Below are 56,233 nucleotides of genomic sequence, written 5' to 3'. Positions count from 1 at the left end.
CGCGGGCGTGGCCGAGATGGGTCAGCACCCAATCGCCGACCTTCGCATCGGGGGTCAGCGACAGGTCGATCAGCGCGTCGCCCTCATCGCCCGTGGCGCTCCCGGCGATGCCGTCGATGCCAAGCAGGCGCATGGGAATGCCGACGCACATCAGCCGGCCACCGGAAAAAAGCGGGGGTCGCCGGTGCGGCAGGCGTCGTCTTCGCTGGGCCGTCCGTCTTCGTAGGCGGCATGGCGGATCGAGGCGTCGGCCAGCGTGTCGGACACCGTGGGGCCGTCGATTGCGCGAAATCCGCGCGCGGCCAGCCAGTCGCGGGCGATTTGCACCGCCTCGAGAATGCGGGCCGCGACGATGGCGCGCAGACCGCCGCCATAATCCTCCAGCTCTTCGGGCTGGCAGCCGACCAGCAGCAGCGCCTCGGGGCAATAGCCCATCAGCTGCGCCGTCGCGATCACATCCTGAAACCCGGTCTGGTGCAGCGACATTTTCCTGGCGCCCATGAAACGGGGCACCGCGTCGCCCTCGACCACCTTCACCGTGCCGGGGGGCAGCCCGTAATCGACGGCATCGAACACCACGAGCACATCGGCCTCTTCGAGGAACGGCAGCAGGTACAGCCCCTGCGTGCCGCCATCCAGTACCGTGACGTCATCGCCATAGGCCAGCCGGTCCGCAAGATGTTCGACGCAGCGCACGCCAAAGCCCTCGTCCGCCCAAAGCACGTTGCCGATGCCAAGGATAAGCGCGGTTTGCGTCATGCGTTCCCCCCCTTTCGCTGGCAGGGCGGAAGCGTTGTGCTGCCGCCTGCTGACTGGAAAAAGTCTATCCTTCCCGCCGATGCGGTTCATCGTTTCCGCAGTAAAGATATATCTCTAGATAACATGCTGATTATTATTAATAGTTTCTGGATCCCACCGCATCCCGAAGGCAATCACATGGATTTCAACCTTCCATATGATCCAACAATCGAAAAGACACTTTCCACAAGAAAAACGGGCCCCGGTCAGGGCCCGTTCGGTTTTTCGGCGCGGTGGCAAGCGTCACTCTGGCAGATCGTCCTTGAAGGTGCGGTGCCCCGAGATCATCGTCGACACCATCGACTGGCGCGACATGATATCCTCGCGGATGGCGGCGTAGATGTGGATCATCATGAAGATGACGATGAACCACATGCCAAGGTGATGGATCGAATGCAGGATCTGCGTGTTGCCGACCAGCGCGGCAAGCCACCCCATCGCCAGATCCGGCAACGATCCCTGCCCCGCACCTTCGGCATACAGCGCCCAGCCAGTGGCCAGCATGAACGTCAGACCGATGGTCATGAAGAAGAACATCGCCATCTGCGCCAGCGGATTGTGCCCGACGTATTTCTTCGGCGTCTTCGCGATGAAGGCGTACCATTTCAGCTCGTGGAACATCTCGTGCCACCAGGTCTTGCGCCAGACCGGCACATAGAACAGCTGCCGCGCATGGTGGTTGCCGACGAAGGCCCAATAGATGCGCGCGGCAAAGGCGACGGTCAAAAGCTGACCGCAGGCGAAATGGATGAACCGGTTGTAGCCCATGACGAACTGAAACGTCGCCTCGGCGAAATCCATCGACGGCAGGGGCGAGGCGATGAACCAGCCGGTGCCGATCAGCAGCGTGATAAGGGCCGCGTTGACCCAGTGCCACAGCCGCACCGGCCATTCGTAGACGAAAACGCTGGTGCGGGTGCGGATGCTGTCGATATCCTCGGCGGTGGCGTCGTCGGCCAACTGTTGGACAGGGGTGGTTTCGGTCATGACCCTACCCCTTGTTGCGGGCGCGGATCACCAGCAACAGCACAGCGCCAAGCGCCAGAACACCCACACCGTGCAGCGGAGACAGCAGCCAATGCGCCGCACCGTCGCCAAGCGCGGCATCGTGGCCTTCGTGCGCCATGGCGGCGGAGGCCGTCAGCAGGAACGCGGAAATTGCGTATTTCATCTCTCTCTCCTTTTTAGCGGACCTTGACGTTGGCAAGCTCTTGACCATCGGGCGACATCACATGGGTCGAACAGGCTAGGCAGGGATCAAAGCTGTGCAGGGTGCGCAGCACCTCGACCGGCTCATCGGGGCGCTCGACCCTGGTGTTCATCAGGCTTGCCTCGAACGCGCCGATGTTGCCGGCGGTATCGCGGGGCGAGCCGTTCCAGGTGGTCGGCACCACGCATTGGTAATTGTCGATGCGGCCGTTTTCGATCCTGATCCAATGGCCCAGTGCGCCGCGCGGCGCCTCGGTCATGCCGACGCCCCTGGCCGAGGTCGGCCAGGTTGACGGGTCCCATTTTGCCACGTTGGCGGTGGATTCGTCGCCGTTGCGGATGTTTGAGATCATCTTGTCGAAGAAGTGCCGTTGCAGACGCCCGCAATATTCCGATTCCAGCGCGCGGGCGGCGGTGCGCCCAAGAGTCGAAAACAGCGCCTCCTTGGGCAGGTCCATGTCGGACAGCAGGCGGTCGACCTGATCGGTGATGTCCTCGTGGCCCTTGGCGTAGCCGATGATGTAGCGGGCCAGCGGCCCCACCTCCATCGCGTGACCACGCCAGCGCGGCGCCTTGATCCACGAGTATTTCGCCGCCTCGTCAAGCTCCTGGATGTTGGTCCGGGTGCCCCTGGCGTTTGGCCCAAGCTCGTATTTCGGCTCGGTGATGCCATCCCATGGATGCAGCCCCTTGCCGGGCTCGCCGTAGGTGTACCACGAATGGTCGACGAATTCCTGCACCTGCTCGGGGTCGCGCGGATCGACGTCGAGCACCTCGTCCATATTGCCGCCCACGATCGCGCCGCGCGGCAGATGCAGCTGCTCTGGCGAGAAATCATTGGGGTTTTCGGGGATGTCGCCATAGGCAAGACACGCCTGCGATGACAGCCCCCCGCCATACAGCCAGTTGCGATAGAAGCCGCCGATCGCCTTTACGTCGGGGATATAGACGTTGCGGTTGAATTCCTGCGCCCGGTCGATGATCGCGCTGACCATGTTCAGCCGTTCCATGTTGATCGCACCGACGCTGCCGACCCCGTTCATGTTGATCGGGCAGGGCACGCCGCCGACCAGCCAGTTGGGATGCGGGTTCTTGCCGCCAAAGATCGTGTGAACCTTGACGATTTCCTTCTGAAGATCGAGCGCCTCAAGATAATGCGTCGTCGCCATCAGGTCCGCCTCGGGCGGCAGAAGATAGGCCGGATTGTCCCAGTAGCCGTTCTTGAACAGACCAAGCTGGCCGGATTCCACGAATTTCTTCAGGCGGTTCTGCACGTCGCGGAAATAGCCGGGCGACGATAGCGGGTGGTTCGGACCCGCCGTCTGCTGCAACTCGGACGTGGCCTTGGGATCGGCCTTGAGCGCGTTGATCGGGTTGACCCAGTCCAGCGCGTGCAAGTGATAGAAATGCACGACGTGATCGTGAATTTCCAGCGCAAGCTGCATCATGTTGCGGATCGAATTCGCGTTCTCGGGGATGTTGATGCCCAGCGCATCCTCGACCGCGCGCACGGAGGTCAGCGCGTGTGTGCCGGTGCACACGCCGCAGATGCGTTCTGTGAACGCCCAGGCATCGCGCGGATCGCGGCCCTTTAGGATGACCTCCAGCCCGCGCCACATGGTGCCGGTGCTGACCGCGTTGGTGATGATGTTCTGGTCGTTGACGTTGACCTCGCAGCGCATGTGGCCTTCGATCCGGGTCACCGGGTCGACGACAACACGCGTGCCGCCATTGTCGAGCGTGTAGCCGTTCGGGGTCTGGATCACCATGGCTTACACCTCTTCTTTCGACTGGGTTTTCTTCTGCGCGGATTTAAGCGCGGACACGGCGATATGCGCCGCGATGCCCGCGCCGACGACGCCGGCGGCGGTTGCGCCGACCTTGTCAGCGTTGGCCTCGATGCCGAATTGCGTAAGGTCGGTGACGCGGTTGTAGAACGACCCCTGATCCCAGAACCCGTCTTCGGAACAGCCGATGCAGCCATGCCCGGACTGGATCGGAAAGCTGACGCCCTCGTTCCAGCGCACGGTAGAGCAGGCGTTGTAGGTCGTCGGCCCCTTGCAGCCCATCTTGTACAGGCAATAGCCCTTGCGCGCGTTTTCATCGTCCCAGTGTTCGACGAATTGCCCCGCGTCGAAATGCGGGCGGCGGTAGCATTTGTCGTGGATGCGCTGGGAATAGAACATCGCGGGGCGGCCCTGCCGGTCAAGCTCGGGCATCCGGTCGAAGGTCAGCATATAGGTGATGACGCCGGTCATGACCTCGGCGATGGGCGGGCAGCCCGGCACCTTGATGATCGGCTTGTCGGTGATGACCTTGTGCACCGGGGTCGCGCGCGTCGGGTTCGGCGCGGCGGCCTGCACACAGCCGTAGGACGCGCAAGCCCCCCAACTGATGATCGCCTTGGCGTGTTCGGCGGCGTGCCTGAGCTGATCGGTAAAGGGCTTGCCGCCGACGATGCAATACATGCCGTCTTCGTTCAGCGGCGGGTTGCCCTCGACCGCAAGGATGTAGTTGCCCTTGTACTTGTCGATGGTGTCCTGCAGGGCGGCCTCGGCCTGATGGCCGGCGGCGGCCATCAGCGTGTCGTCGTAATCAAGGCTGATCATCGACAGCACGACATCCTTGGCCAGCGGGTGGGCGCTGCGGATAAAGCTTTCGGAGCAGCAGGTGCATTCCAGCCCGTGCACCCAGATCACCGGGGTGCGCGGCTTGGTTTCCATCGCGTGGGCGATTTTCGGCACGAAGGCGGGACCAAGGCCAAGCGCGGCGGCGGTGAGCGAGCAGTATTTCATGAAACTGCGGCGGGTGATTCCCTGGCTTCGCATGACATCATAGAAGGTTTCGATCTGGCTCAAGCTGGCGTCCTCCCTGGGTGGTTCTGGCATGGCGCGGCGGTGTCGCCCGCGCCGATCTGCCAAGCATCACGGTATGCCGCCGTGTGCGAAAGGAGTTCACCCAAGTCTCTCTCGACTTGTTAAAATGTCTTATAACAACAGGTTAAGTGTCATACCGCCGCAATCATCCGGTTAGCGCCTGTCCGCCACGGCAGGGCTGCCGGTCAGGCGCTTTCCATCTGCGCCAGGGCCACAAGCGCCTGACCCAGCGCCAGCCCGCCGTCATTGGCCGGGGTCTGGCGATGGATCAGCACCGGCACGCCGTCCAGCGCCCCAAGCGTCAGGCGCAGCAGCAGCGCGTTCTGGAAACACCCCCCCGTCAACGCGACCGCCCGCGCCTCGCCCGCCGCGACAAGCGCCCGCGCACGTGACGCAAACGCCTGCGCCAACCCGGCGTGAAACCGCCAGGCGCGGTGCGGCGCCGGGATGGCGTCGCTCATCAGTTCGCGAAACACCGCGTCGACCCCGATCCGGCACCCATCGCCAAAAGCGGCGGCCCCTTCGCAGCGCACCGCCATGGCTTCCAGCCGCATCGCCGCCTCGCCCTCATAGCTTTGCACGTCCGGACACAGCCCGAGACAGGCGGCGGCGGCATCGAACAACCGCCCTGCGCTGGATGACAGCGGCGCATTGATGCCCCGCCGCGCCGCGTCCAGCAGCATCGCCACGGGTTTCCCGTGAAACCGGTCGGCCGGGTCAAGACCTGCGGCCGCCAGCCGCACAGCGGCGTTGCGCCACGGTTCACGCGCTGCCGCATCGCCGCCCGCCAGGGGCGCAGGCGCCAGCCAGGCGCGCCGCTCGACTCCACGGTAATCGCCCAGCAAGAGCTCGCCGCCCCAGATCGTCCCGTCGGTGCCAAGCCCCGCGCCATCCAGCACGATTCCCGCCACCGGCCCGCCATCCAGCGGCCACAGGTTGTCGCCCAGACAGGCGGCAAGATGGGCATGGTGATGCTGCACCGCCATCACCGGCAACCCCAGCCCGCCGGCGTGCTGCGTGGCGCGATAACCCTCGTGCAGGTCGCAGGCGACCGCCGCGGGGCGATGGTCGAACAACGCGGCATAATCGCGATCCGCTTGCAGGAATGCCTCCCAGGTCAACGGCTCGTCAAGCTCGCCGAGGTGATGGCCCAGCAGGGCGCGGCCGTTCTTGATCAGGCAGATCGCCGCCTTCATCTGCCCGCCATAGGCCACCACCTGGCGGTCTGAAAACCCGTCCGGCAGCGCCAGCGTACCCGGCACCCGGCCCCGCCCTCGGCGCAACACCATCGGCGGGTCGACGCGTTCGACGCTGTCATCCAGCCTGCGGGCGATGGCGCGGTCATGCATCAGGAACCCATCGGCAAAAGCGCCCAGCGTGGCGCGCGCCTCGTCATTGCCGATCACCTGCGGCGCGCCGCTGACATTTCCCGAGGTCATCACAAGCGGCCGTTCCGCCGCGTCGCACAACAGATGATGCAACGGCGTCGCCGGCAGCATCCAGCCCAGTGTTCCCTGCCCCGGCGCGACCGCATCCGGCAGCGCGGCGCCCGCCTTGACCAGCAACACGATGGGTGCGGCGGGACCGGACAACACCGCCTCCTCCTGCCGGGAAACACCGCAATGCCGCGCCACGACCGCCAGCGGCGCCATCAGCGCAAACGGCTTGGCCGGACGCCGCTTGCGCGTCCGCAACAAGGCCACCGCCTGCGCATTCGTCGCATCGCACGCAAGATGAAAGCCCCCAAGCCCCTTCACCGCGACGATTTCGCCGCGCAGCAAGGCGTCCGCCGCGCGCGTCACCGCGTTGCCCGCTCCGGCGCCGCTGCCTTCATACCACGCCCGAGGCCCACACTCCGGACAGGCCACCGGCTGCGCATGGAACCGCCTGTCCGCCGGGTTTTCGTATTCCGCGCGGCATGCGTCACACAGGCCGAACGGCGCCATCGTGGTCTGCGCCCGGTCATAGGGCAGCCCGGTGACGATGGTGAAACGCGGACCGCAATGGGTACAATTGGCAAATGCATATCCCGCGCGGCGCCCCACGCCCCGTACCTCGTCCAGACACTCGGCGCAGGTCGCCGCATCCGGGGTCACCTGGGTTTCCGCCCCCGGCCCGCCAGAGGCGACAATCGCAAACCCGTCCCGCCGCGCCACATCGCAGCCCGAGCTTTCCACCGCATCCACGCGCGCCAGCGGCGGCGCCTCGGTACGCAACGCCCGTTCGAACCCGTCCAGATCCCTGCCGAAGCCCAGCACAAGCACGCCCTCGGCGTCGTTCGACACCTCGCCAGAGACCCCGAACCGCGCGGCAAGGCGCCAGACGAAAGGCCGAAATCCCACCCCCTGTACCTGCCCGCGCACCCGGATTCGCCGCCCCGTCACCATGTCCGCGTCTTTTTCCGGCTGAACAGGCCCCGGCGCGCTGCGCCGGCGCGCGGGGGCAGCACCCGCGTCGAGGGCGGCCTCAATGCACCGTGCAGACCATGCATGGATCGAAACTCCTTACAACGTGCTGCACCGCGACGGGCGTGCTTTCGGCATCGCCCACCGGGCAGCCGACCAGCGCCGCCTCGACCGGGCCGGGCACACCGCCCGCATCGCGGGGCGAGAAATTCCAGGTGGTCGGCGCCACGATCTGATAGCTGGCGATCACGCCCCGTTCGATGCGCAGCCAATGCCCCAGCGTGCCGCGCGCGGCCTCGACCAGCCCCGCGCCAGCGCCGTCCGCCGTTGCGGGCGCATCGCCCATGAACCGCGCCGACGGTTCCAGCGCCGCCGCCCAGCGGTCCAGCCAGGTCAGCAGCCGCGCCACCTCGAGCAAGCGCCCGCCGATCCGCGCCCGGACCGATCCCTCGGACGCAAGCGCCACCGCCAACGGATGCCCGTCGACCGCCTGCCGCGCCAGCGCGCCGACCTCGACCGTGCGTCCGGCCAGACGCGGGGCCTTGCACCAGGAATAGGCCGGGCCGGCCATGTCCTCGTCGGGCACGGTGGCCCCCTGCGCGGGATGCGCGGCATCGCCCAGCATCCAGGCATGGCTGAGATCCTCTTGCACCGCCGCCGGATCGAATGCGCTGACGGCCCCGTTTTCCCAGACGCCCGACGCGGTCACGCGCCCGCTGTCCAGCGGATAGGCGCCGCAGGACAGGTAGCGCCGTGGGCCAACGCCAAGCGTGTCCAGCCGCAGATCCGCCGAAATCTCGTTGAACAGCGCCGCATCCCCCCCCGGCCAGCTTTCCAGCGCCGCAACGGTTTGCAGCGCGGCGAACGGCTCGGCGGCAGCGCCGAACAGTTCGCGCTCGATCACCCTGCGCGCGGCGCGCAGCGTGGTCTGGATGCGGATGCGATCGCGCGCATCGGGCGCACGCGTTACCCCTGTCGGCTGGATCGCCAGCGTGTGGGGCCACTTGCCCCCCAGCAGCCCGACGATGTGAAACAGTTGCGCGCGCGCCTCGACGATGGGCCGCAGGGCCGCGCCCCGCGTTGCAGTGAACCGCGACACCGCGCGGTCGTGCCAACCCCGCCCGGCATACACCGGCCGCGCGAAATCGGGCATGAAGAACAGCGCGAAATGGGTCAGGTGGTCGCACAGGTTTTCGACCCCGTGCAGGATCGCCGCCGCCAGCGCCCCCTGGGGCAACATCCACGCGCCCAGGGCATCCCCAAGCGCCAGCGCCGCCGCCTTGGACTGGCTGACCGAACAGATGCCGCAGATCCTGGGGGTCAGCGTCAGCGCATCGCTGGGCGGCTTGCCCTGAAGCATCATCTCGAACCCGCGGAACAGCGGCGAATTGGCCCGCGCGGCGCTGACGCGGCCATCCTCGACGGTCAGCTGGATTTCCAGGTCGCCCTCGACCCGGTTGAACGGGCCGACCAGCAGTTTGCGCGTCATCGCTGACCCCTTGGCGCGGGCGCGATGCGCACACGATCCGAATGGGCGTTGACGTCGATGCGTTTGGGCGTTGCGGCCTTGGACAGCGACGCCAGCGCCATGAACCACGCCTTGGGCATGTCCGACGGCAACCCCACCGGGATGCCCGCGATGGTCGGCGTCTGGGTGAAGGCATGGCCCGGCTCTTCGAATTCCGGCGCGGTGCAGGCGATGCAGGGATAGTTCCCCGAGGTACAGGACCCCTGCCCGTTCCAGGGCCGCGTGTTGCAATCGCCCACCGCCTGGGTGCCGACACAGCCAAGATGCTCCATCATGCAGCCGATTTCGCACAGGGCGCGCGCCGAAGCCTTGTATTCATAGTATTCGTTCTTGGAACAGCCATGGTGCACAAGGTGGTCCGCATAAAAGCGCGGGCGCCCGTAGCCGTCCAGATCCTGCGCGCCCAGCGTTCCGTCCGCCAGCATCAGCAGGGTTTCGGTCACCCAGCCCGGATGGGTCGGACATCCTGCGACATTGATCACCGGAAGGCCGGCGCGCGACACGAACCCGCCCTCCAGCACGCCGCCCTTTTGCCGGCCATCCCATTGCAGCCCCATCGCGCCGGTCGGATTGCCCCCCGCAGCGGTCACGCCGCCATAGGCCGCGCAGGTGCCTACGGCGACCACATGGCGCGCGCGCGGCGCCAGGGCACGGACCCAGTCCAGCATCGCCCGCCCGCTGCCCGCCAGCATGTGATAGCGCCCGCTGCCCCTGGGGCCCGTCGCGACCGAGCCTTCGAAACACAGCGCGTCCAGCGGGATTTCCCCGCTTTCCAGCGCGCCAAGCAGCGCCAGCACCTCGGCGCCCGTGGCTTCGGAAAACGACGGATGCCACAGGAACGACACCCCGCCATCGCCCAACGTGTCAAAGACGTTGGGCGCTTCGGCGCACAGCAGCGACATGGTACAGCCCCCGCATCCCGCGGATTGCAGCCAGAGCACGTTCATTCCCGGTCTCCTTCGGCTTGCACCAGCGGCAGGTCGAGCGCAAAGCGCGCGCCCGGCCCGTCGGGCAACAGGATCAGCTGCCCGCCATGTTCATCCGCGATCTTTGCCGAGATGGAAAGCCCCAGCCCGGTGCCCTTGCCCACCGGTTTCGTGGTGTAGAACGGATCGAAAATCGCCGCGCGCTGGTCTGCCGGCACCCCCGGCCCGGTGTCGGACACGATCATCCGCGCCATGCCATCGTGGTGCTGCAGGGCGATGCACACCCGCGGCGCGGGGCTGTCCGCCACCGCGTCGATCGCGTTCTGCACAAGGTTCATGACGATTTGCTGCACATGCCCCGGAACCCCGCGCACGCGCAGGCTGTCCAACCCGGAAAAATCCACGACCACGTCGGATTTCGACCCGCGCTCGACCCACAGCGCCGAAACCCGCGCGGTTTCGGCAAGATCGAAAGCCATCGCCTCGCCCCGCCCGTCCGATGCAAGCCGGCGCAGATCGGCGACGATATCGCGCACCCGCTCGGATCCTTCGCGCGCGCCGTGGATCGCGGTGCCAAGATTGGTCAGCGCGCGTTCCAGTTTCAGCTCGGACCGCAGACGGACAAGATCGTCGCGCGACGCGCCCTGCTGGACCTTTTCGAAATAGGTCTCGAACTGGCCGACGTATTTTTCCAGCGCATGGACCGAAGCATAGACAAAGCTGATCGGATTGTTCAGCTCGTGCGCGACCCCGGCAAGCAGCCGCCCCAGCGAGGCCAGCTTTTCGTTGCGCACGATCTGTCCCTGCGCCTGCTTGAGCTGCTCGTGCGACAGTTCCAGCTTGGCGTAGGCACGGCGCAGCTCGCCAAGCGGACGCCCGGTCAGCACGGCGCCGCTGACCCGGTTGCGCGAATCCAGCCGGGGCGACAGGGCAATGTCAAAGGGCTGCGCGCCGCCCGGCGCCGGGATCGACGCTTCGAACTGCGCGGTCGGCTGGCCCAGCCGCAGGCCGGTCAGCGCGGCGCTCAGACGCGCCGCGCCTTCGGACTCGAACACCTGCGATGCGGGCAGCCCGACCACCGGACCCGGCACCAGATCGACGAGCGAGGCGCTGGCTTCGATCACCGCGCCGTCATGGTCGATCACCATCAGAATATCGCTGACCGACTGCAACAGCGATTCGATCAGCGTCTTGGCGGCGACAAGCTCGTCGTTGCGGCGTTCCAGCTGTTCCTGATGGGCAACAAGCTCTGAATAGGTCTGATCGACCGCTTTCAGAACCGACCGCCACACTTCGTCGTCGACGCCGGAAACGTCTGCGGCGGGGGCGTGATCTGGCGGGGCGGCATCGGTCATGGCCCAATCCTACCGCCTGCGCGCCGGTCTGTGCAATCGTCGGCTGCGCACGCGCCACGCAAGCCCCACGCAGGCGCCGGGCGGCCCCGGATCACCGGGGCCGCCCGGTCCAAAGGGTCAGGCTGCGCTGTCCTTCTTGTCCGGGTCGGGCGTGCCGGGGTCGGTTACCACCTCGGCATCCTCGACCGCGGGCCTGGCGTCATCGGCAGCCGACGCGCCCTGCGGCGTAGGCGGGTTCGGCGCCAGCACCTCGGGCACGGCATCGGTGGCCGGCGCGGGCGCCGGGTCGGTCCCGACGATCAGCGGCAGCATTTCGGCCCCCGCCGGTGCCCCGCCGGTCTGCGGCGGGGTGGTCCAGCTAAGGGTATCAAAGCCGTTGCAATTGTCACAGATCGGCACCCATTCGGAATGCAGATGGTGACACTGGTCGCAGACCCAGGCCGGGCCGCGCGGCGCCACAAGCGCCTTGGTCAGCCAGCCGCGCACTTCGGTTTCCGGCGCACCTTCGCCCTTGGCGATGGCCGCCATCACCGTCAGCACGCGTGCATCCGCATCGGTATCGGCAAGGTTGCCCACGGCGCGCCGCGCTTCGGGAAAATCCTCGGCGGCGAGCGCCAGTTCGGCGCGCAACAGCTTGGTTTCGCGATGGGATGTGCGCAGCCCGGTAAGCGCCTTGAACCGTTTCACCCGCTCGCCCGGGGTCTCGTCGGGGGCGATTTCCGCAAAGGTCGCGGCCAGATCGGGATGCGGCTGCACGGCCCAGGCCTTTTTCAGGATACGCTCGGCCTTTTTGTTTTCCCCACGCGCAATGTAGGCCCGCGCCGCCATGCAGGCGCCGGGAATCAGGTCGGGCGAACCCTTGGCCGAGGCGATTGCCGCCTCGCGCGCCTCGATCGGCTTGTCGTCGGCAAAGATATCCTTGGCCTCTGACAGCGCCAGCACCGCATCGCGTCGCTTGTAGACATCCCGCGGCAGGTTGCCGTGCTTGAGCTCGGCAGACAGGGTTTTGCGGGCACCTTTCCAGTCGTGGTTTTTCACCTGAAGTTCCAGAAGCATGTCCTGAATTTCACGATGCCGGGGCTTGATCGCAAAGGCGCGTTCGGCCAGCGCAAGCGCGGTGTCTTCGTCGCCCTGGGCGAGCTTCAACTTCATCATCCCGCGAATGCCCGCGAACCGGGTATCGTCGTTCTGGATCAGCTTTTTGTAGGTTTCCTCGGCCTTGCGGGTGTCGCCCGACATCTCGGCGGCCTGCGCGGTCAGCAGATTGGTAAGCGCGGGGTTGTGAAGATAGCGGTCGGCCTTTTGCGCCTTGGCCATCGCCAGCTTGCCCTCGCCAGACGACAGCGCCAGCAGACCCTCCGACAGCGCGTGATAGCCCTTACGCTCGCGGTTGCGGTCGAAATAGCGCGACAGCGCGGTGTCGTCGCCGTTGATGAATTTCAGCACGGCGATCGTCAGCCCGACAAGCTTGAACAGCACGAACAGCCCGACGACCAGCACGACGACGGCGATCACCGATTGCAGTGGGCCAAGGTTGACCTCGTACCCGGCGGCGGTGATCTGGATGCCGCCGTTGGCCTCCATCACATACCCGGCGCCAAGGGTCAGGGCCGCGACGATGGCGACGAAGATGACGATCTTCAGAAGTGACCAGAGCATGTTGCGACCCTTATTCCTTGTTCAGTTCCTGGGCGAGCCCATCGGCTGCCGCGAGCGCGTCGGCGCGTGTTTTCGCCCGGGCCATCCAGTCCGAGAGCGGCGCGCGCGCCTGTTCCGGCAGGGCGGACAACTCGGACAGCGCCGTGTCGAGCGCGCCGTCTTTCAGCGCCGCTTCGGCCCGCGACAGGATGGCATCGGCCCCGTTCCCGTCGCGCGGCGTGACCGACCGCACCCCCAGCTGGTTTTCGAGGAAGGTGGTGAAACGGGCCGCGCCGCTGGAGCCTTCGGTTTCGCCCCGGCGCGCGATGACCAGCGCCTCGCGGGCAAGCGGGGGATATTCTTCGGTCAGCTCGGCAAGCGACGGCACGCCGTCATCGGCATGGGACGCCAGCGGCGCAGGGGCGGCGACGCCGTTGGCCTCGACGGTTTGCAGCGGCTCGGCATAAGGCTCGCCTGCCGCCAGCGCCGCCATCACGTCGGCCAGTGCAGCGCGCGCCTTGGACCGGGTGGCAAGCTGCTGCGCGTTGGCTTCGGCATCAAGCGCCTGCTGCGTCATCTTTTCGACTTCGCTCGCCTGCTGGGTAGCGGCATCGCGCAGCGTTTCCAGTTCGCGTTCGAAGGCGGCCACCGCATCGGGCGAGATCTGTTCCAGCGGGCGCGTCGCGATTTCGTCCAGACGGGTTGCGAATTCATCCAGCCGCCCCGACAGATCGTCGAAAGAGCCGGTGGCCGTGTCGATCTGGGTCTGAAGATCCGCGACCGAAGATTCGAGCGCCGACAGGTCGATGCCGTTGGCCGTATCCGTGGCGGTCTGTACCTCGGCGGCAAGCGCGTCGATACGGTCGGCCTGCTCGGCCAGTGCGCTACGGGTTTCATCCTCGAACGGGTTGGGGGCCGTGTCAAAGGGCCAGGTGCCGCCCTGGTACGCCGCCGCGCCATAGCCCAGCGCCGCCGCGATCACCCCGCCCAGCAGCATCGGGACAAAGCCGCCCTTTTTCTCGACCACGGTCTTTTCGATGACCTGAGGCGAGGCTGCGGCCGCCATCGCCGGGGTTGCGGACGCCGGATCTGCGGCCACGGTGCCGTCGATGGCAGAGGGCGAGCTTGCGTCGATGGTCGACCCGTCGTCCGGATCTGCGCCGGTTTCGTCCGACAAGGCGTCGTCGCCGGGCCGCAGGCTGTCTTCGCGCAGCAGCGTGGCCTCGGCGGGGGAGTGGATGTCGGTGTTTTCTTCGGGCGTTGCCGCCGGGGTTTCGGTCACGGAGGGGCCGGTCACGGTGTCATCACCGCCGGCAACGCTGTCTGCCGCGTCCGGACCTGAAACGGTCTCGTCAAAGGGCGCCCCGGAGTCCGGCGTTGACGACGCCACTGTTTCGGCGCCGTTCCCGGCGTCGTCCTCGATCCCGTCTACCGGTTTCTTCTCGTCGGCCACGCTCCACCCTTTCAAGTTCTCGCAAAATCCTGGTTCACGGCACGATAAGGCGCGTGCCCGCCTAATCTTTCACAGACTTGTGACGCTTCACAAGCGCCCCCAGGTCTTTCAGTAACCCAATCACGGCATCCTGCATATGTTCCGCATCAGGCCGCGCCGGTATTTCCAGCCTATTCACATAGAGCGCGCCCAGTGCTTCGGCCACCTCGGCGCTGATCGCTGCGACGATGAGCGGCGCGCGGCGCGGCCCGATCTGCGCCGTCCGGGCAAACTGGGCCGCGCTGCGCACGGAGAAAAGCGGAAGAATCACCGGAGAGTTGCCGCCAAGCGCCTGCTGGGCCCGGGCGCTCAATTCCTGCGTCGGCTGGTCGTAGATCACCGCCTCGGTCGCGCGCAGGCCCCGTTGCGCAAGACGCGCCGCGACATCGCCCCGCGCATGCGCGCCGCGCAGATGGATCAGCCGGCCCTGCGGCGCATCGGCCGCGATCATCGCCACCAGCGCGTCGGCGTCGCCCTGCGCGCTTTGCGGCGCAAAACCTGCCGCGCGGGCCGCCTGCGCCGTCGCATCCCCCACCGTATAACACAGCGGCAGCGGCGCGCCGCCCAGCGCCTGCCACGCCCGCACCCCGTTGGCCGAGGTGAAAACTGCCCCCACCGCATCGCCCGTCTCTGGCAGCGGCCCACGCGGTTGGATGGCGATCACCGGGCTGACGATGGTGGAAAAGCCGTGCAGCCGCTGTTCGATACCGCCCAAAAAGCGGCGCGAGGCGGGGTCCGGGCGGGTCAGCAACAGGATGGGCTGTGGCATGGCGGCCTTGGCATTGTGGCGCTGGTGCGCAGGTGGTAGCTGGATGGTCATGGCTTTGCAACGGATGTGCCGATGACCGACCCGCTGATCCTTGGGCTGGAAAGCAGCTGCGATGACACCGCCGCGGCGGTGCTGCGCGGGCGGCATATCCTGTCGTCGGTGGTGATGGGGCAGGCCGAACTGCACGCCGCCTTCGGGGGCATCGTGCCGGAAATCGCTGCCCGCGCCCATGCGGAAAAGCTGGATCTGGCGGTGGAACAGGCGATTGCCGAGGCAGGTGTCCACCTGTCCGATCTGGACGCAATCGCGGTGACGGCGGGTCCGGGGCTGATCGGCGGCGTGCTGTCGGGCGTGATGATGGCCAAGGGGCTGGCGGCGGGGCTGAACAAACCGCTGATCGGGGTGAACCACCTTGCCGGCCACGCGCTGACGCCCCGCCTGACCGACGGGCTGGCGTTTCCCTACCTGATGCTGCTGGTGTCGGGCGGGCATTGCCAGTTCCTGATCGTGCGCGGCGCGCAGGATTTCACCCGCCTTGGCGGCACCATCGACGACGCGCCGGGCGAGGCATTCGACAAGACCGCCCGCCTGCTGGGCCTGCCCCAGCCCGGCGGGCCGTCGGTGCAGGACGCAGCACTGGATGGCGACGAGGCGCGGTTCCGCTTTCCCCGTCCGCTGCTGGACCGCAGCGGCTGTGACCTGAGCTTTTCGGGGCTGAAGACCGCCTTGCTGCGGATGCGCGATCAGATCGTGACAGATCAAGGCGGGCTATATGCCCGGGACCGCGCCGACCTGTGCGCCGGGTTCCAGGCCGCTGTCCGGGATGTACTGGCCGAAAAAACCCGCCGCGCGCTGGCTCTGTATCTTGCCGACTCCCCCGCCGCCCCCGCCATCGCCATTGCCGGAGGCGTCGCCGCCAACACCGCGATCCGCGGCGCCTTGCAGGCGATCAGCGACGAGGCCGGGGTCGTGTTCACCGCCCCCCCGCTGAAGCTGTGCACCGACAATGCGGCGATGATCGCCTATGCCGGGGCCGAGCTTTTCGCCGCCGGCGAACGGTCTGACATGACCCTTGCGGCCCGGCCCCGCTGGCCCCTGGACCGCGACGCCGCTCCGCTGCTGGGGTCGGGGAAAAAGGGCCCCAAGTCATGATCGGCGTGCTTGGCGCAGGGGCCTTTGGCACCGCGCTGGCGATCGCCTTGGCGCGCCATGGCACCCCTGTCGCGCTGTGGGCGCGCGATCCCGAAACCGTCGCCGCGATCAACCACACCCACCGCGCGCCCCGCCTGCCCGGCGCAACCCTGCCCGACACCATCACCGCATCGACCGACATCGCGCGGGTGGCGCGTGCCGAGACCCTGCTGCTTGCCACGCCGATGCAATCGCTGCACGCGGTGCTGTCCCAGGTCGCATCGCCGCTGACGGGCCAGCGGGTTGTGGCCTGCTGCAAGGGGATCGACGTGACCGACCTGACCGGCCCCACCGGCGTCATCGCCCGCGCCAAACCGCAGGCGATTGCGGCGATCCTGACCGGCCCCAGCTTTGCCGATGACATCGCGCGCGGCCTGCCCACGGCGCTGACGCTGGCCTGCGCCGATGCGGATGCCGGGTGGCGGTTGCAGCGCGATCTGTCGACCCCGACGCTGCGCCTTTACCGGTCCACCGACGCCATCGGGGCCGAACTTGGCGGCGCGCTCAAGAACGTCATCGCCATCGCCTGCGGTGCCTGCATCGGCATCGGCCTTGGTGACAGCGCCCGCGCCGCGCTGATGACGCGCGGCTTTGCCGAAATGTCCCGCCTTGCCACCACGCTTGGCGCACGCGCCAATACGCTGGCGGGGCTGTCGGGGCTGGGCGATCTGTCGCTGACCTGCACTTCGGATCTGTCACGCAACTACCGCTTTGGCCTTGCGCTGGGGCGCGGCACGACGTTCGATGCGTCGCTTACCGTCGAGGGCGTGAAAACCGCCGAAGCCGTCACCCGGCTGGCCGCCCGGCTGGGACTGGACCTGCCGATCTGCCGCAGCGTCGCCGAGGTGTCGGGCGGCACCGTATCGGTCGGCGATGCCATCACCCGATTACTGAACCGACCCCTGAAGGAGGAATGAACATGCTTGTCGCTCTTATTGCCAAGGACAAGGACGGCGCGCTGCGAACGCGCAAGGACAATCGCGAGGCGCATCTTGCCTACATCGAGGCCACCGGCGTCGTCGTGCAGGCCGGCCCGCTTCTGGACGATGCCGGCGAGATGGCCGGCAGTCTCGTGATCCTTGATGTCACCGACATGGCCGCCGCGCGCGCCTGGGCGGACAGCGACCCCTACGCCAAGGCCGGCATGTTCGAAAGCGTGACGCTGACCGCCTGGAAAAAGGTCATCGGGTGACATTCTGGCTGTTCAAATCCGAACCCTCGGCCTGGTCCTGGGCGGATCAGGTCGCCAGGGGCGAAGCGGGCGAGGAATGGAACGGCGTGCGCAACTATCAGGCGCGCAACTTCATGCGTGAGATGCGCGTCGGGGATCGCGGGTTCTTTTACCACTCGCAAAAGGAAAAAGCCGTGGTCGGCACCGTCGAGGTGATCGCCGAATCCCATCCCGACAGCACCGCCGACGATGCGCGCTGGGATTGCGTGGACATCAAGGCGCTGGAACCGGTGAAAACGCCCGTCACGCTGGACATGGTCAAGGCCGACCCGCGCCTGTCTGACATGGCGCTGCTGAAACAGTCGCGCCTGTCGGTGCAGCCGGTCACGCCGGATGAATGGCGGCTGATCCGCGCACTCGCGGGCCTGCCGGAACAAGCGCCGGAATGAACACCGGCCTGAAATCGGGCGGAAACACACGGGAAGACGGGGCCGACCGATGCCGACCCCGTCACTCACCCCACTGCTCCCACGCAGCCTGGATAGAACTGGTATCGGCCTTTCTGGCCACATCACGTTGGTAACCGATGGGGCGATTCCACCCAAGTGCGAACTGCGTAAACCGCAAGCCATTGTGGAAAGGTCCCGGTAAATATCGTTAACGCGCCCACCGGCCCCTGGGGTCAGCCGTAGACCGCTTCTTTGCCGAACTGCTTGACCAGAAGGTAATACAGCACGGCGCGGTACTTGTTCCGCTCGGATTTCCCATAAGTTTCAATCGCCGTGTCGATGCCGGCCATCAGTTCGGGACCATCGGCCAGTCCCAGTTTTTTCATCAGGAAATTCGTTTTTACCGTCTCAATCTCGGCGGGCTGCGATGACGCCACGGTCGCGCTGTCAGCGTTGTAGATCGAGGGACCGCATCCAATGGTCACCTTTTTCAGCAGATCCATATCCGGCTCCATGCCGCATTTGCCGCGCAGATCCTCGGCATATTTCGTGATCAGCTCGTCACGCTTGCTCATCGTCTTTCTCCCAATTCTTTGCGGATGTCTCCGCCTGAAATCGTCCGACCGGCCGCCGCGACGACCCTTGCCACCTTAGACGCGACCGGGGCGAGTGAAACCCCCGAAAAGTCGCCCGGATCTTTCGCAGCGCGGGCGGCGTTTCGTCGAATTGTAACGAATCGGTAAAAACAGGGTGACAGCACGGGGAAGGATCGCCCAGAATTGTCGGATGCGGCGGGCATATTTTCCCGTGCGGCAGGATTTTGATCAAAAGGGACAGGCAGAATGACTTCTGAAACTTATGTCGTCGCGTTCGAAGGCGCGCCAGACGATCCCGGAGTTCTGGATTTCGCGATCAAGCAAGCCAAGGGCGATGGGGCATCGCTGCTGCTTGTCCACGTCCTTGAATGGTCGCCCTATTCGTTCCTGACCCAGGAAGAGCTGGCCGAACGACACGGCCGCCGCAAGAAAGAGCTGGAGCGCGCCAATGCAATCGTGATGGCCCCGGCCCTTGCCAAGGCCGATGCCGCAGGCGTGCCCGCCACCGGCGTCATCCGCTACGGCCAGGTCGTCGAACTGATCCTTGAAGAAACCAGAAAGGCCGGTGCCACCGAAATCTATGTCGGACGGTCCGGGTCGCAATCCGTCGCCGCGCGGGTTTTCGGGTCGGTCACGCTGGGGCTGGCCCAGCTGTCGCCCGTTCCCACCGTCATCGTGCCCTGAGCCAAGGAGACCAAGACATGTTCCAAAAGACATTCATCCTTGCCATCGCGGCAACCCTTGCGGCCCGCGCCGCGCAGGCCCAGAACGCGCCGCAGGGCATTGACGCCACCATCAACGCCGCGGTCGGTGCCGCCACCGGGCCTTTCGTCAACTTCATCTTTTCGCCCTTTCCCGGCACATCGTTCCCCTGGATCGTGCTTTGGCTGGTGGTCGCGGCCACGATATTCACGCTGTATTTCGGCTTTGTGCAGTTCCGGTCCTTTCCCCATTCCATCGCGCTGGTATCGGGCAAGTATTCCGATCCCGATGACGCGGGCGAGGTGTCGCATTTTCAGGCGCTCGCCACCGCGCTTTCGGGCACCGTGGGTCTTGGCAACATCGCGGGCGTGGCGGTGGCCGTGTCCATCGGCGGGCCGGGCGCGACGTTCTGGATGGTTCTTGCCGGGCTGATGGGCATGGCGTCGAAATTCACCGAATGCACGCTGGGGGTGAAATACCGCAACGAATACCCCGACGGATCGGTGTCCGGCGGCCCGATGTATTACCTGAAAAAGGGCTTGGCCGAACGTGGGTTTGCCGGACTGGGCAAGGGGCTTGCCATCCTGTTTTCGATCTTTTGCGTGCTGGGCGCGCTGGGGGGCGGCAACATGTTCCAGGCCAATCAGGCCCACGCCCAGATCACCAATATCGTCGGCGATTATCCCGGCTGGATCACCGGCGTGATCTTTGCCGCCATCGTCTTTTCCGTCATCGTCGGCGGGTTGAAATCCATCGCACGGGTCACGGAAAAGGTCGTGCCGTTCATGGGCGTGCTGTATGTCGGCACCGCGCTGGTCATCATCCTGATGAACGCCGATCAGATCGGCTGGGCCTTCGGTCAGATCTTCAGCGGGGCCTTCACCGGGCTTGGCATCGCGGGCGGACTTGTTGGCGCGCTGATCCAGGGGTTCAAGCGGGCCGCGTTTTCCAACGAGGCCGGTGTTGGTTCGGCCGCCATCGCCCACAGCGCGGTGCGCACCAAGGAGCCGATCACCGAAGGCTATGTGTCGCTGCTGGAACCCTTCATCGACACGGTGGTGATCTGCACCATGACGGCGCTGGTCATCGTCATCACCGGCGTGCTTCAAATCGACCCCGATACCGGCATGTACATCTGGGACGCCGAACAGGGCCGCGTGGCCACCGTGGGCAACGTGTCGGGCGTAGCGCTGACCTCTGCCGCCTTCGGCTCGGCGCTGGCGTTCTTTCCCTATGTGCTGGCGCTGGCGGTGATCCTGTTCGCCTTTTCGACAATGATCTCATGGAGCTATTACGGCCTCAAGGCATGGACCTACATGTTCGGCGAAGGCCGTGCGCAGGAGCTCAGCTTCAAGATCGTCTTCTGCATCTTCGTGGTGATCGGAGCGGCCATGAACCTTGGCCCGGTGATCGACTTTTCCGATGCGGCGATCTTTGCCATGGCGCTGGTCAACATCTTCGGGCTGTATTTCCTGATGCCGATCGTCAAGGCCGAGATGGTCAGCTATCAGGCGCGCCTCAAGACCGGCGAAATCAAGCGTTACAGCTAGGTTCGTCCAGTTGTGCCAGGGGGGCGCCCGTCGCCGGGCACCCCCTTTTTCATGCCCGCCGGATCACTCCGCCGACAGCAACTCGGGCACCGACAGCAGGATGAATTCATTATCCGCCGCCTGTCCGATCCTGCGCCCGCCCGAGAACGGCAGGTTGTTGTCATTGGCAACCATGATATGGGTGTCATCCACCCGCACCACGTCTTCGATGGTGAAGAACGGGAAGGTGAACGGCCCACCCGCGTGCACCACACCGTCGATGGCCTTGCCGTCCGGGTCAGCGATGTTCATCAGGTCGACGCGGCCAATCCGGCGCACGAAACCGTCGGCATCCACGTCGGTCATATCGACCAGTACGATGTTCTTGACCAACGCGGGATGCGGGAAACAGGCCGACGTGTCGGTCGCCCCCTCGGCGCAGGCAAGCGCCGCATCGCCTTCGCCGTTGTCGCGTTCGATCACCAGAGCGCGGGACTCGTCGATGAAGTTGAAATCGCCGATGGCGGTCGCGCCGTCGGACAGCCGGAATTTTACCGACTCGCCGGTCCAGTCGCCCGTCTTGGGGTCAAACTGGATGACGCGCAGGAAGGGGCCTTCGGTTTCGCCGCCCTCCAGCAGGATCGGCTTTTCCAGCATCGCCCACAGCATGTCCGTGCCAGGCTGAAGCGCCATGCCTTCGTACCCCCCCGACCGCTGCACCTGGAAATCGCGGCCGGCGGTGGCGGGAACATGGACGCTATATGTGTCGGGGCCGGTCAGCTCCTGGCCGTCCAGGCGGGTGGCGTAGATCTCGCGCAGCACACCATCCAGACCGGCGCGGATCAGATAGGGACCGAATTCGTCGCCGATGAACACCTCGTCCCCGACCACCTGAATGGATTCGGTGTCGAAATCAGCGCCGGTCAGGTAGCGGCTTTGCGTGCCCTCATAGGCGATGCGGAACGGCACGACGTGGTTCGGATCGGACAGGAAAATCGTTTCGCGACGGGTCACGGTCTGCGCGTCGAAATCCGGTGCCATCTTGTGAAAGAACAGCATTGCGTCGGGCGAGTTGCGCTTGGACCCAAAGCCGTTGTCGGTCAGCGTGTACCAGCTGCCATCGCCGGCCTGCGTCATGGCAAAGCCCGACATGCCCTGAACCGGCTGCCCGATGAAGGGCAGCGCGATGCCCGTCTCGTGCCCGCCGTAATTCTTGCCGACATTGCCCATCACGGACATCGGGTCGTCATTGCGCGCCGCCCCGGTGAACTTGCCGGAAATCCAGGCATCGCGCGGCGCATCGGCGGGCGGTTCGACCAGTGACAGCGCGGGCAGCACGGCGTGACCGGCAAGCGTGGCGGGATACAGATCTTCGGCAAACGCCGGGGCGGCAAGCGCACCCCCAACGGCAAGGACAGAGATCGAAAGGCGCATGGCAGACATCCATTCAGGTATATGACTGCGCCGCTGCTACCCCCCTGCGGTAACGTCCAGATCACCGAACGGTATCACTTCCATGACCTCCCGCGCCCCGCCCCTTCATCTTGCCGGATAAACTCCCGCCGGAGGCGATGCTACGTCGCGGCCAGAAACACCGCATCCAGATCCGCCTCGGTCATGCCACCGGCGCCCTTGCCATCAACCATCAGCCGCGCGGCAACCGCAGCCATCGCGGCGTTCAGAGGCGCAGGCACACCGTGCAACCGGCCCAGAAGCGCCACCTCGCCGTTCAGATAATCGGTTTCAACGCTGCCCGCGCCGCGCGCGACGCTTTGACGGGTCGAACTGCCGGACCGGGGCACCCCGTCAATATCGACGACCTTCAGGAATTTCGCGCGGTTGGGATTATCCACACCCATGTCTTCCCACGCGACGCCCGCCGCCGCAAATACCGCCTCGGCCTCGGATTTGAGCCTTGCGGTGAACCGCGCCCTGTCCGCGTCCAGCGGCAGCAGCGCATCGACGATATTGCCCAGGTTCATCAGCAGCTTGCCGTATTTCGATTGCATCACCGCGTCGGATTGCAGGCACGCCATGTTCGCGGGGTCGAACGCGGCCTTCAGCGCCGCATCCGCCGCGTCAGCGCCCCCGGTGCACCGTCCGATGATGAACAGGCCGTAACAGGGGGCACCATGGGTGATGACCTCACCGGGCGACAGGTAGGTCGCGGGCATCATGACCGTGACGCCGTGAACATTCGGAAAATACCGCAGCGCGGCGCGTTCGTTCGCGACACCGTTTTGCAGGCAGAACAGCGGCTGGTCGGTCATGCCCGCCGCGCGCAGGTCTTTCAGCGCGGCGTCGGTGTCCTGTCCCTTGACACACAGCAGGACCATGTCGTCGGGTCGAAAGTCGATCTCGGACGGGTGGGCGACGCAGGGCATATCGACGGTTACGGTGCCCTTGGGGCTGATCATCGTCAGGCCGCTGTCGCGGATCGCGTCCAGCATCCGCCCGCGCGCGATGCCGATAACCTCGTGCCCCGCCCTTATCAGCGCCGCGCCGACGACGCCGCCGATGGCCCCTGTGCCGTGAATGATGATACGCATGATCGGTCTCCTTGTTCGTCGCCGCGATGCAGCGCCAGCCAGAGGTAATGCGCAACCCCCAAACGGCAAAACGCCCCGCGCGACAACGGGGCGTTTGTCGCGGCCGGCGACGGATCGGTCAGTAGCGGTAATGCTCGGGCTTGAACGGACCTTCGGGCGTGACGCCGATATAGGCGGCCTGTTCCGGGGTCAGCGTGGTCAACTTCACCCCGATGCGATCCAGATGCAGGCGCGCGACCTTTTCATCCAGATGCTTGGGCAGGATGTAGACCTTGTTGTCGTATTCACCGCCGTTCTTCCACAGTTCGATCTGCGCCAGCACCTGATTGGTAAAGCTGGCCGACATGACGAAAGACGGATGGCCGGTGGCGTTGCCAAGGTTGAGCAGGCGGCCTTCGGACAGCAGGATGATGCGAGAGCCGCCTGGCATCTCGATCATGTCCACCTGTTCCTTGATGTTGGTCCACTTGTGGTTCCTGAGCGCGGCAACCTGGATTTCGTTGTCGAAATGGCCGATGTTGCCGACGATCGCCATGTCCTTCATCTCGCGCATATGCTCGATGCGGATGATGTCCTTGTTGCCGGTGGTGGTGATGAAGATGTCGGCGCTGTCAATGACATCTTCCAGCAAGACCACCTCGAACCCGTCCATGGCGGCCTGAAGCGCGCAGATCGGGTCGGCCTCGGTCACCTTGACGCGCGCACCGGCCCCCGAGAGCGACGCCGCCGAGCCCTTGCCCACATCGCCATAGCCGCAGACCACGGCGACCTTGCCCGCCATCATGACGTCCGTGGCGCGGCGGATGCCATCGACAAGACTTTCCTTGCAGCCGTATTTGTTATCGAATTTCGACTTGGTGACAGAATCGTTCACGTTGATCGCGGGAAACGGCAGCTGGCCGGTTTTCTGCAATTCATACAGGCGATGCACGCCGGTGGTGGTTTCCTCGGACACGCCCCTGATCTGGTCGCGCACCTTGGTGAACCAGCCGGGGCTGGCCGCCATGCGCTTGGCAATCTGCGCCTTGATAACGGTTTCTTCTTCGGATTGCGGCACCGGAATGATGTCTTCGCCCGCCTCGGCCCGCGCACCCATCAGGACATACAGCGTCGCATCGCCGCCGTCGTCCAGGATCATGTTGGGGCCGTCTTCGAACTGGAACGAGCGGTCGAGGTAATCCCAATGTTCTTCAAGGCTTTGTCCCTTGATGGCGAACACCGGAATGCCCGCTTCGGCGATTGCCGCCGCCGCGTGATCCTGCGTCGAGAAGACGTTGCACGACGCCCAGCGCACATCCGCGCCCAGTGTCACCAGCGTTTCGATCAGGCAGGCGGTCTGGATCGTCATATGCAGGCTGCCGACGATGCGCGCGCCCGCCAGCGGCTTGCTTTCCCCGAACTCGGCCCGGCAGGCCATCAGGCCCGGCATCTCGGTCTCGGCAATATCCAGCTCCTTGCGGCCGAAACCGGCCAGAGCGATATCCTTGACGATGTAATCCTGTGCCATGTCGGTGTCCGTCCTTGTCTGCATGCTGGCCATGGGCCTAGCATCCCTTGATTTGCCCGGCAACGTGGATCAGAACTCAACCCTGACAAGAGGTAAAGGGGGGCACCATGAATGTCACAAGGATCATCCCGCCGGCGCCGAGGACCTGATGGCACGGCAGGCGCGCGCGTGGCAAAGGATGCTGTCAGGGCGCAGGCTTGACCTGCTTGACCCGACGCCCGTGGACATCGAGATCGAGGATATCGCCCACGGTCTGGCCTTTGTCGCCCGGTGGAACGGGCAGACCAGGGGCGATTTCCCCTATTCCGTGGCGGAACATTCGCTGCTGGTCGAGGCGCTGTTCTCCCGCATGACCCCCACCGCCGGTGCGGTGGAAAAGCTGACGGCCCTGCTGCATGATGCGCCGGAATATGTGATCGGCGACATGATCTCGCCGGTAAAGGCCGCCGTCGGGCCGCATTACAGCGTGCTGGACAAACGGCTGGCGGCAGCGATCCATATTCGGTTCGGCCTGCCCGCCCAGGTCCCGGCGCGGCTGAAAGCACGGATCAAGAAGGCCGACCGAATCTCCGCCTATATGGAGGCGACGCAGATCGCGGGGTTTTCCCTGTCCGAAGCGCAAAAGATCTTTGGTCGCCCCGACCCCGCCCTGACCGACGGGCTCGAAATCCACCTGCGCCCGCCCATCGAGGCGCGCGCTGCGTTCACCAAGCGCCACGCGGACCTGCTGGAGGCGCTGCAATGATCGACATCCGACGCGCAGCGCCCCTGGATGCGCGAGACATGGCCGCGCTGCTGAGCGACATCGTTGCAACCGGTGGCAGCACGGCGATGACCGATCCGGTCAGCCAGACGGACATGCTGGCCTGGATGGAAGGTGACCCGAGGTCGATCTGGCACATCGCCGAAGACGCCGTTGGAGACATCCTTGGGTTTCAGTTCATCGAACCGCACCGGGACCACGGTGCGACCGTCGGCCAGATCGGGACCTTTGCAAAAGCCGGAAAATCGGGGCTGGGAATCGGATCGAAGCTGTTCGAGGCCACGAAAGAGGCCGCGCGCGTCGCCGGTTACAGATGGATCAACGCCGAAATACGGGCCGACAACGCGGGCGGGCTGATCTTCTACCAAAGCCGGGGCTTTGAAGACTGGGGCCGTATCAAAGGGTATGTGATGGCGAACGGACAGGTGGTGGACAAGGTTCTGAAGCGTTACGACCTCTAACCCGCCCAAAGAAAATTCTTCGTCGAAGAATTTTCGATCCCGCCCAAGACCGCAGATCAGAGCGCCCGAAGCGGGCGCAAATTCTTCGTACGAAGAATTTGTTCTGTGTCAGCGCGGGGATCGCTTGGCGAGGATGCGCTGCAAGGTCCGTCGATGCATGTTGAGCCGTCGCGCGGTTTCGGACACGTTGCGATCGCATAATTCATAGACGCGCTGAATATGTTCCCATCGCACCCGATCCGCGCTCATGGGATTGTCGGGGGGGGGCGGCAGATCGTCGGTCTTGGACAGCAGCGCATTGGTGATATCCGTCGCGTCGGCGGGCTTTGACAGGTAGTCGGTAGCGCCGATCTTGACTGCGGCGACAGCTGTTGCGATGGCGCCGTAGCCGGTCAGCACGACGATCCGGCTGTCGGGTCGGCGTTCACGCAGCACCTCGACCACGTCCAGCCCGTTGCCGTCCTCAAGCCGCAGATCGACCACCGCATACGCCGGCGGCCGTGCTGTGGCGATGGCCGTACCGTCGGCAACCGAAAGGGCGGTTTTGACGTCGAACCCCCGCTTTTCCATCGCTTTCGCGAGACGCCTCAGGAACGGTTCGTCGTCGTCGACAAGCAGAAGGGAGCGGTCGTCGCCAAGCTCTTGGATGGTCCGGTCCGACACGTCGTGGTACTCCCGATGCTGGTCTGCGCTGAAAATCGTACATATCCAACGGCTGCCACAGGGTCAAACCCGCAGTGCATCGGAGCTCTCGGCCGCTCAGGAATGGTCGATGAAGCAGGCGGCTGTCTGCGCGATCTGCTCGGGCGTGGTGTCGCGGCGAAAAAACTCGGCGAAGCCGGTTTCGGGCAGCACGAGATAGGTAAAAGTCGAATGGTCCACGAGGTAATATTCGTCATCGCCATCCTGCTTCTTGTAGTAGGTCCGGTAGGCTTGACTTGCCGCCTTGACCTGTTCGGGCGAGCCGGTCAGCCCGATCATACGGTCACTGAACACCTCGGCGAATTCTCCCACCACCTGCGGCGTGTCGCGTTCGGGGTCGATGGTGATGAACACCGGGGTCACGTCATAACCGCGCTCTGCGAGCAGATCGGCGGCCTCGGCGTTGCGCGCGCTGTCCAGGGGGCAGACGTCGGGACAGAAGGTATAGCCGAAATAGACCAGCGACGGCTTCGTAATCACATCCTTGTCGGTGACGGTCTGCCCGTCCTTGTCGACAAGCGTGAAGGACCCGCCGATGGCACCGGTCCCCCCGGCCACGGCGGCGGACCGGCACGGCGCAAAGGGATCGTCGCCGGGCGCGCGCGTGTAAAGCCAGGCCGCCCCCGTCACGGCGACAATTGCGATAGCGGCGGCGGTAACGGCGATCCAGCGCATGCGGATCCTCCCCGAGTTGATTGCGGAACCTGTCCGGCAGACTTAACAATCGCAGCCATCGGATAAAAGAGACGAAAGCGCGCAGATGAGTCAGGCCGACCTGGGATTGCTGGAAGAAGGCCAGCGCAGCAACTTCATCCGTCTGCGCACGCTTATCATTCTGCGCTGGGTGGCCATCGTCGGCCAGCTGACCGCCATTTCCGTTGCGCGTGAGCTGTACGACCTGCAGCTCGAACTGGGGTTGTGCTACCTGGCGGTCGGCGTGTCGGTGGTTGGCAACCTTGTTGCGATGTTCGTCTTTCCCGAAGACAAGCGCCTGTCCGAGGCTGAAAACTTCCTGATGGTGATGTTCGACCTGTTGCAGCTGTGCCTTCTGCTGTTTCTGACCGGTGGGCTGCACAATCCGTTTTCCCTGCTGGTGCTGGCCCCGGCAACGGTGTCGGCGGCGGTGCTGTCGCTGCGCTCGACCATTTTGTTGAACGTGACCGCCCTTGCGCTGATTACCGTGATGGTGTTCGCCCATCTGCCGCTGCGCACCACGGACGGCGAAATCCTGGCCCTGCCGCAGGTCTTTGTCTTTGGCCAGTGGACGGCGCTGGCCATCGCGCTGGCGTTCATCTCGGTCTACGCCCGCAGGGCCACGAAAGAGATGAACGCCATGTCCGACGCGCTGATCGCCACGCAGATGGCGCTGGCGCGGGCGCAAAAGCTCAGCGATCTGGGCGGGGTGGTCGCGGCTGCCGCGCATGAGCTGGGCACGCCGCTTGCGACGATCAAACTGGCGTCGTCCGAACTGATCGACGATCTGGACGCGTTGCCCGATCTGCAGGACGACGCCCGCCTGATACGCGCCCAGGCTGACCGCTGCCGCGACATCCTGCGGGGCATGGGGCGCGCCGGCAAGGACGACCTGCATCTGCGCCAGGCGCCGCTGTCAGAGCTGCTGCGCGAGGCCGCCGAACCGCATGAGAATCGCGGCAAGCACATCACCATGGATTTCGCGCCACTGCCCGGTGGCGGGGCGCAACCCCTGGTTTTGCGCCGCCCTGACATCCTGCACGGGCTGCGCAATCTGATCCAGAACGCGGTGGATTTCGCCCGCAGCGAAGTCTGGATTGACGCGGGCTGGGACGGGTCGCGGGTACTGGTGCGGATACGCGACGACGGTCCGGGCTATCCGCCGCATCTGATCAGGCGGCTTGGCGATCCGCTGCTGCGCCGACGCCGCAGCGCCGCGGATCGCGGCGCGCGCCCGGAATACGAAGGCATGGGGCTGGGGCTGTTCATTGCCAAGACACTGCTGGAACGCAGCGGGGCCGAGCTCAGCTTTGCCAATGGCGCCGCGCCTTCGGGCCGAGAGGGCGAAGCCGGTACGCCGCATGGCGCCATTGTCGAAGTCACATGGCCGGCGCTCAGTATCGTGCCGCCCGAGACGGCGCACACTCCGCTTGGGGAAAACCCCTTGATTGAAACATGACGGGCTGGCACACCTTAACCGCTAATTAACCTTCTGCTCCTAGCACTGACTATGGTTAACACTCTGTCAGGGAAACGCTGCCGTGGAACTGGTCGTCCTTATCGCCGCCGGACTCGGTGCCAGCTTCGCCGCGCTGTTCGGCGCGTTCATGCTTCGCGGCGCGCGCGCCCCGGTCGAAGACGAGCCGACACCCGGCGCCCGACCGCGCGAAAACCGGGTCGAGATGTTCGTGTCTGACGGTGTGCTGGTCGACGCGACACCGCAGGCACGCCAGCTTCTCGATTGCGCGCCGAACGAACGGCTGATCTGGGAGGACCTGGCGGAGGTGCTGCGCACGCATTTTCCGGCCTTTCCCGAAACGCTGCCCAACACCCGCCAGACGCTTGCCGCCGCGGGCGATCCGGACACACATCTGGGAATCCGTCCCGAAGGCCGCAGTCTGCGGCTGAGCATGACCGGGCCATCGCTGGACGCGGGCGAATATCTGCGCCTGCGCACGGAAATGCGCGACCTGTCGCGGCTGCGGCTTGCCTTTGCCCGCGCGCCCTTTCCCGTCTGGCAGACCGACCGCGCGCGCGGCGTGGTGTGGAACAATCCCGCCTTTACCGACATCGCGCTGCAGGCCGGGCACGCCGAACACGGCAGCTCGCCCTTCGCCGTCCTGCCGAACGAGGCCGAAGAACTGCATATCAGCCGCACCAGCATCGGGCAGCGCGACGGCGGACCGCAAAGCTGGTTCGAGGTGCAGTCGTATCGCCTGGCCGACGGCTGGCTGCATTTCGCCCAGAATATCGACGCGGTGATCCACGCCGAGGCGACCCAGCGCAACTTTCTTCAGACGCTGACCCGGATCTTTGCCCACCTGCCGATCGCGCTGGCCGTGTTCGACAGGGACCGCCGGCTGATCCTGTTCAACCCGGCGCTGATCGACCACACCAACCTTCCGGCGGAATTCCTGTCCTCGCGCCCCAACCTTCTCAGCTTTTTCGACATGCTGCGCGAAAAGCAGATGATGCCCGAACCCAAGGATTATCGCTCCTGGCGCGACAAGCTGTCCGAGGTGATCGCCGCCGCCAGTTCCGATCTGTATACCGAGGTCTGGAACCTGCCCTCGGGCCTGACCTACCGGATCACCGGGCGTCCGCACCCCGATGGCGGCGTCGCCTTCCTGTTCGAAGACATCACCTCGGAAATCACCCTCACCCGGCGCTTCCGCCAGGAGATCGAGGTGACGCAGTCGGTGCTCGACAGGCTGGGCGACGCGGTCGCGGTGTTCTCTCAGCTTGGCACGCTCACCTTCTGCAACCAGGCTTACCGTGACATGTGGGGCCTGGATCCCGACGCAAGCCTCGCCGACACCGGTATCGCGGACGCGACCGGCGCCTGGCAGGCCGACTGCAAGCCAAGCCCGATCTGGGCCGACCTGCGCGATTTCGTGATGACGGAACGCGACCGTGCCGGGTGGGACGCCGAACTGGTGCGCAAGGACGGCCAGTGCCTGCTGACACGCATCGAACCGCTGACCGGCGGGCCCACGCTGGTGCGCTTCAGCGCGACTCCGGCAGCCGCCCAGACCGCGCCCCGCGCCCGTGAGACCGCCCGTGAGACCGCCCGGGTCTGATCCGGCCGGACGAACAAGGCTTGCACCCCCCGAAGCGCGCGGTATCCTTGCGCCATGACCAGCCCGCGCACCGTGCTTACCCTGCCGTCCCCCGATGCGACCTGCGCCCTGGCAAGGACGCTTGGCGCGCATCTTTCGCCGGGCGACGTGCTGTTGCTGTCGGGGGGAATCGGCGCGGGCAAAACCCATTTCGCCCGATGCCTCATTCAGTCGCTGCAAGATCGGCCCGAAGATGTGCCCTCGCCGACATTCACCCTCGTCCAAGTCTACGACACCCGCGCGGGCGAGGTCTGTCACACGGATCTTTACCGTCTCTCCGGTCCCGACCAATGCGACGAACTTGGTCTGGCCGACGCTTTTGAAACCGCGATCTGCATCGTGGAATGGCCCGACCGGCTGGCGGGATTGACCCCTGGCGATGCTCTGACGCTGGATTTTTCCGTTCCCGGCGATCCGGACCCGGACGATCTGCGCCGCGTCGCCCTTGACTGGAGCGCGCCGCGCTGGAACACCCTCCTGGACATGGCCGGGGTCGGGTCATGAGCTTTCTCGCGGCTGCGGGATGGGAGGCCGCGCAGGCGGCTCCGCTGGCGGGGGACGCTTCGGCCCGCCGCTACACCCGCCTGACGTTGAACGGCCGGACGGCCATTCTGATGGACGACCCCGACGGCGACGTGCACGTCTTTGCCCGCCTCGCACGGCAGCTTTGCGCACTGGGTCTGAGCGCGCCGCGCATTCTTGCCGAAGCCCCCGGTCAGCTGCTGCTTGAAGACCTTGGCGACGCGTTGATCGCGCGCATTGCCACCGACGCGGACACCGAACGCCGGCTTTACGGCGCCGCCGTCGACGCGCTGGTCGAACTGCACCGGCACCCCGCGCCGCCATTGCCGAAGGCGACCCCGGATCGGCTGGCCGCGATGACCGATCTCGCCTTCGATTGCTATGCCGCCGGCGCCGGCGCCCCGATCGGTGCCAAAGCCGCCGTCATCGCCGCCTTTACCGAAGCGCTGACCGCCCACGCCCCGGAAACAGATGTCATGGTCCTGCGCGACTATCACGCCGAAAACATTCTGTGGCTGCCACACCGCCACGGCCCAGCCCGCGCGGGCCTGCTTGATTTTCAGGATGCGCTGGCCGGGCATCGCGCCTACGATCTTGTCTCGTTGATCGAAGACGCGCGCCGCGACCTGCGCCCCGGCATCGCAAACGCCGCGATCCGCCAGTATCTTGATGCCACCGGGTTGGCCGAAGGGCCGCTGACCGCCGCGCTGGCCGTGCTTGGCGCGCAACGCAATCTGCGCATTCTCGGGGTCTTTGCCCGGCTCGCCGCCACGCGGGGAAAACCCGGCTACATCGACCTTATTCCCCGCGTCTGGGCGCATTTGCAGGCCGATCTTCGCCATCCCGCGCTTGCGCCGGTCGCACGGCAACTCGGCCCCGCGCTCCCCGCGCCCACCGCAACCGTTCTTGACAGGCTGAAACACCCGTGCCCGATGCGCTGATGCTTTTTGCGGCCGGTTTCGGCACCCGCATGGGACCGATGACCGCCGACCGACCGAAACCGCTGATCGAGGTTGCGGGAAGGCCGCTCATCGACCATGCGCTTGCAATCGCCGACGATTTCGGTCCGCTGCGCCGGGTTGCCAACGCCCATTACCGCGCCGATCAGCTTGCCGCCCATCTGGACGGGCGCCATGTCGCGATCAGTCGCGAAGCGCCGGACATTCTCGACACGGGCGGCGGTCTGCGCGCCGCGCTGCCGCTGTTGGGCACGGGTCCGGTGTTCACGATGAACACCGATGCGTTGGTGCGCGGCCCCAATCCGCTGCGCCTTCTGGCCGATGCCTGGGACCCGGACCGCATGGATGCGCTTTTGCTGTGCGTTCCGCTCGGCCGTGCCGTCGGGCGCAAGGGGGGCGGTGATTTTACCATCGACGGCGGCGGGAAAATTTCCCGATCTGGGGATCATGTTTTTACCGGCTTTCAGATCCTGAAAACCGACGGGCTTGCCGACATTCCCGAACGGGCCTTTTCGCTGAACCTGCTGTGGAACGGGATGGCCGCCAAAGCGCGTCTTTTCGGCCTGCCCTACCCCGGCCATTGGTGCGACGTGGGCCACCCGGCCGGCATCGCGCTGGCCCAGGACATGCTGCGCGCCGATGTTTGAACCGACCGATCAAGCACGGGTCTTTGCGCTCGCCCCCGGCGTGGATTTCCCCCTGGCGCTTGTCCAGGGGCTGCGCGCCCGCATGATAGGGCGCCCGCCCGACGCCATGGCGCGCGTCGAACTGATCGTCAACACGACCCGCATGGCGCGCCGGATCCGCGCCGTCTTTGATGACGGCCCTGCGATGCTGCTGCCACGGATGCGCTTGCTGTCCGATGTATCGGATCCAGTTGCACTGGCAAGGCTGCCCGCCCCCGTGCCGCCGCTGCGACGCAGGCTCGAACTGATCGGACTTGTGTCCCGACTGCTGGAGTCGCAGCCCGACCTTGCCCCGCGTGCCTCGCTGTTCGACCTGGCCGACAGCCTGGCAACGCTGATGGACGAAATGCAGGACGAAGGCGTGTCGCCCGACACCATTGCCGCGCTGGATGTCAGCGACGAGTCCGGGCACTGGCAACGCGCGCAGCAGTTCTTCAACATCGTGCAGCATTATTTCGATGGCGCCACCGAGGCGCCCGACGTCAATGCGTTCCGCCGTCTCGCGCTGGAAAAACGTCTCGCCGAATGGCGGCACAACCCGCCCGCGCATCCGGTGATCCTGGCCGGATCGACCGGATCACGCGGTGGAACCAACCGGCTGATGCGCGCGGTGGCCCGGCTGCCGCAGGGCGCCTTGGTGCTGCCCGGTTTCGATTTCGACACCCCCGATGCGGTGTGGAGCGGGCTGACAGACGCGCTTTCCGGCGAAGATCATCCGCAGTTCCGCTTTGCCAAACTGATGAACGATCTTGGTCTTGGGCCGCGCGACGTTATCCGCTGGACCGATGACATGCCTCCGGCGCCCGAACGCAACAGATTGATTTCTCTTGCGCTTCGTCCCGCGCCCGTCACCGATCAATGGCGCGAGGAAGGCCCCCGCCTGCCGGATCTTGCCGGGGCGACCGACGGCCTGACGCTGCTTGAGGCCGCATCGCCGCGCGACGAGGCCACCGCCATCGCGCTGCGCCTGCGCAAGGCCGCCGAAGACGGCATCACCGCCGCCTTGATTACGCCCGACCGGATGCTGACCCGGCAGGTGACCGCCGCGCTGGATCGTTGGGAAATTTTCCCGGACGATAGCGCGGGCATCCCGTTGCAGCTGTCCCCACCCGGACGATTTCTGCGCCATGTGGCCGAACTTTTCACATCGGATCTGACCGCCGAGGCGCTGCTGACGGTGCTCAAGCACCCCCTGACCCACAGCGCCGAGGCACGCGGCCCGCACCTGCGCGCCACCCGCGAGCTTGAACTGCACATCCGGCGCCAAAGCTGGCCCTATCCGCGCGCGGAACAGATCGCCGGATGGGGCGCGGCGGAAACGCTGACCGAATGGACCGACTGGCTGATCGCCGCATTCTTTGTGGATCGCAAGCCGCAAAAACGCCCGCTTGCCGATTGGGTCAACGCCCACCTGGCCACCGCCGAGGCCATCGCGGGCGGGCCCGGCTCCGAGCTGTGGAAAGAGGCGGCAGGCCGCAAGACCCGCGCCGTAGTGGACCGCCTTGCAAGCGAGGCCGCGCACGGCACCACGCTGGATGCCCGCGACTATGCCGGCCTGTTCGCGGCCATCCTGTCGCGCGAAGAGCTGCGCGATCGCGACGCCCCCCATCCGAAAATCCTGATCTGGGGCACGCTGGAGGCGCGCGTCATGGGCGCCGACCTGCTGATTCTGGGCGGGTTGAACGAAGGATCGTGGCCCGAACTTCCCGGCGCAGACCCCTGGCTGAACCGGCGGATGCGCCATCAGGCCGGTCTGCTGGTGCCCGAGCGACGCATCGGCCTTGCGGCGCATGATTTCCAGCAGGCCGTCGCGGCTCAGGATGTCTGGATCACCCGCGCGTTGAAAACCGCGGATGCGGAAACGATCCCGTCGCGCTGGGTTAACCGCTTGATGAACCTGATGAATGGCCTGCCCGATCAGGGTGGGCCTGCGGCGCTTGCCGCGATGCGCGCGCGCGGCGCCCATTGGCTTGCGTTGGGGCGCGAACTGGAACGCCCCGCGCCGGTTTCTCCGGTGCCGCGCCCGTCCCCCGCGCCGCCGGTCGCCGCGCGGCCGTCACGCCTGTCGGTGACGGAAATCAAGACGCTGATCCGCGATCCCTTCGCGGTCTACGCGCGGCGCGTGCTGCGTCTGTCGCCGCTCAATCCGCTGCAACGCGCACCCGATGCACTGCTGCGCGGCACATTGGTGCATGACGTGCTTGAAGGGTTCGTGCGCGACAGCACCACCGATCCCGATGGGCTGTCCGCCGAAGTGTTAATGGCGCGCGCGAACCAAATCCTGGGTGATCCGCTGATCGTGCCGTTCCCGGCCGCGCGACATCTGTGGCAAGCCCGGCTTGCACGCGTCGCCCGGTGGTTTTGCGACACCGAACGCGCCCGTCAGACCGCAGCGCGCCCCGCGCGGTTCGAAATCATGGGCCAGGCCGAGATTCCGGCGCTGGGGTTCACCCTGCGCGGCAAGGCGGATCGCATCGACCTTGACGATCACGGGGGGGCGCATCTTTACGACTACAAGACCGGCAGCGCCCCGTCGAAAAAGGAACAGCGGTTCTTTGACAAGCAACTGCTGCTTGAGGCCGCGATGGTGGAACGTGGTGCATTCCGAGATTTCGCGCCCGCGCATGTCGCCCAGGCCACCTTTATCGCGCTGAATCCCGCGGGAGAAGTTCCCGCGCCTTTGGATGAAGTGACCCCGACCCAGGTCTGGGCGGAATTCGAGGCGCTGATGACCGCCTGGGCAGACCCCGCGCGCGGCTACACCGCCCGCGCCGCGCTGCTCAAGGAAACCGATATATCCGACTATGACCATCTTTCCCGATTCGGAGAATGGGACGTAATCGACACCCCGACACGCGATGTGCTGACATGACCCGGAATGACGCCACCGAAGCGCAGGTGCGTGCCGCCCGTCCCGATGCCTCGACCTGGTTGGCGGCAAACGCGGGCTCGGGCAAGACGCGGGTTCTGACCGACAGGGTCGCGCGGCTGTTGCTGGATGGGGTGCTGCCCGAACACATCCTGTGCCTCACCTACACCAAGGCCGCCGCGACCGAGATGCAGAACCGTTTGTTCCGCCGTCTGGGCCATTGGGCGATGCTGGCCGATGATGTGTTGCGGTGCGAACTGCTGGATCTTGGGCTGGAGGGAACCCTTCCAGCGGACCGGCTTGCCCAGGCCCGCACCCTGTTTGCGCGCGCCATCGAAACGCCGGGCGGCCTGCGCATACAGACGATCCATTCGTTCTGCGCCGCGCTTTTGCGGCGCTTTCCCCTTGAGGCGCGCGTGTCTCCACAGTTTCACGAGATGGAAGACCGCGCCGCAGAAGTGTTGCGCGCCCAGGTTCTGGACCGGCTGGCGGAAACGTCGCCCGGACTTGTGTCCGATCTTGCGTTCCACATCACCGCCGACCCCGCGCCGCTGCTGGCCGAGCTGTGCCGCCATCGCGACGCGTTTCTGCCGCCGCGCAGCGACACCGATCTCGCCGCGCTTTACGGTCTGCCCCCCGAAACCTCCGAAGAGACCGTGCTTGCACAGGTGTTTGCCGGGGGCGAAATGGAGCTGTTGGCCCGCATTGTTCCAGCGCTTGCCGGGTCCGGCGCCAACGACAGCAAGGCCGCCGCCGCGCTGGCGCAGGTGACCGCACCGTCACTCGCAGCGCTTCCCGTGTTCGAGAATGTTTTCCTTACAGGCGCAGGCGCCAAGGCGCCTTTTACCGCCAAGATCGGCGGCTTTCCCACCAAAGGCCTGCGCACCGGGGCACTTGCGCCGGAAATGGACGCGCTCGACGGCCTCATGCGGCGGGTCGAAGATGCCCGCGAAGCGCGCCTTGCCCTGGCCGCGCTGCACCGCGAAAAGGCGCTGCACCGTTTCGCCGCGCGGTTCCTGCCTGCGTATGAACTGGAAAAGCAGCGGCGCGGCTGGCTGGACTTCGATGATCTCGTAACGCGCGCGCGGGATCTTCTCTCGGATCCGAGAGTGGCGGAATGGGTGCTGTACCGGCTGGATGGCGGTATCGACCATATACTGGTCGATGAGGCGCAGGACACGTCGCCGGTACAGTGGCAGGTGATCGAACGACTGGCCCAGGAATTCACGTCCGGCATCGGCGCGCGCACCGATATCCGCAGGACCATTTTCGTCGTCGGCGACAAGAAGCAGTCGATCTATAGCTTTCAGGGCGCTGACCCGCGTGAATTCGACCGCATGGCCGATGAATTTGCGCAACGGCTGCGGGCCACCGACGCGCCGCTGTGCCGGATGATGCTGGAATACAGTTTTCGCTCTGCCGAACCGATCCTGCGTCTTGTCGACAATTGCTTCGAGGGGCGCGAAGCGGCCGGATTTGCCCCGGACCAGACCCACCGCGCATTCAAATCCGACATGCCCGGGCGTGTCGATCTGTGGCCGCATGTGCCTGCCACCAAAGCCGAAGACGACGATGGCGACTGGTTCGAACCCGTCGACCGCGTGGGCGAGGAACATCATTCCGTTGTGCTGGCCAACCGCATCGCGGGATTTATTGAAGGGACCATCGGCCAGCCCCTGCCCGAGGAAATCGGCCAGACCGGCACCTATCGCACCCGTCCCGCCCATGCCGGAGATTTTCTGATCCTCGTGCGCGGGCGGGGGCGGCTGTTCTCTGAAACGATCCGCGCGTGCAAGTCGCGTGGCTTGCCGATTGCCGGGGCCGACCGGCTCAAGGTCATGTCCGAGCTTGCGGTCAAGGACATCGGCGCGCTGCTCGGGTTTTTGTCCACCCCCGAAGACGACCTGTCGCTGGCCACCGCGCTGCGCTCGCCTTTGTTCGGAGTGTCCGAACAGCAGCTTTACAGCCTGGCGCAGCCGCGCAAGGGCTATCTCTGGGCGGCTCTGCGCGAAGCGCGGCAAAAATTCCCACATGCCGTGCGCGTTCTGGATGACCTGCGCGGGCAGACCGATTTCCTGCGCCCCTACGATCTGATCGAACGCATCCTGATCCGCCATGACGGGCGGCTCAGGCTGCTGGGACGGCTGGGCGAAGAGGCGCAGGATGGTATCGACGCGCTGCTGGGCCAGGCGCTGGCCTATGAACAGACCGAGGTGCCCTCGCTGACCGGGTTCCTGGAATGGATGCAGACCGATGACCTGGAAATCAAGCGCGCGCCCGACAGCGCCGGGGCGCGGATCCGGGTGATGACCGTGCATGGCGCCAAGGGCCTTGAGGCACCCATCGTCATCCTGCCCGATTGCGCGCCCCCGCGCACCAGCATTCGCGACCAGCTGCTGGCGGCCGAAGGCGGCACCGTCTGGAAGGCCGCGTCCGGCGCACAGCCTCGCGTTCAGGCCGCAGCCCTGGAGGCCGCAAAAGAGGCGGACGCCCGCGAACGCGACCGGCTGCTGTACGTCGCGCTGACCCGCGCCGAGAAATGGCTCGTGGTCGCCGCGGCGGGGGAACTCGGCAAGCAGGGCGAAGCCTGGTACGACAAGGTCCGCGTCGGGATGGACCGGTCGGGCGCGGTGCCGGTGCAGTACGATTTCGGCGACTGGGGCGGAAAGCTGGGCGGCTGGCAGCTGGGCAGCGCCGACTGGTCCGCGCTTGCGCATGAGGCCCCCGCGCCGCCGACGACCGGGCACACCGACCTGCCGGACGTGTTCCGCCAGCCCGCCCCGCCGCCCGCCGCGCCGATAAAAACGCTGTCTCCGTCGGATCTTGGCGGGCCAAAGGCGCTTGGCGGCGAGGATGGCCAGGACCGCGACGAGGCAATGCGCCGCGGCGCGCTTTTGCATCTGCTGCTGGAACATCTCGCGCCGCTGCCCGAAGCCGCGCGCCCCGAGGCGGTGCCCCATGTCATCGCCATCGCCGAAGACCCGCCCCACGAGGTCGACAGCCTCGCCGCCGAGGCGCTTGCCGTGCTGGCCGCCCCCCGGCTTGCGTGGCTGTGGCAGCCGGACAGCCTTGCCGAGGTGCCCTTCAGCGCCGATCTGCCGGGGCTTGGCCGCGTTCACGGCATCATCGACCGGCTGGTCGTCACCGACGACGTGGTGACGGCGGTCGATTTCAAATCCAACCGCAGCGTTCCGGACCGCCCCGAAGACACGCCCGATGGCATTTTGCGCCAGATGGGTGCCTATCGGGCGGCGCTTGCCCAGATCTGGCCTGGTCGCCGGATCGAAACGGCCATTCTGTGGACAGCGACGCAGAACTACGTCGTTCTGCCACACGATGTTGTGTCGCATGCGCTGTCACGCGCTACGGCGCCTTGACGATCGCGCCCCCTCTTCCTACGTTCCGGCCTCAAGTTTCCGGCTGCCAAACCCGCAAGGAGAACCCCATGGCCACCGTCCCCGTCACCGACGCCACCTTCGACGAAGAAGTCAAAGGCTCCGACATTCCTGTCGTGGTCGATTTCTGGGCCGAGTGGTGCGGCCCGTGCAAGCAGATCGGTCCGGCTCTTGAAGAGCTGGCCGAGCAATACGAAGGCCAGTTCAAGGTCGCCAAGATCGACGTCGACAAGGATCAGGCCATGGCCGCCCAGCTTGGCGTGCGCGGCATCCCGGCGCTGTTCATTTTCAAGAACGGCGAAGTGATTTCCAACCGCACCGGCGCGGCGCCCAAGGCGTCGCTCGAAAGCTGGATCAAGGACTCGCTCTGATCCGTCAGTCTCTGTGACTGCAAGAAAAAGGGCGTGTCCGGCATCGGGCGTGCCCTTTTTCATGCGCGCGATCAAAGACCGGGAAACACCCGCGCCGCCAGCTGATCGACCCCGTGCCAGCGACGGTCTTGCGCGATCCCGCGCCCCTGCACCGGCAGACCCCACCATTCCGCAAGCACGCGGTTTCGCAAAAGCAGCGCGATCGACAGGTCCCCGGAGGAGATCACGCGATAGCCCTCGAAAAAGGCGGCCATGGCGGATGGCGGCAGCACCTCACCCGGCGGGATCGCTGCCTTGGGCGCATGCAGCACCGCGTAATCCACCAGCAGGCGGGCAATATCGTGCCCCACCGGCACTACGCGGCCGCCCTTGAAATCAATCCCCCAGGCGCGGTCGGCCCCAAGCATCAGGTTGCGCTGATGCAGGTCGCCATGCGTGCGCGCGGTTTGCGTTTCGCCCCCTTCGTACCGGGGCGCCATGGCGCACAGGGATCGGGCGCATGCAAGAAATCGGTGGGGTTCCAGAACGGGACGCCGGTCGGACGCGACCTCAGCCATCACCTCATGCAGGTAGCGGATGGTAAATTTCGGCTGAAAGATGCGCCGCTCTCCGGGCATCGCGCGATGGAAGCCATCCAGCCATGCCCCGGCGCGCCGCAGAAGCGTCTCTTGCCGGGCCAGGGGGGCGGCGCCCATCATCTCCGACAGCGGCTCGGCCGGCAGATGATCCATCACGCAGGAACGCGCCTCAAGATCGACCGCGTGCAGACGCGCAATGCCCTCGGGCCACACCTGCTGCACCGCCAAGTGCGCGGCGATGTCGGTGTCGAACCCGGTTTCGGGGCGCGCCTGATGCTTCAGCGCCAGCTGTCCTCCGGGCCCGTCAAGCCGCAGCAGAATCCGCGCCACCCGCGCGTCTTCGCGCCGGGCCAGCGGGGCCGCAACCCAGGCGTCCGGATCCTCGGCCATCTGGCGCGCAAGCCCCGGCCAGCTTGCCATCGCACCGCGCCACAGATCGCCCCGCATTTCCATCGCCGCCTCCCTGCCTTATGTCGCTGGGCAAGGGCAGCGCCTTGCGGGCACAATGTCCAGCCCCCATATCGCCCCCGACACGGATTAAGGAGAACGCAGAATGGCCGATCAGGAATTTCCCGGCTGGCATGGCACCACGATCATCGGCGTGCGCAAGGGTGGTCAGGTGGTGGTTGCGGGCGACGGGCAGGTCTCGCTTGGTCAGACCGTGATCAAGGGCACGGCGCGCAAGGTGCGCCGCCTGTCGCCCGGCGGCGCGGATGTGATCTGTGGCTTTGCCGGATCGACCGCCGACGCCTTTACCCTGCTGGAACGGCTTGAGGCCAAGCTGGAAAAGACCCCCGGCCAGTTGCAGCGCGCCTGCGTCGATCTGGCCAAGGACTGGCGCACCGACAAATATCTGCAAAAGCTCGAAGCGATGCTGATCGTCACCGATGGGGCCGAGCTTTACGTTATCACCGGCGCGGGCGACGTGCTGGAACCCGAACATGACGTGGCCGCCATCGGGTCGGGCGGGAACTATGCGCTCGCCGCCGCGCGGGCGATGATGGACAGCGACAAATCCGCCGAAGACGTGGCCCGCGCCGCCATGGCCATCGCCGCCGACATCTGCGTTTACACCAACGGCAATCTAACCGTTGAAACGATCGGAGCCGCCCAATGACCGACCTCACCCCCCGCGAAATCGTGTCCGAGCTTGACCGTTTTATCATCGGCCAGCAGGACGCAAAGCGCGCCGTGGCCGTGGCCCTGCGCAATCGGTGGCGGCGCAAGCAGCTGGAGCCCGAGCTGCGCGACGAGGTTTATCCCAAGAACATCCTGATGATCGGGCCGACCGGGGTGGGCAAAACCGAAATCTCGCGCCGGCTGGCGAAACTGGCCCGCGCGCCGTTCATCAAGATCGAGGCGACCAAGTTCACCGAGGTCGGCTATGTCGGCCGCGACGTCGAACAGATCATCCGTGACCTGATGGACAGCGCCATCGCGCTTACCCGCGAACACATGCGCGAAGACGTCAAGGCCGCCGCCCACAAGGCCGCCGAGGAACGCGTGATCGAGGCCATCGCGGGCACCGACGCGCGCGAGGGCACCCGTGAGATGTTTCGCAAGAAACTGCGCGGCGGCGAACTGGACGACACCGAGATTGACCTTGATGTCGCCGAAACGGCCAACCCTTTCGGGCAGATGGAAATTCCCGGTCAGCCCGGCCAGATGGGAGCGATGAACCTGGGCGACATCTTTGGCAAGGCTTTCGGCGGGCGCAAGACGCGCAAGAGGCTGACCGTGTCCGAAAGCTATACGATCCTGATCCAGGAGGAAGCCGACAAGCTGCTGGATGACGAGGTCGTCAAAAAAGCCGCGCTGGAAGCGGTCGAACAGAACGGCATCGTGTTTCTGGACGAAATCGACAAGGTCGCGGCGCGTCGGGAAACCCGTGGCGGCGACGTCAGCCGCGAAGGCGTGCAGCGCGACCTGCTGCCGCTGATCGAGGGCACCACCGTCAGCACCAAGCACGGGCCGGTCAAGACCGACCACATCCTGTTCATCGCCTCGGGCGCGTTTCATATCGCAAAACCGTCGGACCTGTTGCCCGAACTTCAGGGCCGCCTGCCGATCCGGGTCAATCTGCGCCCGCTGACCGAAGACGATTTCGTGCGCATCCTGACCGAAACCGACAACGCGCTGACCCGCCAGTACACCGCGCTGATGGCAACCGAAGAGGTCACGGTGACCTTTACCGATGACGGCATCCATGCGCTGGCCCGCATCGCGCAATCGGTGAATGACAGCATCGAGAATATCGGCGCGCGGCGGCTTTACACGGTGATGGAGCGCGTGTTCGAAGAGCTGTCTTTCAACGCGCCGGACCGCGCAGGCGACGTGGTGACCGTGGATGCGGCCTTCGTCGAGAGGTACCTTGGCGAACTGACGAAATCGACGGACCTCAGCCGATATGTGTTGTGACGGCGCAAGGCGGGGGGCCACCGGCCCCTCGTGCGCCGCGAGATAGTTGAGGGTAAGACACGCGGGGCGCCGGCCATTCCCTGTCAGGGCGCGCAACATGGTCCGGGACGCCCCCGGCCATGGGCGCGGACGGCGGCGACAAGACGGGGCTGGTCGCGCGATGGGCGACCGTCAGGCGCGCCACCACCGTTCGGCCAGGCGCGCATTGTCCAGCGCGCGCGCTGTGCCAAGCGTCCCCGGTGTCGCGATGCGGTCGCTGACTGCCGACAGATGATCGGCAAAGACCGGGATCAGCAGCCCCCCCTCGTCGCGCAGGATGTGCTGCATTTCCGCATAGATCCCGGCGCGGCGCGCGCTGTCGAGTTCGGACCGCGCCTCGGCCAGCAGCATCTGGAAACGCGGGCTTTGCGCCATGCCCCATTGCGTATCGTTCCACGGCGCGCCGTGTTGCAGTGCGGTCGAAAACATCCAGTCCTCAGTCACCCGCCCCGACCATGCGGTTGCGCGAAACGGTGCCTGGCGCCAGGTCTCGCGCCAGTAATCGCCCGACGAATCGTGCGTGGCCACGATGTCGATCCCCGCCGGACGGGCAGAGTCGGCGAACAGCGCGGCGGCCTCGGGGGCGCCATCGAACGCCATGTCTGACACGCCCAGCGCCACGGTCAGACCCGACAGCCCGGCCTTGCGCAGATGATGCGCGGCACGGTCGGGATCGTAGGCGGGCGCGGCAAGCCCGGCATCGTAGGAATTGAGCGGCCCGATCGGGCTGTCTGCCCCGATTCTGCCGTGCCCCAGCAACACCTTGTCCAGAATGCCCTGCCGGTCGATGGCATGTTTCAGCGCCTGCCGGATGTGCAACACGTCAAAGGGCGCGGCGCCGGTCTGCATCGCGAAGCCGTAATACTGGTTGCCCGCCACCCTTTGCAGGCGCAGCCCCGGTGCATCTTGCAGCCGCGCGGCGCGCGCGGGCGCGACCCGGTCGATGGCATCCACCTGCCCCGACCTCAGCGCCGACACCCGTGCCGCCCCGTCGGACATCGCCAGGAATTCGACCCGCTCGAACCAACCGGCCTGCCCGTCCTTGTAATGGGTTTCGACGCGGCGCCCGACAAAGCGGCGCCCCGGCTCGAAGCTGTCGACGCGGTAAAGCCCGGTGCCGATGCCCCGCGCCATCGCTTCGGGGATGCGATCCGCCGGGTAGATCAGCAGCGCGGGATCGGCGAGCAGCCAGGGAAAATCGGCGTTTCCGCTCGCCAGCGTGAACCGTATGCGGTGGTCGGTCAGACGCTCGGCGCTGGCGATCGTGTCGACCAGCGGTCGCGCGCCCGACGCATCATCGCGGTGCAGCGCAAGCGAGGCCAGGACATCGCGCGCGCCAAAGGCGCCGCCGTCGTGAAACCGCACGCCGTCGCGCAACGTCACGTCCCAGATGCGGGCGTCGGGGCTGGCTGTCCATGCGGTGGCGAGTTCGCCGCGCAGCGAGCCGTCCGCAGCGATCTCGGTCAGGGTATCGAACACGGCAATGGCGGCGGCCCCGATGAAATTGCCCATATGGGTGCGCGAATCCCACCGGTCTGCCGCAGAGGCCCCCGTCAGCCCGGCCTTGAGCGTGCCACCCATCCGCGCCGGCGCGGCGGCCAGGCCGGACGCCCCCAGCACAGCGGCCGCAAACGCGGTCTGGATCAGACGGCGACGTTTGAATCCGCTCATCGCGACACCCGTCGCGGCGGAAAGATCCTTGCTGTCTGCGGCTGGATTACCGGGCCCATGTGCCCCGCACCCCTTCTTCGTCCGCGATCTTGTCCATCACCCGCACCAGTTCCGCGCTGATCCCCGGTTCCGACAACGCATGCCCGGCGTTGCGAATCATCCGCAGATCGCAGTCGGACCACGCCTGCGCCAGTTCCCACGCGCACCGTGGCGGACAGATCATGTCATAGCGCCCCTGCACGATCACACCGGGAATCCCCGCCAGCCGGTCCACGTTGTTCAGAATCCAGCCATCCTCGGTCAGAAAGCCCGCATTGACGAAGTAATGGTTTTCCAGCCGGGCAAAGGCGCGGGCATAATCTCCGGGCGCCTCGCCGCCATTGCCATTCGAATAAACCGAGGCCAGGGCGTTTTCCCAGGACGACCAGGCCCGCGCGAATCGTATCTCTTCCGACAGGTTCCCCGAAAACAGCCTCTTTTGGTAGGCGGCGATCAAATCGCCTTGCTCGGCCTCGGGGATAAGATCGCGAAACCGCGCCCAGGGCTCGGGCCAGAACTGCCCCGCGCCGCCACCGTAGAACCAGTCAAGCTCGGCCTGGGTCATCATGAACACCCCGCGCAACACAAGGCGGCGCGTCCGTTCGGGATGGCTGATGCCATAGACCAGCGACAGCGTGGCGCCCCAGCTGCCCCCAAACACGATGAAATCGTCGATGCCCAGCGTTTCGCGGATGGTTTCGATGTCGCGCACAAGGTGCCATGTGGTGTTGTCGGTCACCGACGCGTGCGGTTGCGAGCGCCCGCAGCCGCGCTGATCGAACAGCACCGTGCGATACACCTCGGGGTCGAAATATCGCCGCATCGCAGGCGAACAGCCGCCACCGGGCCCCCCGTGCAGCACGATGACCGGCACGCCCCGGGGGTTGCCACATTGTTCGACATAAATCTTGTGCCCATCGCCCATGTCGATCATGCGTTGGTCGAATGGGTCGATCGGCGGATAGAGGTATTGCACTGCGCTCTTTTGGCCCGAGTATCTGTCCATATACGGACTATATTGGCAGGCAGGCCCGAATGACCATGGGGGAAATTCAAGATATGACCGACACCGTCGATCCAGCCGAAATTGCCAAGTTCGAAGCGATGTCCGCCGAATGGTGGGATCCAGCCGGAAAATTCAAACCGCTGCACATGATGAACCCGGTGCGGCTGGACTACATCACCCGGCAGGTGGCCGGGGAATTCGGGCGCGACCTGTCGGGTGATCGCCCGTTCGACGGGCTGCACATCGTCGACATCGGCTGCGGCGGAGGGCTGTTGTGCGAACCGATGGCCCGGCTTGGCGCCACGGTCGTGGGGGTGGATGCGGCGCCGCGCAACATTCCCGTGGCACAATTGCACGCGCAGCAATCGGGGCTGAGCATCGACTACCGCCATACCACGGCCGAGGCGCTGGCCGCGACCGGCGACCGGTTCGACGTGGTGCTGAACATGGAGGTGGTCGAACATGTGGCGGATCCGCTGGCGTATCTGACCGCCTGCCGCGCGCTGCTGAAACCCGGCGGGCTGCATCTGTGTTCAACCATCAACCGCAACGCCAAGAGCTTTGCCATGGCCATCCTTGGGGCGGAATGGGTGATGCGCTGGCTGCCAAAGGGCACGCATGACTGGGCAAAATTCATCACCCCGGATGAGTTGTTCGGCCTGATGACCCAGGCGGGGCTGACCCCGGTGGACCGCAAGGGATATGTGTTCAACCCCGTGACGTGGGACTGGCGCATTTCCGACCGTGACCTGTCGGTGAATTATGTGACCGCCGCACTGGCGCCAAAGGACGCAGCATGAGCCTGATCGCGCCCGGAAACAGCCTGTTTGTCATCGACATCGCCTACACGGCGGCGTTTGACGCGGTGCAAAAGGCGATGGCCGCGCATATGGATTTTGTCCGCGGCTGCTATGCCACGGGGGTGTTCCTGATGTCGGGGCCGAAAGAGCCGCGCCGCGGCGGCATCGTCATCGCGCAGGCCGCCAGCCTGGCCGAGATCGAGGCGCTGGTCGCGCGTGACCCCTTTGTGCAGGCCGGGGTTGTTGCGGTGCAGATCACGCAATTCCATGCCTCGAACATGGCCGGGGCGCTGAAGGCGCTTTAGTCCGCTTCAAGCTTGAGGCGCAGTTCGCGCAGCACCGGCAGCGCGGCGCGCACCTTTGTCACCCCAAGCTCGCCGACCATATCGGCGATCACCGGGGCCATGGCCAGCAGCGCCGCCTCGCGGGCATTCCTGCCTGCGGTGCTGATCGACACCATCTTGCGCCGCGCATCGTCCCAATCGGGGCGAATATGCACATAACCGGCCATTTCCAGCTTGGCGATGGTGTTGGTCATCGCACCGCGCGTGACGTGAAAGCTGCGCGCAAGCTGCGCGGGGCTGCGTTCATACTGTGCGCGCGCCAGATGGTTCAGCACCGAGAAATGCGAGATTTCCATCTTGTTGGGCAGCACGCGCGTCAGCCTGTTCCGCAAGAGCTGGTCCGCAGTCAGGATCTCGCTGAAAAGGGATATGGCAAGCGCGGTCTCGGTGCTGTTCATCTTTGTCGCCGATCCTGAGGTCCGGACGTTCTGGACTGCAAGTCGCTGACGGGTCAACCGGAAAGGTCAGCCCCCGGCCAACAGCGCATCCAGCTTGCCGTCGCGTTCCAGCGCATACAGTTCGTCGCAGCCACCGACATGGGTCTTGCCGACAAAGATCTGCGGCACCGTGCGCCCGCCATTGGCACGCTGGGTCATTTCGGGACGGCGCGAGGGGTCCCTGGCCACGTCGATTTCGGTAAACTCGGCGCCTTTCGAGGTCAGCAGACGCTTGGCGGCGTGGCAAAAGCCGCAATAAGGGGTGGTGTAGATGTCGATCGTTTGCATCGGGGGGCCTTTCCAGTTGCGGCTATCTCAGCGGATCTAGGGCTCCTTTGCAACGCGCGCCAGCACGCTGATACAAACTTCGCTGGCTCCGGCGGCAAGGCAGGCCTCGGTTGCCGCCGAAAGCGTCGCGCCCGAGGTCAGCACGTCATCGACGATCAGCACCGGACGCCCCTCGATCAGGTGCCGACAGCGGGGACGCACGCGCAGGGCGTCGGCAAGCGCGTGGTAGCGCGCTTCGCGCGATTTGCCGTCAAGCGAGGCGGTGTGGCGCAGCCGTTCCAGCGCGTTGGGGACGTGGTCGATCCCCAGTTCCTGCGCCAGCGCGCGCGACAGCAGCGCCGACTGGTTGTAGCGGCGTTTGAAATGGCGGCGCAGGTGCAGCGGGATGGGCACGGCGATCATGTTGTCGCGCAGCATCGGACGCGCCTGCCGTGCCATCCAGCTGGCCGCCGGCAACGCGATGTCGTGCCGGTCGCCGTGTTTCAGCATCAGTACCAGCTTGCGACCGTTGTCTCGATAGACCAGCCCGGCGCGCCCCTGCATCCAGGGCGGCGGCGTCACAAGGCAGTCATCGCAGAATTCCGCATCGTCCGAATCGCCGATCAGCGGGATTCCGCAGCAATCGCAGGTCAGCCCCGCGATAAAGGGCGTATCGCGCCAGCAGGTACCGCACAGGCCGAAATCGGTTTCCACCAGCCCGCCGCAGATCAGGCAGCGCGACGGGTAGACCATCTTCAGCACGGTTTGCAACGCGGGCATGAACATTCTAACTGTCTTTCATGACCGAAGCCTCGCCCCTTATCGACCGTATCGCCCTTGCCCGGCACCGAACACGCGCGGCGGGTGCGCCGGCGCTGTTCCTGCACGAATCCGCGCGGGACGAGGTGCATGATCGCCTCGGCGTGGTTAACAAGACGTTTATAAATCCAGCCGTGGTGACGCCGTTTCCGCAGCTGTGGACCGGCCTGCTGCCCGGCCTGACCATCGTGCCCGACGACGATGTTCTGGCGCTGGACCCCGGCGCGCATGATCTGGTGATCCACGCCATGGCGCTGCACTGGGCGAACGATCCTGTCGGCCAGCTCGTGCAGTGCCGCCGTGCGCTGAAACCGGACGGGCTGTGTCTTGCGACCTGCCTTGGCGGTCAAACCCTGGCCGAGCTGCGCGCCGCCCTTGGCCAGGCCGAAATCGAAGTGACCGGCGGGCTGTCCCCCCGTATCCTGCCGATGGGCGAAATCCGCGATCTGGGCGGGCTGATCCAGCGCGCCGGGCTGGCGCTGCCCGTCGCCGACAGCTTTACCCTGACCGCAAGCTACGAAAGCGCGCTGCACCTGATGCGCGACCTGCGCGCGATGGGGGAAACCAACGCGCTGACGGACCGGCTGAAACGCCCGACGCGTCGCGGGGTGATGCTGCGCGCAGCCCAGATCTATGGGGAAAGCTACGGCGACGGGGCGCGCATCCCCGCCAGTTACGAGATCGTCACCCTGACCGGCTGGGCGCCCGATGACGGCCAGCAAAAGCCGCTGCGCCCCGGCTCTGCGGCACAACGTCTCGCCGATGCGCTGGATACGCGGGAAACGCGGCTGAACGATTGATGATATCGTGATCCGAGATACCTAAGCAAAGTACTTAGCAAAGGCCAGGACAATGCTCGACGACACCGCAAGCCGCCCCTCGCACGCCTCTTCGGACCACCCGGTCGTGACGGCGCCAAAAGTCGGCGTGCTGCTCGCCAATCTTGGCACGCCGGATCACTATTCATACTGGCCGATGCGGCGGTATCTCAACGAATTCCTGTCGGACACCCGCGTCATCGACTATCCGAAATGGAAATGGCAGCCGCTGTTGCAGGCCATCATCCTGACCAAACGCCCGTTCAGTTCCGGCGCGAACTACAAGTCGATCTGGAATGAGACGCTGAACGAAAGCCCCCTCATGACGATCACCAAGCAGCAGACCAGCGCATTGGCCAGCAGGATGCAGGATGCTTATGGCGGTCGGGTGATGGTGGATTACTGCATGCGCTACGGCAACCCGTCGACACGGTCCAAGGTCGATGCAATGGTCAAAGCCGGGTGCCGCAAGATCCTGTTTTTCCCGCTTTATCCGCAATATGCGGGCGCCACGTCGGCCACCGCCAACGATCAGTTCTTTCGGGCGCTGATGGACCAGACGTGGCAACCCACCGCCCGCGTCGTGGACCCCTATTTCGAACATCCCCGATATATCGAGGCGCTGGCCCAATCGGTCGAGCGCGGCTATGCGGCGCTGTCGGAACACCCCGACATGCTGGTCGTCAGCTACCACGGCATGCCCAAACGCTATCTCATGCAGGGCGACCCCTACCATTGCCAATGCCAGAAAACGACGCGCCTGCTGCGCGAGCGGCTGGGCTGGGATGAAAGCCGCATCACCACCACGTTCCAGTCGGTGTTCGGCCCCGAAGAATGGCTCAAACCCTATACGGTAGATCACGTTGCCGACCTGGCCCGCCAGGGAAAGAAGAAGATCGCGGTCATCGCCCCGGCCTTTTCCGCCGATTGCATCGAAACGCTGGAAGAGATCAACGAAGAGATCCGCGAAAGTTTCGAACATGCGGGTGGCGAAAGCTTTACCTACATCCCCTGCCTGAACGACGATCCGGCGCATGTGGACGCGCTGTCGGCGGTGATTGCGGAAAACCTCGGCGGCTGGGTCTGACGACCCGCCCGCCGACTGCGATCAGGCACAGAAAAAGGCGACGCCCGAGAGCGCCGCCTTTTCCAAATTCCAAACCGGATAGCCCGGTGATCAGTCGACCGACACTGCGGCTGCGACAACGGCCAGCAGGATCAGCGGGATCACGATGCCAGCGGACGACGACGACTGCTGTGCTTCTTCCACGACCACGACGGGCTCCATCACCACGTCGTCTTTTGCATACGAACCGGCCATTGCGGTCGAAGCGGTTGCGGCGAGCACGGAAGCGAGAGCGAGTTTCTTCATGATATCCTCCAGATAATCGCTTGTCGAAATTCTAATGTCACGACAAGCACCCAAGATTTACCTCGTATTTCCGTCTAAGCAGCAAATCCTGACGATTGCAATGTGACTCGCTCGGCCCATGGGGGACCCGTCCTGGTGTCGTCAAATTAGCAACACCTGCGTGCCAACATTGGCCATATTGTACAGCGCCTCGATATGCTCGTTGTACAGGCCGATGCATCCGTTGGACGATCTGCGCCCGATCTTGCGCGTGTCGTGGGTGCCGTGAATGCGGTAATACGTCCAGCTCAGATGCATGGCGCGGGTGCCCAGCGGGTTGTCCGGGCCGGGGCCGACGTAATCGGGCCATTCCGGGTTGCGCTCTTTCATCGACGGGGTCGGGCGCCAGTCGGGTTCCGGATCCTTCAGCACGACCCGCGTGCGGCCCAGGCGGGTCAGATCCTCGGTCAGCGGCACCGAACAGGGGTACAGATGATAGGTGCCGGTCTCTTCCCAGTAATGCAGGGCGCGCGACTGCGTATCCACCAGGATCGCCCCGCTGTTGAGGTTCGAGAAATACGGCTGCCAGTCGAGCGACCGGAAGCTCGATATGTTGCGCCGCGTGATGGCCGAGATGTCGCGTTCGAATTCGACGGTGCCGGAACCGTTGACGCTTTGCGCCAGAGCGGGCGTGCCGATCATCGCCGCCCCGGCCGCCAGAAACGCGCGCCGGTCAAAACCTTTGCCTGCCATGTGGATCCTGTCCCCCAAGCTGGGTCCGGCCCAGAGGCCGGACAGACGAATAACAAGCGCGTATGATATGGCCTGAATGCCGCAGTCGCAAATCAAACCCGGTGCGATCACGTCGATGTGCGTTTGATTAGCAACGCTCGACGCGCTAATCCGGTTGAGATCTGAATTTTTCATACGAAACAACCAAGGCAGGATGATGGATAGACGCGCGTTCGTGATGATGGGGGCGGCGCTGCTGGCGGCAGCTTGTGCACCTGCGCCTTCGACCGAAGCCCCCAGGCTCGGTCCCGACGGCAAACCGCTTCCCCAAGTCTACCGGATTTCGGCCGCCGAGGCCGCAAAGATCGAATACAACATGCTCGATTCGGTGAACGCGCTGCGTCAGGCCCGCGGCGTGGCGCCGTTGCAGCTGAACGCGCGGCTGAATGCCGCCGCGGCGACCCATTCGCGCGACATGTCGGTGCAGAACCGGCCCTGGCATTTCGGGTCCGACGGGTCTTCGCCGATCGACCGGGTGCGGCGGGTGGGCTACACCGGGCGGCTCGTGGGGGAAAACATTTCGGAAACCTACGAGACCGAAACCGAGACCCTGGCCGCCTGGATGGAAGACGCCGCCACACGCGACGTGATCCTGGACCCCGCGGCGCGCGACCTGGGCTTTGCCTGGTACCAGGAACCCAACGGCAAGATCTGGTGGACGCTGACCACCGGCGTGCCGGGCATGGCGGCGACGCCGGGTGTCGATCAGATCGCCCTGGCGCAATAAGCAGGGCGTCTGAGCCGTTGCACGGCTTCAGGCGGGCGGCTGCGCGGCACGCGCGAACGAAACGAGGCGGCCGCACACCGTGCTGGCGCCCCTCGGTTTTCGCGCGGCCGGCGGTGTTTTGCGCCGCTTGTTCAGGGGGCATGCCGTTGTCCCCGACGCGCTGAACCCGGCGCAGATCGCCGCCACCCGGACCTGGAACCGCGACCCGCGGCGAAAGACGGAGACGATTTCGCAGATCGAATCGTCGGTTTTCAGGGGTGGATGGCGATCGGTGTTCCGTCGCGGACCATGGCGTAGATGTCTTCGATTTCGCGGTCGGTGACGGCGATGCAGCCCCATGTCCAGTCGCGCCCGCCCTTGCCGTATTCCTTTGGACGTCCGTGAATGAAGATGTCGCCGCCCGGACTTTTGCCCATCGCGCGCGCCTCGGCCCGGTCCACCGGATTGGGATAGGAAATCCCGATGCTCAGGTGAAAGCGCGAGTCCGGGTTGCGCCGGTCGATGAAATACAGCCCCTCGGGGGTCTTGCCGTCGCCTTCGAATCGCTTGTGACCGCTGGGCGCGAACCCCAGCCCGATGTCGTAGCTTTCCAGCACCTTGTCGTGATGCAGAAGATACATCCTCCGGTCGCTTTTGTGCACCACCACCTGGGTGATCTCGGGGCCATTGTATGTCTTGAACTTGCTGCTGCACGCCGTGACGGCAAGGCACGCGCCCAGCAGCAGGATGATCCTGAAAATCCGCATCTGTCCGCTCGTTTTTGTTTTTGGGTCTTTTGCCCGCAACATTAGCGCGAAAGATGGCGGCGCGATAGCCGCGGCGATGCTCACCTGTGCGTGAACGCCGCCGCCAGCTCGACATGGGTGGACCAGCGGAACTGGTCCACCACCTGCACCCAATCCAGCGTGTAGCCTGCCGCCACAAGCGTCGCCGCGTCGCGGGCAAAGGTCACCGGGTTGCACGACACATGCGCGATACGCGGAACGGCGGCGCGCGCAAGCTGATGGCACTGCGCCTCGGCCCCGGCGCGGGGCGGGTCGATGACGGCGGCATCAAAGCGCGTGAGATCTTCGGCGATCAGGGGTTCGCGGAACAGGTCGCGCACCTCGGTCGTGACGAGGCGCAGCCCCTGGGCCATACGCCAGCCCTTGTCGAGCGCGACCGTCATTGCCCGGTCGCCTTCGACCGCGTGCACCCGCGCCTTTTCCGCCAGAGGCAGCGCGAAGGTGCCGCATCCGGCGAACAGATCCACCACATGCGCGGCCGTGCCGACGATTTCGGTCACCGCGCCAAGCAGCGCCGTCTCGCCCTGCGGCGTCGCTTGCAGGAACGCTCCGGGCGGCGGCACCACGCGTGCGGCGCCCATCGCCTGTTGCGCCGGGCGCAGGGTCATCACCTCGTCGTCCCAGGCGATGCGTGCGCAGCCGTGGCGGCGCGCCAGCTCTGCCAGCTGCATTTCCTCGGTCGGGTCCAGCGGTTTGCCGCCGGAGACGTGCGCGTCCAGCCCGGTGGCGCTGACGGTCAGGGTGACCGAGAGCTCGCCCTTGCGCGACCCCCCCAGCATTGACAGCGCCTCGACCAGCGGCAGCGCCTGCGCCAGTTCGGGCTGCACCAGCAGGCAATCGGGCACCGACACGATCACGTCGGACCCTTTCATATGAAAGCCGGCGAGCGCGCCTTTCCTGGTCCGCCGGGCTGAAAACGACGCGCGGCGGCGGCTTTGCGGCGGCGAAACCGCGATGGGGCGGAATTCGGTGTCCAGCCCGTGCGCGGCCAGCGCATGGCGCACCACGCCGGTTTTCCAGTCGGCCACGAAATCGTCACGCGCGTGTTGCAACTGGCAGCCACCGCAGCTTTTGGCGTGACGGCACGGCGGTTTGACGCGGGTGTCGACCGGAGTGACAATACGCGGGGCGGCCATCCGACCGCCATCGATGACACCTTCCACCACCTCGCCGGGCAGCGTGCCGGGCACAAAGACCGGGCCGGGCGCAATGCCGTCGCCCTGATGCCCCAGCCGTTCTATCGTGACCTGTTCCATGGTGCGCTCATGCCCCGAAGCAGGGCGGCAAGGCAAGCCTCACTCTGCCGCTTCGGTTTCGTCTTCGGGCACCATGAAGCCGCCTGACTGGCGATGCCAGTACCGCGCATACAGCCCGTTGCGCGCCAGCAGCGCGTCATGGGTGCCCGCCTCGGCGATGCGACCGCGATCCAGCACGATGATCCTGTCCATTTCCGACAGGGTGGACAGGCGGTGCGCGATGGCCATGACGGTCTTGCCCTGCATCACCCGTTCCAGCGCCGACTGGATCGACGCCTCGACTTCGGAATCCAGCGCGCTGGTGGCTTCGTCCAACACCAGGATCGGCGCATCCTTGAGGATCGCGCGGGCCAGCGCGATGCGCTGCCGCTGCCCCCCGGACAGCTTGACGCCGCGCTCGCCCAGATGCGCGTCATATCCCGAACGCCCCGCATGATCGCGCAGGGTCTGGATGAACTCATGCGCCTCGGCCTTTTCGGCGGCGGCGATGACCTCGTCCATGGTGGCATCCGGCTTGCCGTAGCGGATGTTGTCCAGCGCCGAGCGGTTGAACATCGCGGTTTCCTGCGTGACCATGCCGATCTGGCGGCGCAGGCTTTCCTGCGTGACCTGTTCGATGTTCTGCCCGTCGATGAAGATGCCGCCCCTCTCGGCGTCGTACAGCCGCAAGAGCAACGCCACCATCGTCGATTTTCCCGCGCCCGATGCACCCACAACGCCGATCTTTTCCCCCGGCGCGATGTCCAGCGTGATGCGGTCGAGGCCCCCGTCCTTGCGGCCATAGGAAAAGCCCACGTCGCGGAATTCGATGCGCCCCCGCGCCACCGTCAGCGCGCCTGCGTCGGGCGCATCCAGAAGGGTGTGGGCGGGGGTGATGGTGCGGATGCCGTCCTCGATCTCGCCGATGTTGGCGTACATGCCCATCAGGGTGAAACTGACCCAGCCGGTCATCTGCGCCAGCCGCAGCGCCACCGTGCCGGTGGCCGCGATGTCGCCCGCGCTGACCAGCCCCACGGACCAGTAGAACAGCGCGCCGCCGATCAGAAGCACCGGCAGGGTGCCGGCCAGCGCCATCAGCCAGAACCGGAACTGCGCCGACACATGACCAAAGGCGATGAACCGGTCGCGATATGTGCTCATGGCGCCCAGCGCGGCCTGATCTTCGAATTCGTCATGGGCGAACAGCTTGACCGTCTTGATGTTCGTCACCGTATCGACAAGCTGGCCCGTCACCATCGCCCGCGCCGCCGCGCGGGATTTCGACGTTTCGCGGATGCGCGGCATGAAATGGCGGATCAGGAAGCCATAGGCGACGATCCAGATCACCAGCCCTACCGCAATTCGCCAGTCCACCGCGCCCAGCAGCCAGACCGACCCCATTACCGATGCGACGGCGAACAGCACCGAATGCACGGCTTCCGTCACCACATCGTTCATCGCCCGCGCGGTCTGCATCTCCTTTTGCGAGATGCGCCCGGCAAAGTCGTTGTCAAAGAACGCCACCGCATGCCCCAGCGTGTAGCGGTGAACCCGGCTGAGGATCAGGTTGAACACGTTCGGCTGCATCATCACCGATTGCGTATACGCCGAGATCCCCAGGATCGCGGGGCGCAGCAGTACGAAAAAGCCAAGGCACAGCAACAGGAACCAGCCGTGCGCGCTGAACACTGCGGACGGCGCGCCGCCAAGCGCCCGGTCGATCACGTCGCCCAGCAACTTGGCCGACAACACTTCGGTCACGCCGCCAAGGATCGAAAACGTCGCCGCCGGGATCAGCACGGGCCACGCGCCGTTCAGCGCCCAGGCCATGAACCGCCACAGCGTCGAGGGGGGAGGCGCCTTGGCGCGCGCAAACGGGTCGATAAGTTCGGAAAGGGTCATTCCGCAGCCTTTTCGGGATCTGTCTGATCGGACGCCGGCTGGTCTGGATCAAGGAAACCTCCGGACTGGCGGGCCCAGAACCCTGCATATAGACCACCTTGCGCCAAAAGCACGTCATGGGTGCCCTGTTCGACGATCTTGCCGCCGTCCAGCACGAGGATACGATCCATATGCGCGATGGTGCTTAGCCGATGGGCGATGGCGATGACGGTCTTGCCCTGCATCATGCCGTACAGCGTGTCCTGAATGGCGGCCTCGACCTCGGAATCCAGCGCGCTGGTCGCCTCGTCCAGCAACAGGATCGGCGCGTCCTTGAGGATGACGCGCGCCAGAGCGATCCGTTGACGCTGCCCGCCCGACAGCTTGACGCCGCGTTCGCCCACATGCGCGTCGTAGCCACTGCGCCCCTGCCCATCTCGCAAGCCAAGGATAAACTCATGCGCCTGCGCCTGTTTCGCGGCGGCGATCATCCCGGCTTCGGTGGCGTCCGGGCGCCCGTACAGAAGGTTGTCACGGACCGACCGGTGCAACAGCGCGCTGTCTTGCTGGACCATGCCAATGGCGCGGCGCAGGCTGTCCTGCTGCACCCGCGTCACATCCTGATCGTCGATGAGAATTTTTCCCGATTCAGCGTCATAAAACCGCAGCAGCAGTTTCACCAGGGTCGACTTGCCCGCACCCGAGCGCCCCACAAGTCCGATCTTTTCCCCCGGCGCGATGGTCAGGGAAATTTTCTCAAGGCCGCCTTGCCCACGCCCGTAGTGGTGGGTCAGCGCGTCCAGGCGGATCTCGCCTTGTGTCAGACGCAGGGGTTGGGCACCGGGGTCATCGACCAGCGCGATGGGCTGGGCGATGGTTTCCATCCCCTCGGCCACAACGCCAAGCTGGCGGAAAAACGTCGTGAGCGCCCACATGATCCAGCCGGTCATCGAGTTCAGCCGCAGCGCCAGCGCGGTCGCGGCGGCGACGATGCCG

At 65.6% G+C, this 56,233-nt stretch carries 54 protein-coding genes (2 of these 54 running past the window's edge); 23 read left to right on the top strand and 31 right to left on the bottom strand.

Annotation, left to right across the window (positions count from 1 at the left end; genetic code table 11):
• The 13 genes from ATI53_RS03895 to ATI53_RS03835 form a co-directional block, all read right to left on the bottom strand.
• Positions 1-151 carry the 5' portion of a HypC/HybG/HupF family hydrogenase formation chaperone gene (locus ATI53_RS03895; protein WP_111549769.1) on the bottom strand. Its footprint begins 170 nt before the window's first position, so the window shows 151 of its 321 coding nt (coding positions 1-151); the start codon lies at positions 149-151; the stop codon falls past the left edge of the window.
• Entirely contained in the window at positions 151-759 is a 609-nt protein-coding gene (locus tag ATI53_RS03890; RefSeq protein WP_111549768.1) for a HyaD/HybD family hydrogenase maturation endopeptidase, read from the bottom strand. The genes ATI53_RS03895 and ATI53_RS03890 overlap by 1 nt, the downstream gene beginning before the upstream one ends.
• 282 nt (positions 760-1,041) lie before the next feature.
• Positions 1,042-1,785: a Ni/Fe-hydrogenase, b-type cytochrome subunit gene (gene cybH / locus ATI53_RS03885; RefSeq protein ID WP_009505610.1), complete on the bottom strand. Its 744-nt coding sequence runs from the start codon at positions 1,783-1,785 to the stop codon at positions 1,042-1,044.
• Between the two features lie 4 nt (positions 1,786-1,789).
• Positions 1,790-1,969, bottom strand: coding sequence for a hypothetical protein (locus ATI53_RS03880; protein ID WP_009505609.1), 180 nt, complete (start codon positions 1,967-1,969; stop codon positions 1,790-1,792).
• A gap of 13 nt (positions 1,970-1,982) precedes the next feature.
• Complete coding sequence (locus ATI53_RS03875) at positions 1,983-3,776, bottom strand: nickel-dependent hydrogenase large subunit (RefSeq protein WP_111549767.1); 1,794 nt, start codon at positions 3,774-3,776, stop codon at positions 1,983-1,985.
• A 3-nt stretch (positions 3,777-3,779) separates the two neighbouring features.
• Entirely contained in the window at positions 3,780-4,865 is a 1,086-nt protein-coding gene (locus ATI53_RS03870; RefSeq protein WP_009505607.1) for a hydrogenase small subunit, read from the bottom strand.
• Between the two features lie 203 nt (positions 4,866-5,068).
• Positions 5,069-7,270, bottom strand: coding sequence for a carbamoyltransferase HypF (hypF, locus tag ATI53_RS03865; RefSeq protein WP_009505606.1), 2,202 nt, complete (start codon positions 7,268-7,270; stop codon positions 5,069-5,071).
• Between the two features lie 79 nt (positions 7,271-7,349).
• On the bottom strand, positions 7,350-8,777 hold the full coding sequence (locus ATI53_RS03860) for a nickel-dependent hydrogenase large subunit (RefSeq protein ID WP_111549766.1): 1,428 nt from the start codon (positions 8,775-8,777) through the stop codon (positions 7,350-7,352).
• Positions 8,774-9,763: an NADH-quinone oxidoreductase subunit B family protein gene (locus ATI53_RS03855; protein WP_111549765.1), complete on the bottom strand. Its 990-nt coding sequence runs from the start codon at positions 9,761-9,763 to the stop codon at positions 8,774-8,776. Before ATI53_RS03855 ends, ATI53_RS03860 begins: the two co-directional genes overlap by 4 nt.
• A complete protein-coding gene (locus ATI53_RS03850; protein WP_111549764.1) occupies positions 9,760-11,097 on the bottom strand; it encodes a sensor histidine kinase in 1,338 nt (445 codons plus the stop codon). Before ATI53_RS03850 ends, ATI53_RS03855 begins: the two co-directional genes overlap by 4 nt.
• Positions 11,098-11,214: 117 nt before the next feature.
• The gene (locus tag ATI53_RS03845) at positions 11,215-12,756 is read right to left on the bottom strand and encodes a heme biosynthesis protein HemY (RefSeq protein ID WP_111549763.1); all 1,542 of its coding nucleotides are present in this window, start codon (positions 12,754-12,756) and stop codon (positions 11,215-11,217) included.
• A gap of 10 nt (positions 12,757-12,766) precedes the next feature.
• On the bottom strand, positions 12,767-14,188 hold the full coding sequence (locus tag ATI53_RS03840; protein ID WP_223865880.1) for a COG4223 family protein: 1,422 nt from the start codon (positions 14,186-14,188) through the stop codon (positions 12,767-12,769).
• Between the two features lie 61 nt (positions 14,189-14,249).
• Positions 14,250-14,996 carry a uroporphyrinogen-III synthase gene (locus tag ATI53_RS03835; protein WP_111549761.1) on the bottom strand — a complete coding sequence of 249 codons (747 nt, stop codon included), beginning with the start codon at positions 14,994-14,996 and terminating at the stop codon, positions 14,250-14,252.
• 72 nt (positions 14,997-15,068) lie between these two features.
• On the opposite strand from ATI53_RS03835, the gene tsaD reads away from it, so the two are divergent.
• The 4 genes from tsaD to ATI53_RS03815 are packed head-to-tail and all read left to right on the top strand — an operon-like array spanning position 15,069 to position 17,807.
• Positions 15,069-16,148 carry a tRNA (adenosine(37)-N6)-threonylcarbamoyltransferase complex transferase subunit TsaD gene (gene tsaD, locus ATI53_RS03830; RefSeq protein WP_009505599.1) on the top strand — a complete coding sequence of 360 codons (1,080 nt, stop codon included), beginning with the start codon at positions 15,069-15,071 and terminating at the stop codon, positions 16,146-16,148.
• Positions 16,145-17,104, top strand: coding sequence for an NAD(P)H-dependent glycerol-3-phosphate dehydrogenase (locus ATI53_RS03825; RefSeq protein ID WP_009505598.1), 960 nt, complete (start codon positions 16,145-16,147; stop codon positions 17,102-17,104). Before tsaD ends, ATI53_RS03825 begins: the two co-directional genes overlap by 4 nt.
• Positions 17,105-17,106: 2 nt before the next feature.
• Entirely contained in the window at positions 17,107-17,379 is a 273-nt protein-coding gene (locus ATI53_RS03820) for a YciI family protein (protein WP_034452996.1), read from the top strand.
• Positions 17,376-17,807, top strand: a complete 432-nt coding sequence (locus ATI53_RS03815) for an EVE domain-containing protein (protein WP_009505596.1) — start codon at positions 17,376-17,378, stop codon at positions 17,805-17,807. Before ATI53_RS03820 ends, ATI53_RS03815 begins: the two co-directional genes overlap by 4 nt.
• A gap of 233 nt (positions 17,808-18,040) precedes the next feature.
• Here ATI53_RS03815 and ATI53_RS03810 read toward each other — a convergent pair whose 3' ends face one another.
• Complete coding sequence (locus ATI53_RS03810; protein WP_009505595.1) at positions 18,041-18,382, bottom strand: DUF2853 family protein; 342 nt, start codon at positions 18,380-18,382, stop codon at positions 18,041-18,043.
• A 267-nt stretch (positions 18,383-18,649) separates the two neighbouring features.
• Here ATI53_RS03810 and ATI53_RS03805 point away from each other — a divergent pair, with 267 nt between their 5' ends.
• Positions 18,650-19,087: a universal stress protein gene (locus ATI53_RS03805; protein ID WP_009505594.1), complete on the top strand. Its 438-nt coding sequence runs from the start codon at positions 18,650-18,652 to the stop codon at positions 19,085-19,087.
• Between the two features lie 17 nt (positions 19,088-19,104).
• A complete protein-coding gene (locus ATI53_RS03800) occupies positions 19,105-20,655 on the top strand; it encodes an alanine/glycine:cation symporter family protein (RefSeq protein ID WP_009505593.1) in 1,551 nt (516 codons plus the stop codon).
• Positions 20,656-20,718: 63 nt separating this feature from the next.
• On the opposite strand, the gene ATI53_RS03795 is transcribed toward ATI53_RS03800, so the two are convergent.
• The 3 genes from ATI53_RS03795 to ahcY all read right to left on the bottom strand — a co-directional run bounded on the left by ATI53_RS03795 (position 20,719) and on the right by ahcY (position 24,690).
• Positions 20,719-22,068, bottom strand: coding sequence for an esterase-like activity of phytase family protein (locus tag ATI53_RS03795; RefSeq protein ID WP_111549760.1), 1,350 nt, complete (start codon positions 22,066-22,068; stop codon positions 20,719-20,721).
• Positions 22,069-22,208: 140 nt separating this feature from the next.
• Complete coding sequence (locus ATI53_RS03790; RefSeq protein WP_111549759.1) at positions 22,209-23,183, bottom strand: ketopantoate reductase family protein; 975 nt, start codon at positions 23,181-23,183, stop codon at positions 22,209-22,211.
• 118 nt (positions 23,184-23,301) lie between these two features.
• Positions 23,302-24,690, bottom strand: coding sequence for an adenosylhomocysteinase (gene ahcY, locus ATI53_RS03785; RefSeq protein WP_223865879.1), 1,389 nt, complete (start codon positions 24,688-24,690; stop codon positions 23,302-23,304).
• A gap of 148 nt (positions 24,691-24,838) precedes the next feature.
• On the opposite strand from ahcY, the gene ATI53_RS03780 reads away from it, so the two are divergent.
• Together ATI53_RS03780 and ATI53_RS03775 are read left to right on the top strand one after the other, a co-directional pair.
• Positions 24,839-25,435, top strand: coding sequence for an HD domain-containing protein (locus tag ATI53_RS03780; RefSeq protein WP_009505588.1), 597 nt, complete (start codon positions 24,839-24,841; stop codon positions 25,433-25,435).
• Positions 25,432-25,914: a GNAT family N-acetyltransferase gene (locus tag ATI53_RS03775; protein WP_009505586.1), complete on the top strand. Its 483-nt coding sequence runs from the start codon at positions 25,432-25,434 to the stop codon at positions 25,912-25,914. The genes ATI53_RS03780 and ATI53_RS03775 overlap by 4 nt, the downstream gene beginning before the upstream one ends.
• A 108-nt stretch (positions 25,915-26,022) precedes the next feature.
• Here the strand turns inward: ATI53_RS03775 and ATI53_RS03770 are convergent, their stop codons facing one another.
• Complete coding sequence (locus ATI53_RS03770; RefSeq protein WP_009505584.1) at positions 26,023-26,577, bottom strand: ActR/PrrA/RegA family redox response regulator transcription factor; 555 nt, start codon at positions 26,575-26,577, stop codon at positions 26,023-26,025.
• 96 nt (positions 26,578-26,673) lie between these two features.
• Positions 26,674-27,291: an SCO family protein gene (locus ATI53_RS03765; RefSeq protein WP_111549758.1), complete on the bottom strand. Its 618-nt coding sequence runs from the start codon at positions 27,289-27,291 to the stop codon at positions 26,674-26,676.
• An 85-nt stretch (positions 27,292-27,376) separates the two neighbouring features.
• Here ATI53_RS03765 and regB point away from each other — a divergent pair, with 85 nt between their 5' ends.
• From regB to trxA, 8 genes are all read left to right on the top strand, one after another.
• Positions 27,377-28,768, top strand: a complete 1,392-nt coding sequence (gene regB / locus ATI53_RS03760; RefSeq protein ID WP_009505582.1) for a sensor histidine kinase RegB — start codon at positions 27,377-27,379, stop codon at positions 28,766-28,768.
• An 82-nt stretch (positions 28,769-28,850) separates the two neighbouring features.
• Entirely contained in the window at positions 28,851-30,389 is a 1,539-nt protein-coding gene (locus ATI53_RS03755; protein WP_111549757.1) for a PAS-domain containing protein, read from the top strand.
• Positions 30,390-30,443: 54 nt separating this feature from the next.
• Positions 30,444-30,932 (top strand): tRNA (adenosine(37)-N6)-threonylcarbamoyltransferase complex ATPase subunit type 1 TsaE, encoded by a 489-nt coding sequence (tsaE, locus tag ATI53_RS03750; protein ID WP_111549756.1) that lies wholly within the window; start codon positions 30,444-30,446, stop codon positions 30,930-30,932.
• Positions 30,929-31,891, top strand: a complete 963-nt coding sequence (locus ATI53_RS03745; RefSeq protein ID WP_111549755.1) for an aminoglycoside phosphotransferase family protein — start codon at positions 30,929-30,931, stop codon at positions 31,889-31,891. Before tsaE ends, ATI53_RS03745 begins: the two co-directional genes overlap by 4 nt.
• The gene (locus ATI53_RS03740) at positions 31,891-32,556 is read left to right on the top strand and encodes a nucleotidyltransferase family protein (RefSeq protein WP_240778542.1); all 666 of its coding nucleotides are present in this window, start codon (positions 31,891-31,893) and stop codon (positions 32,554-32,556) included. The genes ATI53_RS03745 and ATI53_RS03740 overlap by 1 nt, the downstream gene beginning before the upstream one ends.
• Positions 32,549-35,467, top strand: coding sequence for a double-strand break repair protein AddB (gene addB, locus ATI53_RS03735; protein ID WP_111549753.1), 2,919 nt, complete (start codon positions 32,549-32,551; stop codon positions 35,465-35,467). Before ATI53_RS03740 ends, addB begins: the two co-directional genes overlap by 8 nt.
• The gene (gene addA / locus ATI53_RS03730) at positions 35,464-38,841 is read left to right on the top strand and encodes a double-strand break repair helicase AddA (RefSeq protein ID WP_111549752.1); all 3,378 of its coding nucleotides are present in this window, start codon (positions 35,464-35,466) and stop codon (positions 38,839-38,841) included. The genes addB and addA overlap by 4 nt, the downstream gene beginning before the upstream one ends.
• A 68-nt stretch (positions 38,842-38,909) precedes the next feature.
• Entirely contained in the window at positions 38,910-39,230 is a 321-nt protein-coding gene (gene trxA, locus ATI53_RS03725) for a thioredoxin (protein ID WP_009505573.1), read from the top strand.
• 71 nt (positions 39,231-39,301) lie between these two features.
• On the opposite strand, the gene ATI53_RS03720 is transcribed toward trxA, so the two are convergent.
• Positions 39,302-40,261: a phosphotransferase gene (locus ATI53_RS03720; RefSeq protein WP_111549751.1), complete on the bottom strand. Its 960-nt coding sequence runs from the start codon at positions 40,259-40,261 to the stop codon at positions 39,302-39,304.
• Positions 40,262-40,361: 100 nt separating this feature from the next.
• Between ATI53_RS03720 and hslV the strand changes: the two genes are divergently transcribed.
• Both hslV and hslU read left to right on the top strand, forming a co-directional pair.
• The gene (gene hslV / locus ATI53_RS03715; protein ID WP_009505570.1) at positions 40,362-40,925 is read left to right on the top strand and encodes an ATP-dependent protease subunit HslV; all 564 of its coding nucleotides are present in this window, start codon (positions 40,362-40,364) and stop codon (positions 40,923-40,925) included.
• Positions 40,922-42,226: an ATP-dependent protease ATPase subunit HslU gene (gene hslU / locus ATI53_RS03710; RefSeq protein WP_009505568.1), complete on the top strand. Its 1,305-nt coding sequence runs from the start codon at positions 40,922-40,924 to the stop codon at positions 42,224-42,226. The genes hslV and hslU overlap by 4 nt, the downstream gene beginning before the upstream one ends.
• A 171-nt stretch (positions 42,227-42,397) precedes the next feature.
• Here hslU and ATI53_RS03705 read toward each other — a convergent pair whose 3' ends face one another.
• Entirely contained in the window at positions 42,398-43,936 is a 1,539-nt protein-coding gene (locus ATI53_RS03705) for an ABC transporter substrate-binding protein (RefSeq protein ID WP_111549750.1), read from the bottom strand.
• Positions 43,937-43,982: 46 nt separating this feature from the next.
• Positions 43,983-44,981, bottom strand: coding sequence for a prolyl aminopeptidase (gene pip / locus ATI53_RS03700; RefSeq protein WP_111549749.1), 999 nt, complete (start codon positions 44,979-44,981; stop codon positions 43,983-43,985).
• 53 nt (positions 44,982-45,034) lie between these two features.
• On the opposite strand from pip, the gene ubiG reads away from it, so the two are divergent.
• Together ubiG and ATI53_RS03690 are read left to right on the top strand one after the other, a co-directional pair.
• Positions 45,035-45,781 (top strand): bifunctional 2-polyprenyl-6-hydroxyphenol methylase/3-demethylubiquinol 3-O-methyltransferase UbiG, encoded by a 747-nt coding sequence (gene ubiG / locus ATI53_RS03695; protein ID WP_051989505.1) that lies wholly within the window; start codon positions 45,035-45,037, stop codon positions 45,779-45,781.
• Complete coding sequence (locus ATI53_RS03690) at positions 45,778-46,086, top strand: YciI family protein (protein WP_009505560.1); 309 nt, start codon at positions 45,778-45,780, stop codon at positions 46,084-46,086. The genes ubiG and ATI53_RS03690 overlap by 4 nt, the downstream gene beginning before the upstream one ends.
• Here the strand turns inward: ATI53_RS03690 and ATI53_RS03685 are convergent.
• The 3 genes from ATI53_RS03685 to ATI53_RS03675 all read right to left on the bottom strand — a co-directional run bounded on the left by ATI53_RS03685 (position 46,083) and on the right by ATI53_RS03675 (position 47,615).
• Complete coding sequence (locus ATI53_RS03685) at positions 46,083-46,523, bottom strand: MarR family winged helix-turn-helix transcriptional regulator (protein ID WP_009505559.1); 441 nt, start codon at positions 46,521-46,523, stop codon at positions 46,083-46,085. The genes ATI53_RS03690 and ATI53_RS03685 overlap by 4 nt on opposite strands.
• 66 nt (positions 46,524-46,589) lie before the next feature.
• Complete coding sequence (grxC, locus tag ATI53_RS03680) at positions 46,590-46,850, bottom strand: glutaredoxin 3 (protein WP_009505557.1); 261 nt, start codon at positions 46,848-46,850, stop codon at positions 46,590-46,592.
• 36 nt (positions 46,851-46,886) lie between these two features.
• Positions 46,887-47,615, bottom strand: a complete 729-nt coding sequence (locus ATI53_RS03675; protein WP_111549748.1) for a ComF family protein — start codon at positions 47,613-47,615, stop codon at positions 46,887-46,889.
• Between the two features lie 14 nt (positions 47,616-47,629).
• Between ATI53_RS03675 and ATI53_RS03670 the strand changes: the two genes are divergently transcribed.
• Both ATI53_RS03670 and hemH read left to right on the top strand, forming a co-directional pair.
• A complete protein-coding gene (locus tag ATI53_RS03670) occupies positions 47,630-48,448 on the top strand; it encodes a methyltransferase domain-containing protein (protein WP_009505554.1) in 819 nt (272 codons plus the stop codon).
• A gap of 52 nt (positions 48,449-48,500) precedes the next feature.
• A complete protein-coding gene (hemH, locus tag ATI53_RS03665; protein WP_111549747.1) occupies positions 48,501-49,553 on the top strand; it encodes a ferrochelatase in 1,053 nt (350 codons plus the stop codon).
• A gap of 90 nt (positions 49,554-49,643) precedes the next feature.
• Here the strand turns inward: hemH and ATI53_RS03660 are convergent, their stop codons facing one another.
• The gene (locus tag ATI53_RS03660; RefSeq protein ID WP_009505551.1) at positions 49,644-49,838 is read right to left on the bottom strand and encodes a ferrochelatase; all 195 of its coding nucleotides are present in this window, start codon (positions 49,836-49,838) and stop codon (positions 49,644-49,646) included.
• 141 nt (positions 49,839-49,979) lie between these two features.
• Positions 49,980-50,570: a L,D-transpeptidase gene (locus tag ATI53_RS03655; protein WP_009505550.1), complete on the bottom strand. Its 591-nt coding sequence runs from the start codon at positions 50,568-50,570 to the stop codon at positions 49,980-49,982.
• Positions 50,571-50,766: 196 nt separating this feature from the next.
• Between ATI53_RS03655 and dalA the strand changes: the two genes are divergently transcribed.
• Positions 50,767-51,336 (top strand): divisome-associated lipoprotein DalA, encoded by a 570-nt coding sequence (gene dalA, locus ATI53_RS03650; protein WP_009505549.1) that lies wholly within the window; start codon positions 50,767-50,769, stop codon positions 51,334-51,336.
• A 251-nt stretch (positions 51,337-51,587) separates the two neighbouring features.
• Here dalA and ATI53_RS03645 read toward each other — a convergent pair whose 3' ends face one another.
• The 4 genes from ATI53_RS03645 to ATI53_RS03625 all read right to left on the bottom strand — a co-directional run.
• Positions 51,588-52,082 (bottom strand): L,D-transpeptidase family protein, encoded by a 495-nt coding sequence (locus ATI53_RS03645; protein WP_009505548.1) that lies wholly within the window; start codon positions 52,080-52,082, stop codon positions 51,588-51,590.
• A gap of 80 nt (positions 52,083-52,162) precedes the next feature.
• Positions 52,163-53,377, bottom strand: coding sequence for a class I SAM-dependent RNA methyltransferase (locus tag ATI53_RS03635; protein WP_009505547.1), 1,215 nt, complete (start codon positions 53,375-53,377; stop codon positions 52,163-52,165).
• Between the two features lie 39 nt (positions 53,378-53,416).
• Positions 53,417-55,258, bottom strand: a complete 1,842-nt coding sequence (locus ATI53_RS03630; protein ID WP_009505545.1) for an ABC transporter ATP-binding protein — start codon at positions 55,256-55,258, stop codon at positions 53,417-53,419.
• Positions 55,255-56,233, bottom strand: the 3' portion of a protein-coding gene (locus tag ATI53_RS03625) for an ABC transporter ATP-binding protein (protein WP_009505544.1). Its footprint extends 893 nt past the window's final position; the window shows 979 of its 1,872 coding nt (coding positions 894-1,872); its start codon lies beyond the right edge, outside the window; its stop codon occupies positions 55,255-55,257. The genes ATI53_RS03630 and ATI53_RS03625 overlap by 4 nt, the downstream gene beginning before the upstream one ends.

Source organism: Salipiger aestuarii (assembly GCF_003259905.1).
Lineage (GTDB): Bacteria > Pseudomonadota > Alphaproteobacteria > Rhodobacterales > Rhodobacteraceae > Salipiger > Salipiger aestuarii.
This window is presented reverse-complemented; position numbering and strand designations above follow the sequence as displayed.

Excerpts from the sequence above, each read along its gene's own strand:
- ATI53_RS03655 (WP_009505550.1), bottom strand. The coding sequence starts at position 50,570 with ATGGCAGGCAAAGGTTTTGACCGGCGCGCGTTTCTGGCGGCCGGGGCG.
- ATI53_RS03705 (WP_111549750.1), bottom strand. The coding sequence starts at position 43,936 with ATGAGCGGATTCAAACGTCGCCGTCTGATCCAGACCGCGTTTGCGGCC.
- ATI53_RS03860 (WP_111549766.1), bottom strand. The coding sequence starts at position 8,777 with ATGACGCGCAAACTGCTGGTCGGCCCGTTCAACCGGGTCGAGGGCGAC.
- ATI53_RS03790 (WP_111549759.1), bottom strand. The coding sequence starts at position 23,183 with ATGCGTATCATCATTCACGGCACAGGGGCCATCGGCGGCGTCGTCGGC.
- regB (WP_009505582.1), top strand. The coding sequence starts at position 27,377 with ATGAGTCAGGCCGACCTGGGATTGCTGGAAGAAGGCCAGCGCAGCAAC.
- ATI53_RS03850 (WP_111549764.1), bottom strand. The coding sequence starts at position 11,097 with ATGACCGATGCCGCCCCGCCAGATCACGCCCCCGCCGCAGACGTTTCC.
- ATI53_RS03855 (WP_111549765.1), bottom strand. The coding sequence starts at position 9,763 with ATGAACGTGCTCTGGCTGCAATCCGCGGGATGCGGGGGCTGTACCATG.
- ATI53_RS03890 (WP_111549768.1), bottom strand. The coding sequence starts at position 759 with ATGACGCAAACCGCGCTTATCCTTGGCATCGGCAACGTGCTTTGGGCG.
- hypF (WP_009505606.1), bottom strand. The coding sequence starts at position 7,270 with ATGGTGACGGGGCGGCGAATCCGGGTGCGCGGGCAGGTACAGGGGGTG.
- addB (WP_111549753.1), top strand. The coding sequence starts at position 32,549 with ATGTTTGAACCGACCGATCAAGCACGGGTCTTTGCGCTCGCCCCCGGC.
- cybH (WP_009505610.1), bottom strand. The coding sequence starts at position 1,785 with ATGACCGAAACCACCCCTGTCCAACAGTTGGCCGACGACGCCACCGCC.
- dalA (WP_009505549.1), top strand. The coding sequence starts at position 50,767 with ATGGATAGACGCGCGTTCGTGATGATGGGGGCGGCGCTGCTGGCGGCA.
- grxC (WP_009505557.1), bottom strand. The coding sequence starts at position 46,850 with ATGCAAACGATCGACATCTACACCACCCCTTATTGCGGCTTTTGCCAC.
- ahcY (WP_223865879.1), bottom strand. The coding sequence starts at position 24,690 with ATGGCACAGGATTACATCGTCAAGGATATCGCTCTGGCCGGTTTCGGC.
- tsaD (WP_009505599.1), top strand. The coding sequence starts at position 15,069 with ATGACCGACCCGCTGATCCTTGGGCTGGAAAGCAGCTGCGATGACACC.
- ATI53_RS03820 (WP_034452996.1), top strand. The coding sequence starts at position 17,107 with ATGCTTGTCGCTCTTATTGCCAAGGACAAGGACGGCGCGCTGCGAACG.
- pip (WP_111549749.1), bottom strand. The coding sequence starts at position 44,981 with ATGGACAGATACTCGGGCCAAAAGAGCGCAGTGCAATACCTCTATCCG.
- ATI53_RS03670 (WP_009505554.1), top strand. The coding sequence starts at position 47,630 with ATGACCGAAGCCTCGCCCCTTATCGACCGTATCGCCCTTGCCCGGCAC.
- ATI53_RS03825 (WP_009505598.1), top strand. The coding sequence starts at position 16,145 with ATGATCGGCGTGCTTGGCGCAGGGGCCTTTGGCACCGCGCTGGCGATC.
- ATI53_RS03685 (WP_009505559.1), bottom strand. The coding sequence starts at position 46,523 with ATGAACAGCACCGAGACCGCGCTTGCCATATCCCTTTTCAGCGAGATC.
- ATI53_RS03675 (WP_111549748.1), bottom strand. The coding sequence starts at position 47,615 with ATGTTCATGCCCGCGTTGCAAACCGTGCTGAAGATGGTCTACCCGTCG.
- hslU (WP_009505568.1), top strand. The coding sequence starts at position 40,922 with ATGACCGACCTCACCCCCCGCGAAATCGTGTCCGAGCTTGACCGTTTT.
- ATI53_RS03795 (WP_111549760.1), bottom strand. The coding sequence starts at position 22,068 with ATGCGCCTTTCGATCTCTGTCCTTGCCGTTGGGGGTGCGCTTGCCGCC.
- ATI53_RS03805 (WP_009505594.1), top strand. The coding sequence starts at position 18,650 with ATGACTTCTGAAACTTATGTCGTCGCGTTCGAAGGCGCGCCAGACGAT.
- hslV (WP_009505570.1), top strand. The coding sequence starts at position 40,362 with ATGGCCGATCAGGAATTTCCCGGCTGGCATGGCACCACGATCATCGGC.
- ATI53_RS03880 (WP_009505609.1), bottom strand. The coding sequence starts at position 1,969 with ATGAAATACGCAATTTCCGCGTTCCTGCTGACGGCCTCCGCCGCCATG.
- trxA (WP_009505573.1), top strand. The coding sequence starts at position 38,910 with ATGGCCACCGTCCCCGTCACCGACGCCACCTTCGACGAAGAAGTCAAA.
- ATI53_RS03845 (WP_111549763.1), bottom strand. The coding sequence starts at position 12,756 with ATGCTCTGGTCACTTCTGAAGATCGTCATCTTCGTCGCCATCGTCGCG.
- ATI53_RS03875 (WP_111549767.1), bottom strand. The coding sequence starts at position 3,776 with ATGGTGATCCAGACCCCGAACGGCTACACGCTCGACAATGGCGGCACG.
- tsaE (WP_111549756.1), top strand. The coding sequence starts at position 30,444 with ATGACCAGCCCGCGCACCGTGCTTACCCTGCCGTCCCCCGATGCGACC.
- ATI53_RS03720 (WP_111549751.1), bottom strand. The coding sequence starts at position 40,261 with ATGGAAATGCGGGGCGATCTGTGGCGCGGTGCGATGGCAAGCTGGCCG.
- ATI53_RS03800 (WP_009505593.1), top strand. The coding sequence starts at position 19,105 with ATGTTCCAAAAGACATTCATCCTTGCCATCGCGGCAACCCTTGCGGCC.
- ATI53_RS03630 (WP_009505545.1), bottom strand. The coding sequence starts at position 55,258 with ATGACCCTTTCCGAACTTATCGACCCGTTTGCGCGCGCCAAGGCGCCT.
- ATI53_RS03810 (WP_009505595.1), bottom strand. The coding sequence starts at position 18,382 with ATGAGCAAGCGTGACGAGCTGATCACGAAATATGCCGAGGATCTGCGC.
- ATI53_RS03645 (WP_009505548.1), bottom strand. The coding sequence starts at position 52,082 with ATGCGGATTTTCAGGATCATCCTGCTGCTGGGCGCGTGCCTTGCCGTC.
- ATI53_RS03635 (WP_009505547.1), bottom strand. The coding sequence starts at position 53,377 with ATGGAACAGGTCACGATAGAACGGCTGGGGCATCAGGGCGACGGCATT.
- ATI53_RS03745 (WP_111549755.1), top strand. The coding sequence starts at position 30,929 with ATGAGCTTTCTCGCGGCTGCGGGATGGGAGGCCGCGCAGGCGGCTCCG.
- ATI53_RS03765 (WP_111549758.1), bottom strand. The coding sequence starts at position 27,291 with ATGCGCTGGATCGCCGTTACCGCCGCCGCTATCGCAATTGTCGCCGTG.
- ATI53_RS03775 (WP_009505586.1), top strand. The coding sequence starts at position 25,432 with ATGATCGACATCCGACGCGCAGCGCCCCTGGATGCGCGAGACATGGCC.
- ATI53_RS03660 (WP_009505551.1), bottom strand. The coding sequence starts at position 49,838 with ATGAAGAAACTCGCTCTCGCTTCCGTGCTCGCCGCAACCGCTTCGACC.
- ATI53_RS03740 (WP_240778542.1), top strand. The coding sequence starts at position 31,891 with ATGCTTTTTGCGGCCGGTTTCGGCACCCGCATGGGACCGATGACCGCC.
- hemH (WP_111549747.1), top strand. The coding sequence starts at position 48,501 with ATGCTCGACGACACCGCAAGCCGCCCCTCGCACGCCTCTTCGGACCAC.
- ATI53_RS03835 (WP_111549761.1), bottom strand. The coding sequence starts at position 14,996 with ATGCCACAGCCCATCCTGTTGCTGACCCGCCCGGACCCCGCCTCGCGC.
- addA (WP_111549752.1), top strand. The coding sequence starts at position 35,464 with ATGACCCGGAATGACGCCACCGAAGCGCAGGTGCGTGCCGCCCGTCCC.
- ATI53_RS03780 (WP_009505588.1), top strand. The coding sequence starts at position 24,839 with ATGGCACGGCAGGCGCGCGCGTGGCAAAGGATGCTGTCAGGGCGCAGG.
- ubiG (WP_051989505.1), top strand. The coding sequence starts at position 45,035 with ATGACCGACACCGTCGATCCAGCCGAAATTGCCAAGTTCGAAGCGATG.
- ATI53_RS03690 (WP_009505560.1), top strand. The coding sequence starts at position 45,778 with ATGAGCCTGATCGCGCCCGGAAACAGCCTGTTTGTCATCGACATCGCC.